44 protein-coding genes and 1 pseudogene (1 of these 45 only partly in view) are annotated in these 57,671 nt (G+C 56.8%); 19 read left to right on the top strand and 26 right to left on the bottom strand.

Annotation, left to right across the window (positions count from 1 at the left end):
* From Poly21_RS06820 to Poly21_RS06840, 5 genes and pseudogenes are all read left to right on the top strand, one after another.
* On the top strand, positions 1-1,838 hold the 3' portion of the coding sequence (locus tag Poly21_RS06820; RefSeq protein WP_146406138.1) for a 3-keto-alpha-glucoside-1,2-lyase-like domain-containing protein. The gene continues 295 nt to the left of window position 1, outside the view; only the last 1,838 of its 2,133 coding nucleotides appear in the window; its start codon lies beyond the left edge, outside the window; it ends in the stop codon at positions 1,836-1,838.
* A 42-nt stretch (positions 1,839-1,880) separates the two neighbouring features.
* Entirely contained in the window at positions 1,881-3,107 is a 1,227-nt protein-coding gene (locus tag Poly21_RS06825; protein WP_146406139.1) for an FG-GAP repeat domain-containing protein, read from the top strand.
* A 119-nt stretch (positions 3,108-3,226) separates the two neighbouring features.
* A pseudogene (locus Poly21_RS06830) lies at positions 3,227-3,493 on the top strand (Uma2 family endonuclease); the annotation flags it as partial.
* 668 nt (positions 3,494-4,161) lie between these two features.
* Complete coding sequence (locus tag Poly21_RS06835; RefSeq protein WP_146406141.1) at positions 4,162-6,564, top strand: DUF1588 domain-containing protein; 2,403 nt, start codon at positions 4,162-4,164, stop codon at positions 6,562-6,564.
* A 134-nt stretch (positions 6,565-6,698) separates the two neighbouring features.
* Positions 6,699-8,030, top strand: a complete 1,332-nt coding sequence (locus tag Poly21_RS06840) for a DUF1552 domain-containing protein (protein ID WP_146406142.1) — start codon at positions 6,699-6,701, stop codon at positions 8,028-8,030.
* A gap of 191 nt (positions 8,031-8,221) precedes the next feature.
* Here Poly21_RS06840 and Poly21_RS06845 read toward each other — a convergent pair whose 3' ends face one another.
* The 3 genes from Poly21_RS06845 to Poly21_RS06855 all read right to left on the bottom strand — a co-directional run bounded on the left by Poly21_RS06845 (position 8,222) and on the right by Poly21_RS06855 (position 13,806).
* A complete protein-coding gene (locus tag Poly21_RS06845) occupies positions 8,222-10,120 on the bottom strand; it encodes a CRTAC1 family protein (RefSeq protein ID WP_146406143.1) in 1,899 nt (632 codons plus the stop codon).
* Positions 10,110-13,046, bottom strand: coding sequence for a tetratricopeptide repeat protein (locus tag Poly21_RS06850; protein ID WP_146406144.1), 2,937 nt, complete (start codon positions 13,044-13,046; stop codon positions 10,110-10,112). Before Poly21_RS06850 ends, Poly21_RS06845 begins: the two co-directional genes overlap by 11 nt.
* 328 nt (positions 13,047-13,374) lie before the next feature.
* Positions 13,375-13,806 carry a hypothetical protein gene (locus tag Poly21_RS06855; RefSeq protein ID WP_302117918.1) on the bottom strand — a complete coding sequence of 144 codons (432 nt, stop codon included), beginning with the start codon at positions 13,804-13,806 and terminating at the stop codon, positions 13,375-13,377.
* A gap of 229 nt (positions 13,807-14,035) precedes the next feature.
* Here Poly21_RS06855 and Poly21_RS06860 point away from each other — a divergent pair, with 229 nt between their 5' ends.
* A complete protein-coding gene (locus Poly21_RS06860) occupies positions 14,036-14,977 on the top strand; it encodes an endonuclease/exonuclease/phosphatase family protein (RefSeq protein WP_146406146.1) in 942 nt (313 codons plus the stop codon).
* 121 nt (positions 14,978-15,098) lie between these two features.
* On the opposite strand, the gene Poly21_RS06865 is transcribed toward Poly21_RS06860, so the two are convergent.
* Positions 15,099-17,024, bottom strand: coding sequence for a glucosamine-6-phosphate deaminase (locus tag Poly21_RS06865; protein WP_146406147.1), 1,926 nt, complete (start codon positions 17,022-17,024; stop codon positions 15,099-15,101).
* Positions 17,021-18,085 (bottom strand): ROK family protein, encoded by a 1,065-nt coding sequence (locus tag Poly21_RS06870; RefSeq protein ID WP_146406148.1) that lies wholly within the window; start codon positions 18,083-18,085, stop codon positions 17,021-17,023. The genes Poly21_RS06865 and Poly21_RS06870 overlap by 4 nt, the downstream gene beginning before the upstream one ends.
* Before the next feature lie 73 nt (positions 18,086-18,158).
* Here Poly21_RS06870 and Poly21_RS06875 point away from each other — a divergent pair, with 73 nt between their 5' ends.
* Entirely contained in the window at positions 18,159-19,622 is a 1,464-nt protein-coding gene (locus Poly21_RS06875) for a sulfatase (RefSeq protein ID WP_146406149.1), read from the top strand.
* Between the two features lie 273 nt (positions 19,623-19,895).
* Here Poly21_RS06875 and Poly21_RS06880 read toward each other — a convergent pair whose 3' ends face one another.
* Positions 19,896-21,314, bottom strand: coding sequence for a sulfatase family protein (locus tag Poly21_RS06880; protein ID WP_146406150.1), 1,419 nt, complete (start codon positions 21,312-21,314; stop codon positions 19,896-19,898).
* Positions 21,315-21,530: 216 nt separating this feature from the next.
* Between Poly21_RS06880 and Poly21_RS06885 the strand changes: the two genes are divergently transcribed.
* The gene (locus tag Poly21_RS06885) at positions 21,531-22,046 is read left to right on the top strand and encodes an FxsA family protein (protein ID WP_146406151.1); all 516 of its coding nucleotides are present in this window, start codon (positions 21,531-21,533) and stop codon (positions 22,044-22,046) included.
* 15 nt (positions 22,047-22,061) lie between these two features.
* Here the strand turns inward: Poly21_RS06885 and Poly21_RS06890 are convergent, their stop codons facing one another.
* The 6 genes from Poly21_RS06890 to Poly21_RS06915 all read right to left on the bottom strand — a co-directional run bounded on the left by Poly21_RS06890 (position 22,062) and on the right by Poly21_RS06915 (position 29,273).
* On the bottom strand, positions 22,062-22,526 hold the full coding sequence (locus Poly21_RS06890; protein ID WP_146406152.1) for an NINE protein: 465 nt from the start codon (positions 22,524-22,526) through the stop codon (positions 22,062-22,064).
* A 197-nt stretch (positions 22,527-22,723) separates the two neighbouring features.
* Positions 22,724-23,317: a 3-isopropylmalate dehydratase small subunit gene (gene leuD, locus Poly21_RS06895; RefSeq protein WP_146406153.1), complete on the bottom strand. Its 594-nt coding sequence runs from the start codon at positions 23,315-23,317 to the stop codon at positions 22,724-22,726.
* 111 nt (positions 23,318-23,428) lie between these two features.
* Complete coding sequence (gene leuC / locus Poly21_RS06900) at positions 23,429-24,886, bottom strand: 3-isopropylmalate dehydratase large subunit (protein WP_146406154.1); 1,458 nt, start codon at positions 24,884-24,886, stop codon at positions 23,429-23,431.
* A 303-nt stretch (positions 24,887-25,189) separates the two neighbouring features.
* Positions 25,190-25,390: a hypothetical protein gene (locus tag Poly21_RS06905; protein WP_146406155.1), complete on the bottom strand. Its 201-nt coding sequence runs from the start codon at positions 25,388-25,390 to the stop codon at positions 25,190-25,192.
* An 86-nt stretch (positions 25,391-25,476) separates the two neighbouring features.
* Entirely contained in the window at positions 25,477-27,330 is a 1,854-nt protein-coding gene (gene glmS / locus Poly21_RS06910) for a glutamine--fructose-6-phosphate transaminase (isomerizing) (RefSeq protein WP_146406156.1), read from the bottom strand.
* Positions 27,331-27,545: 215 nt separating this feature from the next.
* Positions 27,546-29,273: a hypothetical protein gene (locus tag Poly21_RS06915; RefSeq protein ID WP_302117923.1), complete on the bottom strand. Its 1,728-nt coding sequence runs from the start codon at positions 29,271-29,273 to the stop codon at positions 27,546-27,548.
* A gap of 578 nt (positions 29,274-29,851) precedes the next feature.
* On the opposite strand from Poly21_RS06915, the gene Poly21_RS06920 reads away from it, so the two are divergent.
* Both Poly21_RS06920 and Poly21_RS06925 read left to right on the top strand, forming a co-directional pair.
* On the top strand, positions 29,852-31,072 hold the full coding sequence (locus Poly21_RS06920; protein WP_436967490.1) for a L,D-transpeptidase family protein: 1,221 nt from the start codon (positions 29,852-29,854) through the stop codon (positions 31,070-31,072).
* A 23-nt stretch (positions 31,073-31,095) separates the two neighbouring features.
* Positions 31,096-32,517: a hypothetical protein gene (locus Poly21_RS06925; RefSeq protein WP_302117927.1), complete on the top strand. Its 1,422-nt coding sequence runs from the start codon at positions 31,096-31,098 to the stop codon at positions 32,515-32,517.
* Between the two features lie 80 nt (positions 32,518-32,597).
* Here the strand turns inward: Poly21_RS06925 and Poly21_RS06930 are convergent, their stop codons facing one another.
* The 3 genes from Poly21_RS06930 to Poly21_RS06940 all read right to left on the bottom strand — a co-directional run bounded on the left by Poly21_RS06930 (position 32,598) and on the right by Poly21_RS06940 (position 35,326).
* On the bottom strand, positions 32,598-33,695 hold the full coding sequence (locus tag Poly21_RS06930) for a serine/threonine protein kinase (protein ID WP_146406157.1): 1,098 nt from the start codon (positions 33,693-33,695) through the stop codon (positions 32,598-32,600).
* 18 nt (positions 33,696-33,713) lie between these two features.
* Positions 33,714-34,028, bottom strand: a complete 315-nt coding sequence (gene rplU / locus Poly21_RS06935; protein ID WP_146406158.1) for a 50S ribosomal protein L21 — start codon at positions 34,026-34,028, stop codon at positions 33,714-33,716.
* A gap of 524 nt (positions 34,029-34,552) precedes the next feature.
* Positions 34,553-35,326, bottom strand: coding sequence for a gamma-glutamyl-gamma-aminobutyrate hydrolase family protein (locus tag Poly21_RS06940; protein ID WP_146406159.1), 774 nt, complete (start codon positions 35,324-35,326; stop codon positions 34,553-34,555).
* A 721-nt stretch (positions 35,327-36,047) separates the two neighbouring features.
* Here Poly21_RS06940 and Poly21_RS06945 point away from each other — a divergent pair.
* From Poly21_RS06945 to Poly21_RS06955, 3 genes are all read left to right on the top strand, one after another.
* Positions 36,048-36,509, top strand: coding sequence for an ExbD/TolR family protein (locus tag Poly21_RS06945; RefSeq protein WP_146406160.1), 462 nt, complete (start codon positions 36,048-36,050; stop codon positions 36,507-36,509).
* Positions 36,506-36,973 (top strand): biopolymer transporter ExbD, encoded by a 468-nt coding sequence (locus tag Poly21_RS06950; RefSeq protein ID WP_146406161.1) that lies wholly within the window; start codon positions 36,506-36,508, stop codon positions 36,971-36,973. Before Poly21_RS06945 ends, Poly21_RS06950 begins: the two co-directional genes overlap by 4 nt.
* Before the next feature lie 119 nt (positions 36,974-37,092).
* Positions 37,093-37,578: a hypothetical protein gene (locus Poly21_RS06955; protein WP_146406162.1), complete on the top strand. Its 486-nt coding sequence runs from the start codon at positions 37,093-37,095 to the stop codon at positions 37,576-37,578.
* Positions 37,579-37,720: 142 nt separating this feature from the next.
* Here Poly21_RS06955 and polX read toward each other — a convergent pair whose 3' ends face one another.
* Positions 37,721-39,445, bottom strand: a complete 1,725-nt coding sequence (gene polX, locus Poly21_RS06960) for a DNA polymerase/3'-5' exonuclease PolX (RefSeq protein ID WP_146406163.1) — start codon at positions 39,443-39,445, stop codon at positions 37,721-37,723.
* A 113-nt stretch (positions 39,446-39,558) separates the two neighbouring features.
* On the opposite strand from polX, the gene Poly21_RS06965 reads away from it, so the two are divergent.
* Entirely contained in the window at positions 39,559-40,506 is a 948-nt protein-coding gene (locus Poly21_RS06965) for a hypothetical protein (protein ID WP_302117933.1), read from the top strand.
* A gap of 218 nt (positions 40,507-40,724) precedes the next feature.
* Here the strand turns inward: Poly21_RS06965 and Poly21_RS06970 are convergent, their stop codons facing one another.
* From Poly21_RS06970 to Poly21_RS06980, 3 genes are all read right to left on the bottom strand, one after another.
* Entirely contained in the window at positions 40,725-41,447 is a 723-nt protein-coding gene (locus tag Poly21_RS06970) for a 3-keto-disaccharide hydrolase (RefSeq protein ID WP_146406164.1), read from the bottom strand.
* A 212-nt stretch (positions 41,448-41,659) separates the two neighbouring features.
* Positions 41,660-44,164 carry a PAS domain-containing hybrid sensor histidine kinase/response regulator gene (locus Poly21_RS06975; RefSeq protein ID WP_146406165.1) on the bottom strand — a complete coding sequence of 835 codons (2,505 nt, stop codon included), beginning with the start codon at positions 44,162-44,164 and terminating at the stop codon, positions 41,660-41,662.
* 218 nt (positions 44,165-44,382) lie between these two features.
* The gene (locus Poly21_RS06980) at positions 44,383-45,300 is read right to left on the bottom strand and encodes an ATP-binding response regulator (protein WP_146406166.1); all 918 of its coding nucleotides are present in this window, start codon (positions 45,298-45,300) and stop codon (positions 44,383-44,385) included.
* Between the two features lie 168 nt (positions 45,301-45,468).
* Between Poly21_RS06980 and Poly21_RS06985 the strand changes: the two genes are divergently transcribed.
* Positions 45,469-46,737, top strand: a complete 1,269-nt coding sequence (locus Poly21_RS06985) for a nickel-dependent putative hexonate epimerase (RefSeq protein ID WP_146406167.1) — start codon at positions 45,469-45,471, stop codon at positions 46,735-46,737.
* Positions 46,738-46,775: 38 nt separating this feature from the next.
* A complete protein-coding gene (gene uppS, locus Poly21_RS06990; RefSeq protein ID WP_146406928.1) occupies positions 46,776-47,528 on the top strand; it encodes a polyprenyl diphosphate synthase in 753 nt (250 codons plus the stop codon).
* Positions 47,529-47,636: 108 nt separating this feature from the next.
* Here the strand turns inward: uppS and Poly21_RS06995 are convergent, their stop codons facing one another.
* The 7 genes from Poly21_RS06995 to aroF form a co-directional block, all read right to left on the bottom strand.
* Positions 47,637-48,968, bottom strand: coding sequence for a PQQ-binding-like beta-propeller repeat protein (locus tag Poly21_RS06995; RefSeq protein WP_146406168.1), 1,332 nt, complete (start codon positions 48,966-48,968; stop codon positions 47,637-47,639).
* A 275-nt stretch (positions 48,969-49,243) separates the two neighbouring features.
* On the bottom strand, positions 49,244-49,516 hold the full coding sequence (locus Poly21_RS07000) for a DNA-directed RNA polymerase subunit omega (RefSeq protein WP_146406169.1): 273 nt from the start codon (positions 49,514-49,516) through the stop codon (positions 49,244-49,246).
* A complete protein-coding gene (gene gmk / locus Poly21_RS07005) occupies positions 49,501-50,112 on the bottom strand; it encodes a guanylate kinase (protein WP_146406929.1) in 612 nt (203 codons plus the stop codon). Before gmk ends, Poly21_RS07000 begins: the two co-directional genes overlap by 16 nt.
* Positions 50,113-50,162: 50 nt before the next feature.
* Positions 50,163-51,131 (bottom strand): YicC/YloC family endoribonuclease, encoded by a 969-nt coding sequence (locus tag Poly21_RS07010; protein ID WP_302117935.1) that lies wholly within the window; start codon positions 51,129-51,131, stop codon positions 50,163-50,165.
* A gap of 116 nt (positions 51,132-51,247) precedes the next feature.
* The gene (gene secG / locus Poly21_RS07015) at positions 51,248-51,835 is read right to left on the bottom strand and encodes a preprotein translocase subunit SecG (RefSeq protein WP_146406170.1); all 588 of its coding nucleotides are present in this window, start codon (positions 51,833-51,835) and stop codon (positions 51,248-51,250) included.
* Between the two features lie 130 nt (positions 51,836-51,965).
* On the bottom strand, positions 51,966-52,718 hold the full coding sequence (tpiA, locus tag Poly21_RS07020; protein ID WP_146406171.1) for a triose-phosphate isomerase: 753 nt from the start codon (positions 52,716-52,718) through the stop codon (positions 51,966-51,968).
* Positions 52,715-53,806, bottom strand: coding sequence for a 3-deoxy-7-phosphoheptulonate synthase (gene aroF / locus Poly21_RS07025; protein WP_146406172.1), 1,092 nt, complete (start codon positions 53,804-53,806; stop codon positions 52,715-52,717). The genes tpiA and aroF overlap by 4 nt, the downstream gene beginning before the upstream one ends.
* A gap of 636 nt (positions 53,807-54,442) precedes the next feature.
* Between aroF and Poly21_RS07030 the strand changes: the two genes are divergently transcribed.
* From Poly21_RS07030 to Poly21_RS28245, 3 genes are all read left to right on the top strand, one after another.
* Positions 54,443-55,525: a hypothetical protein gene (locus tag Poly21_RS07030; protein WP_146406173.1), complete on the top strand. Its 1,083-nt coding sequence runs from the start codon at positions 54,443-54,445 to the stop codon at positions 55,523-55,525.
* 111 nt (positions 55,526-55,636) lie between these two features.
* Positions 55,637-56,512, top strand: coding sequence for a DUF1559 domain-containing protein (locus tag Poly21_RS07035; protein WP_436967477.1), 876 nt, complete (start codon positions 55,637-55,639; stop codon positions 56,510-56,512).
* A 21-nt stretch (positions 56,513-56,533) separates the two neighbouring features.
* Positions 56,534-57,496 (top strand): WD40 repeat domain-containing protein, encoded by a 963-nt coding sequence (locus Poly21_RS28245; protein WP_146406174.1) that lies wholly within the window; start codon positions 56,534-56,536, stop codon positions 57,494-57,496.
* The last annotated feature ends 175 nt before the right edge of the window (positions 57,497-57,671 follow it).

A 57,671-nucleotide genomic window follows, 5' to 3' on the forward strand; every position in this document is an offset into this window, starting at 1 on the left:
GTGGCATCAAATACCGAGTCCGAAAATTCGGTAAAGAACTCTTCAACAACAGCATGCTCGGTATCGAGTATCAGATCATTGACAGTGAGCCCCATAGCACGTCGAAGGGTTCCACGGCGTCGATCTATGATCTGGTTGAACCCCAACGTCAGAAAACGCTACACCCCCCGGGCCAGTGGAACAGTTCTAAGATTATCGCCCTCGGCGACCAGATTGAGCATTATCTCAACGGTGAACGGGTCGCGTCGGCCACCACAGTCGGGCCCGAGTGGGACACGATCGTCGCACTCAGTAAGTTTGGTGGCAGCGTTGATTTCGGGCGTCCTCAAGTGGGAGACCGATTCATGTTGACTGATCATGGCGGCAAGGTTACCTACAAAGATTTTCAATTTATCCCGCTGGACGCGCCGCCAACTGATACCCCGCCTCGGACAGGGCCGTTTTTGGCAAACGCAACACGCAATGGCTGGGCCGACCAACACAGCATCGTGATTTGGACCCGGACCACGCGGAACTCCGAGATGCTGACTGAGGGAAAGCAGTTCGTCGATATTGACCAGAAACTTGCAGGGCAGCTCGCCAAGCAGACGGACGCAGACAAATTGCTCAGCGTGCAACTTCCCGAAGGAACGACATTGGATGAGATGTTTGGCGCATGTCCCGGGGCGGCAGGGCGTGCTCGACTGACCTACTTCCCGATCAAGCAGCGGCATGCCGCGAAGCAGACACGGTGGATTACAACCTCTGCCGAGAGCGATTTCACGGCCCAGTGGAAGATCGAAGGGCTCAAGCCAAATACGGAATATGGAACCGTTGTCGAGGCACAAACGCTCGAGGGTCAGGCATCGGCAGTCGTGCGTGGTGCGTTTCGAACAGCTCCCCCAGAAGAGAATCCGCAGAACCTTCAGTTCTGCATCACAACTTGTCACGACTTCATTCGCCGCGATGATGGCCTCCAGGGTCATCAAATCTATCCTGCGATGAACAAATTCAAACCTGACTTCATCGTCCATGAAGGCGACATTGAGTATTACGATAAACCGGCTCCATGGGCGCTGACTAAGTCGCTGATGCGGTTCAAGTGGGGACGGATTTTCTCGCTTCCGAGCAACCGCGATTTCTACAATCGAACAACCTCTTATTTCATCAAAGACGATCATGACACGCTCGCCAACGATTCATGGCCCGGCCAATCCTATGGAGCAGTGACGTTTGAAGAGGGTGTCAAGTTATTCAATGAAGAGCAGTTCCCCACCAAAAACGAGCGTTACAAGACAATACGCTGGGGACGTGACTTGCAAATCTGGATTCTTGAAGGCCGCGACTATCGCAGCCGCAACGATATGCCGGATGGACCGGAGAAATCGATCCTGGGCAAGAAACAAAAAGCGTGGCTGTTCAAAACACTGGAAGAATCCGATGCCAAATTCAAATTGATTTGCAGCCCAACTCCCATTGTGGGTCCAGATCGCGCCAACAAGAAAGACAATCACGCCAACGACATTTTCGCTTACGAAGGCGACCAGCTACGCACGAAGCTGTCGGCGACTCCAGGGGCAATCGTCTTCTGCGGAGACCGCCACTGGCAATACGCGTCGGTCGACGAACAGACAAACCTGTGGGAATTCGGGTGTGGACCGGGTAGCGACAAACATCAATTCGGTTGGAAACCCGGTGATGAGCGTCCGGTCCACCGCTTCCTCCGCGTCGATGGCGGATTCCTATCGGGCGAGTTGAAGTATTCAGGCGACAAAGACGAAACCTCGACGCTAACGATCTGTCATCGTAGTGTGACCGGTCAGAAGGTCAGCGAGTTTCAGTTCCCCATCGAACCGTAATTGAAGTGTCGGTATGCACCTCATCGAGGCCGAGTCAATTTCATGAACTTCCTTTCAGAGCTTATCTCGCTCCTTGTACGTTTCAGTTCCGCATTTTCGATCGTGGTTCTATTCTGCTTTGACTCTTTCGCCGAAGACGTGTCGCCACCGACGTTCGCTCGCCACCCACTCACCTCCGATTACTATTGCGACGGTATTAACCACGGCGACTTCAACCAGGATGGCGTTGCAGACATCGTAGCTGGACCGTTTTGGTATCAGGGGCCGGAGTTCCAAAAGAAACACGCGATCTACCAACCCGTTGTGCAGCCACGAGAACCGAGTCCAACCGACAGCATGTTCTCGTTCGTCGCCGACTTCAACGACGACACGTGGCCCGATGTGTTGGTTTTAGGACGCATCCACAAACACGCCGCCTACTGGTATCAAAACCCGGGAGCCGACGGCGGTGTATGGGAAAAGCATTTCGTTTTTGAAAAGATTCAAGGCGAATCCCCAACTCTCATCGACATCAACCGCGATGGAACGCTTGAGCTGATCACTCACTGGCAAGGACGGTGGGGATGGGTCGCTCCGGTGAGCACGGATTCCAAACAACCATGGCGTTTCCATCCCATTTCCGAGCAGGGCGACTGGAAACAGTTTTATCACGGGACAGGCGTGGGCGATATCAATGGCGACGGGCGTCGTGACTTGATCATTAACGATGGATGGTTCGAACAACCCGCAGACGCAATGCAGATGTGGCCATTTCACGAATTTCGGTTCGGTGAAACGGGCGGAGCACAAATGTTTGCAAGCGACGTCGATCAGGACGGTGACAACGATGTCATCACCAGCCTCAACGCTCACGGGTGGGGATTGGCGTGGTTCGAACAAGTCAAAACGAATGGCGAAACAGACTTTGTCAAACACCTCATCATGGGCAGTCGTGAAGAGGAGGCTCAGTTCGGTGTTGCCTTCTCACAGCCTCACGCATTGGATCTGGCAGACGTCGACGGGGACGGACATGTCGATATCGTGACCGGCAAGCGGATGTGGGCGCACGGTCCCACGGGCGACATCGAACCGCAGGCACCGCCGGTCTTGTACTGGTTTCGTTGGACCCGTGACGCTCAATCGGAAATCCGATTTGAGCCCCACCGGATAGACGACCGCAGCGGAGTGGGGACGCAAGTCATTGCCGCTGACGTGACCGGCGACGGTCACGCCGATATTTTGACCGTGTCAAAGCTAGGGGCCTTTGTATTCGAGCAAGCAACTCGTTGACCGGACCAACAGAGTGAATGAGGGACAGGCAAGGGTCAGCTGGCTTTACTCGTCACATGCATTGGATTCTCAAGGCGTTCGCAGAATGACGATGTCGCGGATACAATACCGTCCGAGGTCCAGATGTGGCTTTCGTGAATTGGTCACGGTTGCCGGGAGGACGCGTGCCTGAACGTCCTATCCCCGACCTGGTTCCCAATTTCGTGATTGAAGTGCTCAGCCAGGGCAACACGCGAGGCGAAATGGCCAGAAAACGTGGGGAGTATTTTCACGCTGGGGTCGAGTTCGTGTGGTTGATTGATCCGCGCAGTCGGAGTGTCGCGGTCTTTAAATCAGCGGACAAATTCAGGCTCATCCGACTAAAGCGTTCGCAGAAGGCTTTTTAGGGCCCATTCGAATTTATCGTGGGTTTCGCAGCGGTGAGCCAAGTGTGGGGGATTCTTAAGACATCGCGGTGGCGTCCGAAATTCTCCAGGCCAATGTCAACCGATCTCGTTTCGCGTGCGGAAGAGGTGCAAGTAAGCTCAGTCGCTGAGCGATTTGCCAAGCAATATCTTGGTTGCACACGACCCGAAAAGTGTCTTAGGCTGGGACTGCCTTCAGCGTTATTTCTGCTACGCCCTCCCTCGTTTCGGACGCCACCGCCATGCCTCCCAAATCCAACATGCTGGATCTGCCCACGATAATCCCGGATGGCCCCTTTTTCTCCACTCAGGAAACACTGCTACATTCAATTTAAAAATGCTATCAATCCGACGGAATCGTCTTCCGCCCCCATCCTAGAGTGAAGTGAAAACGGCAAATTTAGTCTGATTTCACTTGTAGAACAGGAGGATCAGGCCATTGACGCGTCCGCGATCTCGTTTCGGTGAGTCGGCGCTCGCTCGGGATGATGGTCCCAAGCTACCCCCGACAAATTGACAGGCATTTGGCTTTTTGGCACCAAGTGCGTAGAATAGAGCCCTCCCACCTCTGACGCCCCCACCTCCTTCTCCCCCGCCTGAGAAAACTCCGCACCGCTATCGATTGCGATGGCCACGGCGGATGATGCGCCATGAAATTGCCCCCCTTCACCCTACTAGCGATCGTTTTGTCGCTCGTGATCCATCCGCTGGCGCGAGATCTCGCCGTGGGTGCAGATCCTAGCAGTGGCAACGACGAAGCTCCTGAGATGCTCCTAAAAGCTGGCGGCGCCATTTTTGCTGCAAACTGCGCCAGCTGTCATGGCGAACATGGTGAGGGCACCGCCGACTACTACCCTGATCCGCTGACCGGCGACGCGTCCATTGGTGAACTGGCTGAAATCATCACTGATACGATGCCCGAGGAAGATCCCGATCAGTGCGTTGGCGCCGATGCCGAGGCGGTCGCCGCCTACATCCACCACACGTTCTACAGCGAGGCCGCTCAACTTCGAAATCGCCCACCCCAACTGGCTCTGCAGCGATTGACGGGCGACCAACTCCGCAACAGTCTGTCGGATTTGTACGGACGGTTTGCCAACATCCGCCGTGATAAGTGGGAAGAGCGAACGTCGCAGCAGGGCTTGGAGGGGAAGTACTATACAGGCACGAAGTGGGATGATGAAAACCGAAAGATCGAACGCATTGATCCTGTGCTGGATTTCGACTTCGAACTCCACGGGCCCCAGCATGCCGACGGCAGCGATGCAGGAATCAATGGCGAAGAATTCCACGCGCATTGGCAGGGCGGGGTGCGAATCGAAGAGACCGGCAGGTACGAGATTGTCGTTCGCAGCACCACATCGTTCACATGCTCGTTTGGGCACGATCGCAATCAGCTCATCGACAACCACGTACAATCGGCTGGACGCAACGAGTTCCGTCGTTCCATGTTGCTGACCGGCGGTCGAACCTATCCGATCAAGATCGATCTGAACCAGCGAAAACGCAAGGGTGAAACCCCACCCGCGAGTATTTCACTGTCATGGGTACCGCCCGGTGGCGTCGAACAGATTTTACCGGCACGGAATTTGGTGCCGGGCTGGGTTCCCGCAGCTTTGCGTTTAGAAACAAGCATGCCGCCGGATGATCGCACCTACGGATTCCCACGCGGTATTTCGGTCGATCCAGTCTGGGACGAGGCGGTGACATCGGCGGAGTTGGAATTTGCAGATTCGGTCTGCGAAGAATTGTGGCCCGACTATCGAAACCAGCATAAGCGAGAAAAGATCGGTCACAAAAAACTGTTCCAGCAGTTTCTCACTGAACTGATCGCGGTGGCGCATCGTGGCGTCCCCGACCAAGTAGCTGCGGACCGCATCATTGATATCGCGATGACGTCTCATGTCGACGAAACCGAGCAGATTCGGCATGCCATTCTGTTGGCCCTGAAGTCGCCCCGGTTCTTGTATCCGACGTTGGATGCTGACCGCACGGAGTCCCAGCGAGCAGCCAACCGGATTGCGTTGACGTTATTCGACTCTCTGCCCGCTGACGGTTGGCTGATCGATCAGATCCGCAAAACACCTTCAACAGACGAAGATGGACGACGTAATTTAGCTAGGGTACTCGTCGATGATGCCCGCACGCGAGCGAAACTTCGCGAGATGTTTCATCACTGGTTAGAAATCTCGTCCGCCGACGACTTGCGAAAAGATGAGGAGGAATTCCCTGGATTTAACGCCGAAGTGGTCAGCGATCTGAGAAGCTCGCTCGACGCGTTCATCGACGCGGTCGTGTGGAGCGAGGCGAGCGACTATCGTCAATTGGTGGCTGCCGATTGGACGCTTACCACACCTCGACTGGCAGATTTCTATGGCGAAAAATGGCAAGCCGATGATAGCGATCCGGCAGCCGCAAAGGCAGCCAACGTCGCCTGGGCCAGCGACATGTCGCGAAGTGTCTCCGACGCAGAGGTTCACGTAGGTGTGCTCACCCATCCCCTCGTCATGGCGAAACTCGCCCATCACCGGACGACCTCGCCTATTCATCGGGGCGTGTTCTTGGTCCGACATGTCATGGGACGCGTGCTCCGGCCACCAAACTCAGCGTTCACGCCACTCAGCCCCGACCTGCACCCAGACCTCACCACCCGCCAGCGAGTGGAACTGCAGACCAGCCCAGATAGCTGCCAGACCTGTCACTCAAAAATCAATCCACTCGGCTTTGCCCTCGAAAACTTTGACGCGGTCGGGCATTACCGTATGATGGAGGGTGATCGACCGATCAATGCCCAGGGGGGATACGTCTCTCAAGCTGATGAACACGTTGAGTTTGAATCGGCGCGGCAACTCGGTGATTACGTCGCCCACAGCACCGACGCTCAGTCAGCCTTTGTGGAACGAGTGTTCCAGTACTTCGTCAAACAACCGATTGCCGCCTACGGCACCGACCAACTCGAAAAACTCACTCAACAGTTCCAAGACTCTCACTTTAACATCCGTGAACTTCTGGTTGAAATCGCCGTAATCAGTTCCCGCCCTGCGCCCCAATAGCGTCCACATCACCCTTTCCTAGAGACGACGGAAACAATTGCGTTTGGCAGGCCGATACGGGCCACCTGGACGCTAACCCACACGGCTCCTGCATTCAGCATTCTCTCCCACCTCCCCCTCTCCCCCGCCCAACCATGCCCACCTCACGACGACGCTTTCTTCAGCAAACCGGTATCAGTGCCGCTGCGGCTCACTTTGCGATGAACCTGCCCAGCCTCGCATGGGGTGCTGAATCAACCAACCGCCAACGATTGGTGTTCGTGTTCAGTCCCAATGGAGTGATCCCTGATCACTTTTGGCCGACCGTCGACAAAAAGGAGAATGAAGGTGAATTGGAGTTCAAGCGGATTCTTAAACCGCTCGAACCGTTCCGCGACCAAACCGTCACCATGCATGGACTCTGCAATCAGATCCAAGGCGATGGCGATGGACACATGCGTGGCATCGGTTGTCTATTGACTGGTGTGGAGCTGTTTCCGGGCGACATTCAGGGCGGCAGCGACACTCCGGCGGGCTGGTCGCAGGGCATCAGCATTGACCAGTTTTTGAAGAATCAATTGCAAGCTGATGCAAAGACCCGAACGCGGTTCGGGTCTTTAGAATTCGGTGTGATGGTACCCGATCGCGCCGACACCTGGACGCGGATGTCCTACAGCGGGCCGAACCAACCGGTCGCTCCGATCGACGATCCGTACAAGATGTTTGATAAATTGTATGGCCAAGCCAAAAATCGTGAATTGCTCGCCAGCGTCCTCGATGACCTGACCGATGACTTCCGCACGCTCGAAAAGATGGTCAGTGTGGAAGACCGTCAGCTGCTGCAACAGCACCAGGCGTTGGTGCGTAAAGTTGAAAAAGATCTGCAGGTCGAGTTAGCAGCTAAGTCAGACGCGATTGGTCACGCAGTGCCTGAACTGCCACCGAACGTGGAAGACCAAAACGACAATATGCCTCAGATCACGCGGATGCAGATCGAACTGCTGGTCAATTCGTTTGCTGCAGACTTTGCCCGCATCGCTACCTTCCAAATCACCAATAGCGTCGGCAGTGCCAAAATGCGTTGGCTCGACATCGACGAAGGCCACCACGCGTTGTCGCACGAACCCGATAGCAATGAAGACTCCTATGAGAAATTAATCAAGATCAATACTTGGTATTGTGAGCAGGTCGCTCATCTGGCCAAGCGATTGCAGGAAACACCGGAACCGGGCGGCGAAGGCTCCATGCTCGATCACACGACCATCGTGTGGACGAACGAACTCGGCAAAGGCAACTCGCACACCCGCAACAACATCCCCTTTGTGTTGGTGGGCGGTGGGCTCGGAATTCGTGGCAATCGCGCCATCGATTTCAAGAAAACATCGCACAACCGATTCTTGATGACACTCGCCGAGCGCATGGGTTTCCCACAACCTTCCTTCGGCAATCCCGATTTCTGCGGCGATGGCGTACTGACCGGGGTGTAAGTCGCTGCCCGGCACCTCCTACCATGCCAGCTTGGTATTTGGCACTTGGCCACTGAGATGCTGCGAATCCAATTCCGCCTGCACAGCAGGCTGCTGTGCAGAGCGGTCTTTCACGCGATCAGTGTCAGCTCAGGTGCGGTTGCCTCATGTGAGAGACTCGCGACGGTCAGCATTGACGGGACGTTTCGGTATCAACGCTCGATCACGTGCGTTTGATCCACCGCGAGGGGGCCGAGCTCAACACGTTCGCCATCGGGCCACTGGACAGTCACGTTTTTCACGTTGTCGGACTCACCGAGACCAAACGTCAGTGGCAATTCGACTTGGGAGAGGTAACTGCGTGTCGGCATGACTTGCTTTGACAGCACCTCATCTCCCACCGCGACTTCCACCCAGGCACCGATAGCGTCGCGGTTGCAAAGCTTTGCATCACCTACCAGTTTAATCCGCAACCAATGGTGCCCCAGCTCTTGATCATTGCGGAGCAGTCGTGGTGCACGCCCACTCGCTGTGATTAAAACGTCGAGATCGCCGTCGTCGTCGATGTCGGCAAAGGTAGCGCCACGGCCTGCCATTGGTTTGAGCAGATCGGGGCCGACCTGCGGTTCTCCCATCGCCAGGAACTCGGTGCCGAACTCGGGACCCGCATTCCAAAACAATTGTGGCGGCTGTTCATAATGTTGGCTTGGCTGGACCCGATTGATGTCTTCTTCCAAATGCCCATTGGCGCAGAATAAATCGAGGCGTCCATCGAGATCGAAGTCCAGATAGGCCAGCCCGAAGGTGAGCAGCAGTCGCGTACTCGGTCCCAACCCTGTCGAAAGTGCCTCATCGAAGAACTGCATCTGTCCGGCTTTGGTGACATACAGTGCGGTCATTTCGTTGGAAAAGTTTCCAATGGCAACGGCCATTGCACGACGGTCGCGGAACGACGTGACATCGATCCCCATCGCCCCGCGGGCGGCGCCGGTGGAATCAAATGCGATCCCGGCGAGCGCGCCCATTTCGGTGAAATGGCCATTCCCATCGTTGCGCAGCAGGAGATTCTGCACGGTGTCATTGGCCACGATCAAATCCAGCGTACCGTTGTTGTCAAAATCGCAGATCGCCAATCCCAGCGATTTCGAAAGGGGCACTCCTGTCGCTGGATTTCGAATCTGCACGCCCGAGGATTCCGAAACATCTGTGAATTTGCCATCGCCCTCGTTGCGATACAAATACGGGTAGGAACCTTCAAAATTCTGCGGACGTCCATAGGCGCGTCCTCCGCCGACAAGCTGAAAGCCCTGCGACTGGTCATACTCACGACTCCAGCTGACGTAGTTGCAAACGAACAAGTCCAGGTCACCATCGTTGTCAAAGTCAAACCAGCCCGTGCTACTACTCCAACGATCCTCATCACCACCGACGCCTGCGGCCGCAGTGACATCCTCGAACTTGCCATCACCGCGGTTGCGAAAGAGCCGGTTCTCGCCAACCGCCGTGATGAATACGTCGACGAGGCCATCGTTGTCAAAATCGCCAACCGCAGCTCCCATGCCGTAGAGCGGCACGTCGAGCCCCGAACCTGACGTGACGTCAATGAATTGTCCGCCTTCGTTACGGTACAGCGACGACGTGCCGGATCGGTCGCTGGCATCGTCCCACGGCCAATCTTTCGAATTGACCATGAGCAGGTCTTGATCACCGTCGCTGTCGAAATCAAAGAAAGCGGCACCACCACCCATCGTCTCCGGAAGCAGCTTGTCGCCGATCGCACCATTATTGTGCACGAAATCAATTCCAGCCTGCTCGGTGATGTCCGTAAACTTGGCTGTCGGCAATTCGACCGTCGGCAGTGCCCTCATCTCCACCGCAGCAAGTTCCGATTCACGCACCGGCAGGGCTGGCTCTGGACGTGATAATGCGTAGGCAACGGCTGCCCCTGCCACGACCAAACATCCCAAGACGATCAAGGAGCCCCGCATCGCACGGCCAATGGCCGCATCATCACGAAGCTCACTCTCATCGACTTCGTCGGGACCGCTCGCCCGATGGCGGTTCGAATCTTGAATCACCGCACGTTCCTTGACTCGTCGTTTACTGGACATCGTTGACCTCCTTTGGGGTATCCGTCGCGGTTGCTTGCGTTTCATTTATTTTCTCTTTCGACCCATCCTGCGGATCGTCCTGGCGGGCGGCTGGCAGGTCTCGGTTCAGGGAATACTTCACCACGGCTTCGGCTGCGTGGTTGGCGGCCGGATACTTTTCTCGGGCTAAACGAATCGCTCGGCCGGCGGCGTTGTCGTCAGGCTTGTACAGCTGGTGCAACTTGCGTTGCACTTCGGCCTGTTCATGGTCACCGAGTTTTTCGAAGAGCAGTTGTAAATTATGATGCGCGGACACGTCTTCAGGATCGATCGTCAGCGTCTTCTCGAACTGAGCGACGGCTTCGCGGAAGTACAGGATACTTTCCTCAGGACGTTGTTGACGCTCGCGGACGTTGCCGAGGTCAAACAGCGTCCGACCGAGGAGATTGATGACCACGATATCGATACTGAAGTCGAAACCGCGTTTCTGCATCTCGGCAGTGTTATCGTCCAGCACACTGCGCAGATTCTGCTCAGCTTCCTCGAGCCGGCCCTGTTGGGCGTTGACGTCGCCGGAGAGCCACGCCCAGGTCCAACGAGGGAAGCCTGCGGTGTCTTGGTACTCGGCAGCCCGCTGCAGCGCATCGACCGCTTCGTCCAGCCGTCCTTCCGAATTCAATACGCGTGCCAAGTTCAATGGCCCGTCGTAGCGACCGAGTTTCTCGACCTGCGTGAACGCCTCTTCGGCCTGCCGCAGTTCAGCCTTCCCCTTGAGCAACAACCCGATCCCATAATCGTTCCAACGCTGCCACTGGGGGATGTCGCGATCCGGATTCTGAACAGTCCGGTTAGCGTCAGCGTCTGCAGACTCAACCGGAAACTCAACCGTGTCGACGGCCATCGTCGTGATAGGCAGATTATTGACATATCTCTTGCCGGCTTCATACCCGCGGATCGGCTGGCCCAAATCCGCATTCGTTTTCGCGACAAAGTCCATGTACTCCGTGTCAAATTTGCGGTAAAGAAGTTTTAACTCGACCTGGATCGGCTCGGTCACATCGTCGGGCACTTCCAATTCAAAGTGAACCGTCTGGCCTGCGCCGGGGGGGATTTGATGGTTGTACAGAGGCGTGAAAATGTTCTCGGGATTGCGTCGGCTGATCCGATTCCCATCTTTGTCGAGCATGAATACGTTAATGAAGTGCGACCAGGGGTCGACTTCATTGCCATTCTCGGGATCGATCATTCCGCTGCGTCCGATCACGCGATCTCCACTGGTAACATTCACCTGCAGCCAGACCTCGTTGCTATCGACCGTTCCCTGGGTAAAGAGGTGTCCCAGTTTGAGTGTGCGGACCACAGATTCAATCAGGTACCTTCCACCCGGTTTCATAGTAGGGACCTGCGGACGCAGCGGCGCAATCAACTCACCATCAATTTCCCCACCTTCGCGGATACCAAAGATGTCAACGCGTACGATGTCTTGCAGGTACTCCTGATGGATGGCGATGATGTCATCGCGATCTCGCAGCCAAGCGATGCCCGTATTGGCAGAAGGAAACATGTGATCGTGAACGCTCAACTCGGCGGCACCATCAAAATGTTTTGCGCCAAAGTCGTCCGAGGCGACTAGTGGCATGTGGCACTCGTTGCAATTATCAACTGCCTTGGGTGGATAATAAAAGCTTCTCGCGCCGTGGCCAGAGACACCACTGAACAGGTACGGATCGTAATGGTTTTGCCCTCTTAAAAACTCTTTGTATCCGTTGAGGGCCATCGGCAGATGCACTTTATGACAAGTCGAGCAAAATTCAGCAGTTTTGTGAAAGGGCTTCAGGAAGGTCTTCTTGTGAAATGACGGCTTGGCTTTGACGAGCTGGTTGTTGATCCACTGCAGCGCAGCATTTTCGCTGTTTGCAAATGGATAGTGCAGCGGCTCCTCGATGGTGTAGTCCGCGTTGCCTCGCACGCTGTTAACGTTCGTAATCGTGTGGCAGACTGTGCACGTGATGCCGGCTCGCGCGGTGGGGTGTTTGAGCATGTCAAATTCGGGGTCATCGAATGCACCCGAGAAAAACGGGACCGGATCGTGGCAGCCCGCGCACCACCGGGATGCTTGCACGGACCCATCTCGCTCAAGCGACATCGCTCGAGTGGCACTCACGCTCGCTAGATAGGGTTCGTTGTTAAAGGAGCTGAAGTGGTGGACGCTCTCCTGCCAATCCCGGTGGATATCAGCGTGGCATTTCAAGCAATAGTCGTCGTTCATCATCGCTTCAGCGGGAATGAAGTTGCCGCTGGCAGTACGAGCTAGTGATGGCTCAAAGTACTGCACGCCAGAGTCAGGTCCGATCGCGTTCCATTGCCGGGGGTCCTGCATCTGCAATACCACCATCACCGCGATAGCTGCGACCGCCACAGCGGCGAAACTCATTCCAATCCGCCACTTGATCCTGGGGCCTGCCAAACGGTGTAACCAGTACAGCCAGACGGCGGCCAGCGGGCAGGCCACATGCAACCAATACACGGTATTACGGGCCAAGGGCTGTTTAAGATCGAACCCACCGATGCGGACCAGTAAAATGCCCGTGACAAGAATTGCCATACTGACGCCCAGCAAAACATAACCAATCCTGACGGCGCGGCGGTTGCGGCGGTCCTTGGTATTCCACGTGTGCACCAAGCCAAAAATGACAAGCGGCAAAATCAGGAGCAGGCCAAGCACTAAGTGTGCTAGGAACATGTATTGGTAAAAGAAGTCTTGGTACGTCTTTCCACTAAACCATTCGAGGAATGTGAAAATCGAGAGATACCCAGAGTTGGCGAACAAGAGGGCAACGAGAACGAAAATAAAATAGAGCAGTTTGCGCAGTCGTGGCCCGACGGCGCGCACGTATTTCTTACGCGGCACCGGCGCAGCGGTACCCGTAGTGGAAACGGATGACATAGAAGGGTCCTAGTGAGATAAGTGAGAATGACAGCGCAGAATTACCAATGGATCACTGCTGCTTGGCGTGAGCGTCACCGCCCACATCGATCTCGGCATGGAGGTTCAGATCCACACCTCAGGAGCACAGAGAACGCAGGACTTCCAAACGAAAGGCGCGCCTCGTCCACGCACTGCGGCACCTCACCCGACGTGCATCGGATCGCCTCGCTTGAACCGCGAGCCCAACCAGGCCACGCGGGAGGTAGCGATTGGGCACCCCGTCCAACGAGCATCACGCGCGTGCGCTGAGTTGCAGATCACGTGACGCCGCAGTACAGCCTTCTCACTAAGACTGCGGAGGCCGCTCGATCCCCATTCGATAGCCATCCGGCAGAAACAACCTGTCGGCGACGAACCATTCGGCGTCGAGTAGGTCGGCCGCTACACCGGCCTGACGCAACCACGCCGCATCATGATGATGCCGCTCGACACTCGGACTTGCTGGTAACGGGCCAGGGTCGCGGGGTGACTGCCGACACTGGGGGCCGTGGCAGGGTGCCATCGGCGGAGGAGTCCGATCGGCACCCATGGTGTCCGTATCGCCGGGCGATGCCGCGTGCTGCAACCAATCACCACAACTCGCCTGAACCGACAGGGGCGTACACACCCCCAGCAAGACGGCAAAAAATACGGCGAGTGGGAAAAATCGCAACATCAACACGTGCTCAGGGACGACAGGACTCGCTATAAGCGTATTCGCTTCAGTGGTGGGAGTCAATCAACCGCAGCCATTTTGCACAAGATACCCCCCCGATGGAAAAGTAGAGTTCAGAGGCTGTGATGGATCGGCCGGCCGCTGCAGAAACCGCTAACGCGGTGACTGCCGGGCCCGTGACGCAGGCAGGTTCTTTGCGGGCACACGTCCCACCATGCCGCCCGCAAAGTGGATTAGATTAACAGCCTGTGCGCCGCCTTTCCTTTCCCGCTTCACCATGTGAGCCCTTGCTATGAAGTTATCTGCCATTACCCCTTATTCACTTCGAAATGCTCGTCCATTTCGGAATGTTTGGGCCCGCCGACACCTTGTCCTTGCCGGCCTCTTAATCTCCTGTCTCACATCGGCTGCAGCGGTGGCGGACGACGTGAAAGTGATGAGCTTCAACATTCGCTATGGGAGTGCGAAGGATGGCGAAAATCACTGGGAGAAACGCAAGACACTAGTCGCTGAGACTATCAAAGCATTTTCACCGGACCTGCTTGGTACGCAAGAAACGTTGGGGTTTCAGAAGCAATTCTTGGACGCTCATTTGCCCGCGTACACCAGTATCGGCGTGGGACGCGATGACGGTGGACAGGCCGGCGAAATGACCGCCATTTTTTTCCGTACCGAACGATTTGAACGGCTCGAAGAGGGACACTTTTGGCTTAGCGAAACCTCTGAGGTCGTCGGCAGCAAATCATGGGACAGTAGCCTGCCACGGATCTGTTCGTGGATCAAGCTTCGGGATCGTCAAAATGACGGACAACCGATCCTCTTCGTCAACACGCACTTCGATCATCGTGGGGTAGAGGCAAGGAAGGAGTCCGCAAAACTCCTGCGTGTCAAAATTGATGAACTCGGCCAAGGATTCGCTTGCATTGTAACGGGCGATTTCAACGCGTCCCCCGAAAGCGAACCGCATCGAATTCTGTTCGCCGGCCCGACGGATTCGCCAGCGGGAAGTATCCTACTGACCGACACGTTTGCAAAGACGCATCCCGATGCCGCCAACCGCGGAGCCACCTTCTCTGGATTTCGTCCGAACGTCTTGAAAGGGACCCGGATCGATTGGATCGGCGTCAGCAAGCAATGGCAAATTGAGGCCGCAGAAATTGATCGGACCGACTACGACGGGCAAACCCCGTCGGACCACTATCCGATCACCGCAACGCTCAAATGGGTCGAGTGATGCGGCGAATCGCATGTCGGAGCCACGCCGAGTCTGCGACCGATAGCCTCTGCAACGGACCACTCACCGGAGTCCGCGGTGAGTCACTCCTGCGATCGGCATCTCGCCGCCAGTCCGGCGTTCAAAGTTCAATTCCTGACTGGCCATCCCAGCGCACGAAGCCTTCGATGGCCGCGTACTCGGCGAGTCCCAAGGCGTCATATCGCCGGGCGGTCTCCGCATTGCGGGCTTCGGCACGCTGCCAGAACTCGCGTGCGTCGCTACCTGGGAAGAGGGCACGGTCTTTCTGAGATTGATGTTTGAAGATTGCCATGCGTTTGCGTTGGACCTCTTCGGGGCTCAACGGCACCGCCATCTCAATTTGATGGGGTGCCCATTCTTGCCATGCACCGCGGTACAACCAGACCGCGGCGGAGCTGTACCAGGGATCGTCCTGGCACCGTAAACAGGACTGCAGGATGACGGACAAACAGGTGCGGTGGGTGCCGTGCGGATCGGAGAGATCACCGGCCGCATAGATTTGATGCGGCTGGATGCGCTGCAGTAAGTCGATCGTGATTTTGAGATCTGCTTCCGATATCGGAGATTTCTTCACTCGGCCAGTTTGATAAAACGGCAGATCAAGGAAATGCAAATGCTCGTCAGCGACGCCACAACACCGCGCGCCCTCGCGCGCTTCACTACGTCGAATCAATCCCTTGATATTTTGGACTTGCTCACTATCGATCTGGCCCGCCTTCTTGTTCCGCAAAAACGTATCGACATGATCTGCAAGTTCGTCGAGTCCGGTTGGCCGCAAATCAAAACGACGACAGAAATCGTCAACGAACTCGGCGTAACGAAGTGCGTCCTCGTCGAAGACAGCGATATTGCCTGAAGTTTGATAGGCAACGTGCACCTCGTGGCCCTGATCAACCAATCGAATCAGCGTCCCCCCCATCGAGATAACGTCGTCGTCAGGATGGGGCGAAAACAAGACAATGCGTTTGGGGAAGATATCATCACGGTTACCAGGCCGATCGCCAACCTGTTTCGCATGGGCGGGCTTCCCGCCTGGCCAACCGGTGATCGTCGAATGGAGCTGGCGGAAGATTCTCAAGTTGATGTCATAGGCGCTACCATGGGCCGCAAGCAGGTCCTGCAACCCCTGCTCGTTGTAGTCGGCATCGGTCAATTTTAGGATTGCTTTGCCGGTCGCCTCAGACAGATCGATGACGGCGCGGCGAATCGTCGCTTCGTCCCACGCGACCTCCCCCAGTAACCATGGGCTTTGAACCCGCGTCAGATTCGATGCTGCTGCCGCATCGAGTAGCAATACCGTGGCAGGATGATCCTGCAGAAACGTCGAGGGCACACTGGAGCCAGCAAACCCTTCTACGGTGCGTTTGACAATATCCGCTTTGCCTTCACCGAATGCGAGCAAGAGAATCTGTTTCGCTTCGAGAATGGTCCCGACTCCCATCGTGAGCGCGTGACGCGGCACATTTTCAGCGCCAAAGAAATCACTCGCCGCATCCGTTCGTGTCACTTGATCGAGTGTGATCATCCGTGTCCGGCAACTACGGTCCGAACCGGGTTCGTTTACCCCGATGTGTCCCGCTCGGTTAATGCCGAGCAACTGCAGTGCGATCCCGCCCAGGTTCCGAATGGACTGTTCGAACTGGTGGCAGTGCGTCGCGATCTCGTCTCGGGGCAACGAACCGTCGAGCAAATGGATCTGATCAGCGGGGATATCGACGTGCTCGAACAAGTGCTCCTGCATGAACCTCGCGACGCTCTGCAACTCGTGCGGCTGCATCGGAAAATATTCATCCAGATTAAACGTAAATACATTGGCGAAGGACAGCGATTCTTCGCGATGCATCCGCACCAGTTCCTGATAGACGTTCACTGGCGATGACCCCGAGACGAGGCCGAGAACACAGGGACGGTCGTTCGCAGCGCACTGGCGAATCAATGCGGCAATTTCTTGCGCCGCCGCGATACTGGCGTCCGAAGCACGGTCAAAAATGCGGCAAGGAATTCGTTCGTTGGGATTGACAATCATAGTCTGTCTGAGTGGTTGGCAATTTGAATGGATGCATCCGCTGCAGCTTGCTTCGCAACGAGCGCTGCACCGAGGATACCGGCATCGTTACCCAGCGATGCGAAATCCACAATCAGGTGCTTTCCAACTTGGGCCAGCGTTGTGTCTCGAACGGTCTGGCGAATCAGTTTCATGAATCGTGTTCCCGTCGGCGTGCCGGGACCTCCAAACGTCATCGCGCCGCCAAGCAACACCACCGCAGGATCGACCACTTGAGCCAACATGCCAATCCCCGCACCGACGTAGCTCGCCGTTTCGTCGATTACCGCCTGACAAATTGCGTTACCAGCGGCGGCTTGCTCAGCGATTTCACGGGGCGTGACATTTTGAGACGACAGACATTCGGGTACCGCCAACTGTGGTTGAGACGCATACGCCGCTCGCAATCTTGCAATCACACCGCCGGAACCGGCGTACGATTCGAGATGGCCCCGACTGCCACAGGTGCAGGGCAACGCATCCTCTCCAAACCGCACAGCGATATGGCCGAGTTCGCCCGCACACCCATGATCACCGCTATGCGGATGTCCGCCGACGACGACGCCACAACCGATTCCGGTACCGAGCGTCATCAACGCCAACGAGTGATTCCCCAGGCCTCGCCGCGAGTGTTCCGCCAGTGCCGCTGCATTGGCATCATTGACCACCATGGCCGGAACATGAGCGGCATCGGCCAACAGACGCAGCAGTGGTTGATCGAGCCAACCGGGCAGGTTCACGACCTCGCGCAGTGCCATCGCTGAGGTGTCAAGCACGCCGGGAACCGCCAACCCAACACCATTCAAAGTTACGCCGCATCCGAGCAAGTTCAGTTGCTCAGCGGCAAATTCCATCGCGTGTTCAAACACTCGCTCCGGGGTTCCCAGGGCAGGTGTCGGTGCCGTCGACTGCGTGAGAAGCTGGCCGTCGTCACTCACCAAACCTAACTTGACATTGGTTCCACCTACATCAATACCGAGATAAACTGGCTGTCCCGCCTGTAACGTTTTGGGCCGTGTAATGGAGACGGTATGCTGGGACATCAGTAAAATAGCAGGTTAAGATAGGAAGCAGGCGTGACGAGTGCGTCATACTCTAACTAAAAGTGCCTCGAGAATGAACGAGCAGGTCGTGATATTTAACTGCGGATCTTTGAAGTGGATTTCGCTCGCCGTAGGGCTCATAGCGAGTTTTGCCTACCAACCGGTTTCCGCCGCAAAGCCTCATATCGTCTACATCAATGCCGACGACCTAGGGCTGATGGATGTGGGTTACAACGATCCGATCTTTCGGACCCCCAATATCGACCGCCTGGCAAAACAGGGAATGGTATTTACCGCTGCCTACGCACCGGCTGCCAATTGTGCACCGAGTCGCGCCTCCGTCCACAGCGGCCAGTGGACGCCTCGCCACGGCGTCTACACCGTCGGCACCTCAGAACGCGGCAAAGCAAAGACGCGCCGGCTGATTCCGACTGAAAATACTCAACTCTTGTCGCCGGATGTGCTCACCATGGCCGAGGCATTGAAAGCTGGCGGTTACCGAACGATTCACTTGGGTAAATACCATATTGGCAAGGATCCGCTGCAGGATGGATTCGACGTCAACGTAGGTGGTGATCAAAGCGGTAGCCCGTCGGGAGGCTATTATTCGCCATGGTCCAAGGGAGCGATGGCGAAGTGGACCCGTGAAGTGGACGACCACACGCACCGCGTGGACGTGTTCGCGAACGAAGCTGTTGAATTTATGGAAGAGAATCGCGGCGAGCCCATGTTCATTCATTTCTCACCGTATCTCGTTCACTCGCCGCTGACGCCAGTGCCCGAGTATGTCGATAACTATCAACGCAGTGGCATCGATGCCAAATATGGGTCCATGGTCGAAAAGATTGATGAGTCGATCGGGAAAGTGTTAGCGGCAATCGATCGACTTGATCTGACCGATTCAACTCTCGTCGTCTTTTCCTCCGACAACGGAGGCATCGCTGCGGTTCACTCTCAGAAACCGCTTCGAGGCGGGAAAGGGTCGTACTATGAAGGCGGTGTTCGCGAGCCATTCGTGATGCGCTGGCCCGGAAAAATCGCAGCTGGCACCACATGCGCCGAAGCCGTCAACACCATGGATCTCTATCCCACGTTTCTCGCAGCTGCTGAAGTCGATTCGCCCGCTCGCACCGTGCTCGATGGCGTGAGTCTGATGCCGCTGATGACGGGCTCGGGCCCTTGGGAACCGGTACCCCAGTACTGGCACTTCCCGGTTTACTTACAGAGCTACGATGGGCCACGAGATGACGCACGCGACCCACTCTTTCGCACCCGTCCCGGCTCGGCGATGCGGAGCGGAAAGTGGAAGCTGCACGAGTACTTCGAAGATGGTGCGTTGGAGCTCTATGATCTGAGCAACGATCCCGGCGAACGTCAAAACCTCGCAACCTCGATGCCAGAACAAACGGCTCAGCTACACGCTCAAATGGTGCAGTGGCGAGAACGCACCGGTGCTCCGGTGCCAACCCAAAAAAATCCCGCCTACGACGCCGAGTTCGAATCGCAAGCGATCCAGAAAGCGGAAACGCGTCAGTGACCGAGTCGCCTCGGGAACGCGAGCTTTTGCAGCAGACCGCGCAGTGGAGCTATTGAACGCCGTGGGCCGAGACGCGCGAGCGGCACGGCTAGCGACAATGCCCGGCTAGCGACACTGCCCGGCTAGCGACAATGCCTGGCTAGCGACAATGCCTGGTGCCTGACAGCACTCAATTCATCCTCAGCCCACCGATCGCGATCCGACGGATACACGATTCAACGAGCTGTGCGCGGGAAGCTCGCACGGAGATGCGTTGAACGACGCATAAAACGCCTATTCAGGAACGCGGAATCGATGCTTACCCTGCTTGGCGGCGCGGAGGGAAGCCATCGTGTCTTGTTCGACACCAGGATCACCTTGAGACTCCAACCAGCGATCCAACTCATCGCTCAACTCTTGTTGAATCTCCGAGGTGGAATCAGAACCGATCAAGTTTTGCATCTCGTAAGGGTCCGAGGCGGTGTGGTACAGCGTCTCAGCGGGGCGGCGTTGGTATCGCTGAACAAGGTCGTAAACACGCGGCTTGGTGGTGGAGTCCCAGACCCACGTTCGCCAGTAATTGCGAGCAACATGGACACTGGGCTCCGAACCCATGACGTGCTTCTCGATGTACAAATTGTCGGGGCTCAAATTGCGGATATAGCGATACTCTCCATTGCTGATCGAGCGAATTGGATAGGGAGGACCTTCCGGAACATTATTATGAACGCCGTAGACATAATCACGATGCTGATCGGTCTGACGCTGTAGCACCGGCAGGAAACTGATGCCGTCAAAATCAGCGGGGTCAACCTTTCCGCCTGCAGCGTCGATGAGAGTGGGTAGCACGTCGGCATACTGCACCAATGCGTCGGTGCGTTGGCCGGCGGGGATGACGCCCGGCCATCGAGCAATCAGCGCCGTATGCAGCCCCGTGCTCCAGTTCGTCCACTTGTTGCCGGGGAACTGTGAGCCCTGCTCAGACGAAAACAGCACAAGCGTATCATCGTCGTGGCCCGTCGCCTTCAACATCGCGAGCAATTCGCCAACCTGACCATCCATGTAGGTGATCTCGGCGAGGTACCGGGAGAATCCTTCCCGAGTCACCTTCGTATTGGCAATGTTGGGAGGTAGCTCGATGTCGGCAGGCGGGTAAACCGACGAGTCGCCCATCACCCAGGGTACGTGAGGATCAACGAGCGCAACGACCAGACAGAACGGCTCATCGTCGCGACGCGTCACGAACGACTTCGCTTCACTGATGTCATGTGCCATGGTGGGATCGCGAACGCAGTTGGGGTCGTACCCACCAACGGACTCAAACGGATACGCTTGATCCGGCTTGACATGCACCTTGCCGGCGATGCCAACGCGATAGCCGATCTCCCCCAAATAGTCGGGCATCGTCTGGATATCGTCGAAACTCGCGGAGTGGTTCCACGCACAGCCGTTTCGCATGGGGTACAGGCCCGAATAGAGTTCAGCACGACAAGGCTGGCACATCGCCTCGGCTAAATGTGCCTGGTTAAATACTAAACTCTCGCTGGCGAACTGATCCAGGTTGGGAGTGAGTGCGTTACGCCCACCGTAAATCGGTAAATCGTTGTAGGTGCAGTCATCCGCAAGGATGACCAGAATATTCGGCGGTGGAGCGGCAGACGCAGCGCCGGCAATCCAGGTCAAAAGGCCGAGGGCGGCGAACAATCGGAGCATGGTGGGGACACCTTGGAAATCGAAGGAAATGGGATCAACGAGCCATTCTAGCCGACTGCGGTGCACTTCCCTACCGTAGTTTACTATTGGAACGGCATTCGCTTTCTTAAGTCCAACGACACCATTTGACGGGCCGGAATGCCAAGCTGGCAGTCTTTCAGGGGTGTTCTCGTTGGGTTTGTCCGGCAGTGTCGTGCCCTCATGCAAGGTTTCAAAATGTTAATTCGCCTCTTCGCCCTATTCATCTGCGTCCCATTCATCGAGCTGGTCTTGTTGCTGCGGATGGCTGATGCCACGAGCTGGATGATGACGCTGACAATCGTGATCGTGACGGGCGTGATCGGCTCGCTGCTGGCTCGCCGGGAGGGACTAGCGGCGCTGATGCGATTCCGTGCAGCCCTCGCCTCCGGCCGCATGCCTGGCAGAGAAATTCAGGACGGGATGATGATTGCGTTCGCCGCAGCGTTGTTGCTCACGCCGGGGCTGCTGACCGATTCGCTTGGATTTTTCCTACTGACACCCTTTGGCCGTCGAACGGTGGGAGGTTTTTTGCGCAGACGCTACGCCGGCAGGTTCCAGATTCACACATCGGGTTTTCATCCTCAATCGCCATCGTCCCCCGATGTAGACCCCGCTTCGGCATCCGGCCAATGGAGGCCACACCCATCGGGCGGAGACCGGTTCACAATCGATGCCCCCAGTTTTGGTCCGAAGCAGGGCCAATCCCACTAGCCGATCGCCCGAGACTCAAGAAAACTTAATTTGCTCGTTGAGTGTGCAGATGTCGTACACGTAGCCGATTCCGAATAGGCCCCCGGTCAATAAGTACACCAAACCGGTGACGAACTTGCCCATGTAAAAGCGGTGGGCACCGAAGATGCCAAGGAACACCAACAGCACCCACGCGAGGCTGTAGTCGGTTGCCCGCGGCGGATATCGAGACTCAGCCTCCTCGGACATCGCGGGGATCAGGAACACGTCGACAATCCAACCAACCAGGAGCAATCCGCCGGTAAAAAACCATAACGCACCGGTCAGTGGTTTGCCGTAGTAAAAGCGATGGGCACCGGTAAAACCAATGATCCAAAAGAGATACCCCAGGAGCACTGGGTGCGTTTGGGGGGCGAACTGATGAACCTGCTCCCGCGTGGGGTCCAGTGCACCAGGCGAGGTGGAGTAGGCGTTATCGGGCGCGCGTTCGTAAGTTGACATGGACGTCCTGCAAGCGAGATGGCGGGAGAGAATGAGACGAGCGTCTCTTCAGATAGGCTGGAAACACCACCTATCAGGGCGAAATTTCTGGCACCCATTGGCCACATTCTCAAGCAGATAACATGCCAATACGCCAGTAGCGTGGCGCAGATAACATGCCAATCTCCCTGGGTGCGTCACACCCCCGCCAAGCGACCCTACGAGACCATGTTGGCTTCGAACGCAGTGATCTTGTCTTCGTGCTGCAGAGTTTGAGCGATGTCGTCGAGACCGTGCAACAATTTCTCGCGGCGGCTGGCGTCAATTTCAAAGGACCTCTCAAAACCCTCGCCGTCTGAAACCGTTTGGTTCTCTAAATCGACGGTGAGTTGGTAGGGATTGCCTTTACCTGCTCGCTGGAACAACTCTTCCACGTCAGCCTCGCTGAGTACGATTGGCAACAATCCGTTCTTGAAGGAGTTGTTATAAAAAATATCCGCAAACGAGGGTGCGATGACGGCGCGAAACCCGTAGTCATCGAGTGCCCAGACGGCATGTTCGCGACTGCTTCCGCTGCCAAAGTTCTGGCGGGCGATCAGGATCGAGGCGCCTTTGACATTGATACGGTTCAGTTCGAATTCGGGATTCTCAGTGGTCCCATCATCCAGAAAACGCCAGTCAAAGAACAGAAACTGACCGAAACCGGTGCGCTCAATTCGTTTCAGGAATTGCTTTGGAATGATCGCGTCGGTATCGACGTTGGCACGGTCCAGCGTCGCGACAACGCCTTGGTGGATGGTGAAATGTTGCATCAGAAAGCCTACAGCTTAGGACGAACTGCTAGCGACAAACATCCAGCTAGCAGTCGATGAGGGAGAGGGAGGGAAGATTGACGCTAATCGCTAGCAACTAGCCGCAAACAGCTATCGATAATCCCAATCACGGATATCGACGAAGTGACCAGTGATGGCGGCCGCAGCGGCCATGGCGGGACTGACCAGATGGGTCCGGCCACCTTTGCCTTGACGGCCTTCGAAGTTGCGGTTGCTCGTACTGGCACAACGCTCACCGGGTGCCAGCTTGTCTGGGTTCATCGCCAGACACATGCTGCATCCTGCTTCACGCCAATCCAGCCCAGCGTCAGTAAAGATCTTGTCCAGGCCTTCCTGTTCGGCTTGGGCTTTGACTCGACCGCTGCCGGGAACAACCATCGCACTGACCTGACTGCTGCAGCGATGTCCTTTGACCACGGCCGCGGCCGCCCGCAAATCTTCAATGCGCGCGTTGGTGCACGAACCGATAAAGACACGATTGATATCAATGTCGGTAATCGGCGTGCCGGCTTTGAGATCCATGTACTGCAGTGATAACGCAATCGTTTTCTGATCACCTGCGTCGGATGAGTCGGCGGGATCGGGCACCCGGCCATCGACACTGACGACTTGACCGGGGTTGGTTCCCCACGTCACCTGCGGCCGGATATCACTGCCTTGATAGACATTGCTACGGTCGTAGCTGGCCCCTGCGTCGGTGGGCAGTTTTTTCCAACGCTCGACGGCTGCATCGAAATCTTGAGGAGCTTCTGGGCGGCCTCGCAGGTAATCGAAGGTAGTTTGATCAGGCGCAATCATCCCGGCTCGCGCGCCGGCCTCAATTGACATATTGCAGACCGTCATACGCTCTTCCATCGACATCGCGCGAACACAATCGCCGGTGAATTCGAGCACGTATCCGGTACCACCCGCAGTGCCGATTTGACCGATCAAATACAAGATCATGTCCTTCGCTGTGACACCGCGAGGCAGGGCGCCATCAATCCGGAGCTCGAACGTCTTTGGCTTGAACTGCAACAGCGTTTGCGTTGCCAAGACGTGCTCGACCTCACTGGTTCCGATTCCGAAGGCGAGTGCACCAAAGGCCCCGTGCGTGGCCGTATGAGAGTCACCACACACAATGGTCATGCCCGGCTGGGTGTAGCCATTCTCAGGGCCAATGACGTGCACGATACCTTGCCGAACATCATCAATGTCGAATAACTGAACGCCAAATTCTTTACAATTCTGACGCAGCGTCTCGATCTGCTTGCGTGCGATCGGATCGGCGATCGGCAGGCTGCGGTCCGATGTCGGCACGTTGTGGTCGGGGGTCGCGATCGTGCGTTCGGGTCGACGCACACTGCGACCATTGATTCGCAGTCCCTCGAATGCTTGCGGGCTGGTTACCTCATGCACGAGATGCAAGTCGATATACAAAATCGATGCTTCGTCAGCAGGTGCATAGACGACGTGTTCGTCCCAAATTTTGTCGAGCAACGTACGGTTGCCGGTCGAGACGGGGGATGAGGCCTGTGCAGAGGCAGCGGCAGCGGAGGAGTCAGGCATCTAGCAGCGGATCGTAAACCAGGGTCAGGACGATGAGCGAAAAACAATTCTCGCGAGCTTTCGCTCCCACTGTCGGCACTCGGCCACAAAATGTCAAGTTCCCACGAGAAAAGGACCCTCACCGGGGGTGAATCGTCGCGGCCACCGCCGTCGCTCATCCAAACCTATCTCGTCTGCGCAGTTTTTTCTTCGCGGGCCCCAGTGGAGAACAAGTATCGTCTTTCTCTCCGCGAAAGCAGCGTGAAGTGCATCTTTCGCGGGGAGAAAGGCGGTATTGAAAAGCCGCTCGATCCTCAATCAACGCTAAACCGGTTCCTCGATGAACTCGCGGACGTGCTCACGCTGGCTGGGGACAATGCGAGTGATGCTCACCTTGGTCCGCCGCAGCTCTTCCACTTCGCAGAGTAGTTGCGAGATCAAGTCCGCCAATTCAGTGGCAGCATGTTCGCCAATATTGACCGTCAATGCTTTTCGTGAATTGAAACTCAGGCCTCGATTGTCCATATTGCTAGTCTCCGTCGCTAAAGAAAAAAGAGTGTCGATCTGGAGAAAAAGGATAATCGATCCGATCTTTTCCACAACGTAAAAAACTACTCAACCGTCACACTCTTAGCCAAATTACGTGGTTTGTCCACGTCGCATCCACGCAACACCGCAATGTGATAGGAAAGCAACTGCAGTGGTACGACAGATACAATCGGCTGCAGGAACTCCGGAACTTCGGGAATCATGATCACATCGTCAGCGATTTTACGGATTTCCGTATCATCGGAACTGGCAATTGCAATTACGGGTCCCCCTCTTGCCTTTACCTCCTCCATATTGGCCAAAACTTTATCGTAAGTCGTACCCCGCGGCATAATGAACACGCTGGGGGTTTCAGTGTCCACCAACGCGATCGGCCCGTGCTTCATCTCGGCTGCGGGATAACCCTCGGCATGGATGTAGCTGATTTCCTTGAGTTTCAGAGCACCCTCGAGCGCCGTCGGGAAGTTATAGCGGCGGCCGAGATATAACACGTTGGTCGCCGACTGGTACTTCTCGGCCACTTTTCGCACTTCACTGTCGCAAGTTAGCGCCTGCTCAACGGCGGCTGGTAGGCGCCGGAGCTCCTCGATGACGCGTTCTCCGGCCTCGAAGCTCATGTGTCGCATGCGGCCGAAATACAGAGCGAGCATCACCAGCACGCAGCACTGGCTGGTGAACGCTTTCGTACTGGCAACGCCAATTTCCGGCCCCGCGTGCAGGTACACACCGCCATCGGACGCCTGAGCAATGGAACTCCCTACGACATTACAGATCGCCAGGGTGCGGTGCCCCTTGCGTTTGGTCTCATTGAGGGCCGCGAGCGTGTCAGCGGTCTCTCCGCTCTGCGTGATCCCAAAAACGAGTGTGTTGTTCTCGATCGGCGGGTTGCGGTACCGCAACTCACTGGCGTACTCCACGCACACCGGGATCCGCGAGAGCTCCTCAATCAGGTACTCGCCCACAAGTGCGGAGTGCCAACTCGTCCCGCAACCGGTCAGAATGATTCGCTCGACGCTGCGGAGTTGTTGCGGAGTCAGATTCAGACCACCGAACACGGCCGTGGCGTCTTGGTCGTTCAGACGCCCCCGCATCGCATTTCGCAACGCGTCGGGTTGCTCGTAGATTTCCTTGAGCATGTAGTGCTCGTAGCCGTTCATACTCACATCGCCCGACTGCGCATCGAGCGGCTGAATATTCACTCGCACCTTGCCACTGTCGCGGTGCAAAACGGAAAATCCGTCGGCGGTGATGACGGCGAGCTGGTGATCGGCAAGGTATACGATACGGTCGGCGCGACCGGCGATGGGTGACGCGTCACTGGCGAGGAAGTACTCGCCGCGTCCCACACCGATGACAAGCGGGCTACCGAATCTGGCTGCGATCATGAATCCGGGTTTATCGCGAAAAACGATCCCCAGACCGTAGGTACCTCGAAGTTGGGCGATCGCCCATTGCACCGCTGTGACGTAACGAGCGTGCGGCTGTCCGTCGACTGCGGGGGTGTTCTCGAGCCCTTCCGCAATCAGGTGGGCGATGACTTCGGAATCGGTAGCCGAATGGAACTGATACCCCTTCTCGATCAGCCCGTCCTTGAGCACCTGATAGTTTTCGATCACGCCGTTGTGAACCAGCACAACCTCACCTTCACCGCCGGTATGCGGGTGCGCATTGACCTCAGTAGCAGGCCCGTGGGTGGCCCACCGCGTGTGGCCGAGACCCAGGGTACCGGCTGGGGGATCACCGAGTCGATCCGCCAGCGATTGAATGCGTCCCACCGATCGGGTGACATGAATCTTGTCGTCACCAAAAATGGCCACCCCAGAGCTGTCATAGCCCCGGTATTCGAGCCGGCGGAGCCCCTCGACGAGAAAATCGGCTGCGTCGTCCCCGCCTACATATCCAACAATTCCACACATTGTACTGTCTAAGCCTTCATGCCGGCGGCGGCAATCGCGTCGATGCCGACCAGAGTCAAGAAAAGGAAACGCGAAAATTCAACACATTGAGAATATCGCGTTCGCCGGGTTTCGCAACTCGCACGCCCTACGTCAAGGTCTAACGGCACGATCACCTCATTCAGCCTCTGACATCCAACAGCCGAACGAGGGCATATGGTGCCCTGGCGGCCGGTTTAAATCTCCTGAGCGAAGATCGGATTCCATTGCACGCGGTGGGCGATTGGGCGAATCGTCGAGGCGGAAGCGGACTGCCCCTGCCAGCGGGTTTGACGCGCATCGAGCTCCGGCGTCTCGACGGGGTTCCCATCTCGCGGATCGGGCAGCGTTTGCGGCTCGTCGTTGCCATCAAACATCTCTTGTAATTGTTCGCCAGCACCATTGGTTGAGGAACCTTGGCCGCTGCTTGACTCGCTCTGGGGGAGGTCCATTTCGACCCGCCCCATGCGAGAGAGCGGCTGATCGTCATCATTCAGGGTAGGGCCTTCGAGCACCGATTCACCGTCGTCGGGGCTGACGCGGTTGCTCCGCACCGAGTCACTCGATGATTCAATCGGCGCACATTCGATCGCCGATTCCATCACCGGTGAGAAGGAGGAGTAGCCGCTGCTGATGGCCGAGCTAAACGGGTCAACATAGGACAGCGGTAAACGCTGGACGACTTGGCGAGGCACCATTCGCTCGACCGTGTACGGCTCGTACTTGGGCACGGTGACCGGTCGCAGTACGGTTCGCCGTACCTCTTCCTGCTCATAGTACTTGACCGTCACGGGCTCACTTCTGGTTTCGTACACCATGCGAGTGCTCTGCACAGGGACCTTGCGAACACGTTGCTCGGCGACCCAGCGTTGGTGCTGGACAGGAACTTTACGCGTCGTCGTCTCGGTAATCGGCCGCCGGATCGTGTAGGGCACCTTGCGAACGGTAGTTTCGGGAACCATGCGAGTCTTTTGCACGGGGATGTTCTGCGTGACCACTTCGGACTGCATCCGCTGCACCTGGACAGGCACATTTTGGGTGACCACTTCGGACTGCATCCGTGTGACCTGAATGGGGCGCTGGACTTGATGCGACTCCGGCACGTAAGACGTTTGTGCGATGTCTTGCGTGATGTAATTGGGGCGATAGACCATCTGAGTTTGAGCGACCGGCGGCGTGACGGCTTGGGTCACCACGGGTGCCCCTTGGACGCGCGCAAAGATCCCGAGCGGCCCGGGCACTGCGTAGGCGCGTGGGTTCCACCCCATCACATTTTGCACCGATCCGGGGGTCACGGTCGTCTGGGGCACATAACCTCCCGCATCGATGGTCTGCTGCTGCACCGTTGTCACGGGGCGGTAGGACGTAACCGTTTCATTCTGATACTGGGTTTCAACGACTGGACGCTGCACCGTGTACTGCCGCTGATACATCTGCGTTTCGGTCACAGGCCGCTGCACCGTGTATTGCTGCTGATACATCTGCGTTTCAGTCACCGGCCGGTAGGTCGTGACCTTTTCCTCCCGCTCAGCAGTCTCATCGACGTAGCGAGTTTGCGTCACCGTTTCGTCGCGGTAGGACGTTTCCGTAACCGGGCGGTAGATGGTATAGCGTTCCTCACGGTAACTTGTTTCCGTCACGGGCCGGGCGACTTTATAGGATCTCTCTTCGGTCCGCGTCTTCAGTACCGGTCGGAAGCTCGTGACCTCTTCTTCAACCATCTTCGTTTCGTAGGTCACCCGCATTCGCTCGACCGTCTCGGGCTGCATCACCGTCTCACACTCGAGACGGTAGGCGGGCTGGAAACAACAGGCATCTTGCGCAGTGGCAGTGGGGATGGCAGTCGTCATCAACGACGCGAGTAACGCCGCGCCGCTGGAACGATTAAAAATGGAACCGAAAAATTGATTTTGCATGATGTTCATGACCGTCAGTTTCGTTGTGTTGCTTGATGAAGCCATCGTGGACAGTAGCAATTGGACTGGCAGGTCAATCTTTTCCCCGAATGATGGCACCCTGCCATCGAATAGGATTATTAGATTGACGATCCGTCGAAGGAAATCCATGGCCCGGTCAGTGTGGGGCTACCAGGGTCCTAGTAGCCGACCGATTTCCAACGGAAAATCCCTGCTATACAAGCCTAGGCAAGACTTGAGAAAATTGTGGAAAAAACCCTGAAAAAAGAGGACTTTTACACGCCCCCTGATGGGACAGTTTCACCAGTTTGCCGTACCCGTTTCGCAGTCGCCACAAACGTTGCATTTTCGCAACACCCGGAAAATTTGCAATCTGGACTGGATCCCGACCGCCGGAATCCGTTAAGCCTGGGGCGACGAAGCGGGCCCGCATGGATTGTGGAGCTACCGCTGATTCGTTTCCACGCACATCTGTTCACCTGTCTCCATCCGTTGCCAACCTTGGCGACTTGAGGGAGGGGGACATTCACCGGCAGGGAGAGACCGCCGTGCAAACGCTCAAAACATCCGCCATCGTCGTACTCATGATGACTGTGCTCTACGGAGCGTACGTATCGATGACGACGCCCCCTGACGCACTGCCCCCAGGGCTCCAATCCGCCCTCGTCGAATCAGAGAACAGCGAGTTTGGCGATGGGTTGCCCGCCGATTTCGCCGACTTCGGGATCGAAACGGGGATTCCAGAAAGGGCGAGTGAGATGTCCATGGCGAGCGACATGCTGAGCTCTCCTGGACAGGGCGACAGCCGCGCCGACGCGCTCCCTCCCTTCGGTGGGGAACCGGCGGGGATCGAGGGGTCTGCTGAGCCGCCTTCCTTCCAATTCAGTGATGTCGATGTCGACACGGAACTGCCTCCCACGGCCAGTCGCTTGCCAGCTGTTGCCGAGGGCACCAGCGTGGCCATTGCCCCTGAGCCCGGCCGCGAATATCCCTCGACTGGAAATAGTTTTAGCCTGCCCGATCCGGCCGAGGCGGCTGACATAGCCTCCCCCCCGGCAGCTCCAGAGGTTTCCCCGCAGGACACCGCCGCCGACATGGAATCTGATGCGGCCGCGGCGGGACTCGCCAACGCTATTGCCACTGCGGATCGTCAGTACCAAGAAGATCGACGCCGCGAAGCACTGGCGACACTGAGCCTGTTCTATGAAACGCCCAATTTGACAAGCGAGCAGCGGGAGCAACTGCTCAGCCGCCTCGATCCGCTCGCCCGGGACGTGATTTATTCGTCCGAGCACCTGCTCGAAGAACCCCATCGCGTCGGCGGCAACGAAACCTTGATGGACGTTGCGAAAAAGTACGATGTCCCCTGGCAGCTGCTCGCCAATATTAACGGGATCAGCGATCCTGTCACCGTCTTGCCGGGAACCGATCTGAAAGTGGTTCGTGGCCCCTTCCGAGCCGACGTTGACCTGGCCAACCAAGAGATGACGCTGTTCCTCGGCGATCTCTACGCGGGCCGCTTCCCCGTCGGCATTGGCAGCGATCCTGCCCCTCGTTCAGGAAGCTACACAATCCAAGAGAAGAAATCTGCCAAGACCTATTACGACATGTCCGGCAACCCCGTCCCCCCCGGCAATCCACGCAATCCGTACGGATCGATGTGGATCGACTTGGGCCAAGGCATTAGCTTGCACGGTAGCCCCGTGGCAGATCAAGCCACCGACCAGGGCTGCATCAGTATCGCTGGCAACTACTCCAAGGACGTGTTTGGCATTCTTTCGGAAGGCTCCTCGGTAACAATCCGCTGACGGTTCTGTGTTAAACTGATCGCATGATCAATTGCATTTTGTTCCTGTTCCCGCTGACTCGGCGGACTCATTCCCGGTCGCTACGCAGCCTAACCGCTCTGATCGCGTTGCTGCTCGTGCCGTTCTTGATGGACCTAGCGCAGGGCGACGAACCTCAGCCGCAACAGAACTCCTCAGCAGTGCCTGCTCCCAATCTCGCCCAAGAGGTGCCCATTTGGGTCGCGGAACTCGATGCCTCTACTTCCCAGGTTCGGCGGGAGGCAGAGCAACGACTGCTCGCGGCCGGTCCCGAGGCAGGTGAGTACATTCCTGTGATCCTGGATGATCTCTCCCTCGACGCCCGTGAGCGCATGGAGCGAATCCAAGCTCAGTGGCGGCTGATGAAAACCCGTGTCGAGACCGAAACGACGACGGTCCAGATGCAGGATGCAAAAACCCTTGGCGCCGCGTTGGATGCAATTAGCTTGGCCAGCGGTGTGGAATTCGACCTGGAGTCCGCTGGCCCCGGCATTGATCGCGGGCAAGCGATTCGTCCGCCAGCAACCCCTCTTGGTTTTTGGCAGGCCGTGGATTTGGTGCTCGATCAAGCTGAATTGGACGTCAATTTCTACGCGGGTGATCGAGCGCGGCTAGCGATCGTCCCCCGCCGTCCCAACCGCGAATCACGAGCCGATGCAGCCGCATATGCAGGCATTTACCGTCTTGAGCCCACGGTCGTGACGGCCCGGCGAGTGCTCGGTGACGCCACCCAAAGCGGCCTCAACCTGACGATGTCAATCTCGTGGCAACCCAACCGCACTCCCATCGGCCTGAGCATCCCGATCGCCGAGCTCAAGGGCAAACTCGACAATGGAGACGACGTCCGCCCCCAAGCGTCGGGTGAACGCATCGATATCGCAACCTCCGGTGAAATTGCCGAGAGCCAATTCTACCTGCCGATGCAGTTGCCACGGCGGCGACTTGATCTCCAGGCCGAGGCTGCCGGGGAAAACTCATCAGATGCCAACGAAATCACCCGCATCTCGGGCCAGATCACCGCGCTGATCCCAGGGCCGCGAAAAAAGTTTGAACTGCTGCTCGGCGACGTCGCGCCAACCCAAACCCAAGACGCCATGACCGTCGCTCTCGAATCCGTTCGAGATGCCTCGCCTCTGAGCGAAATTCGCGTCGGTGTGGAACTATTCGGCGCCGGTCGGGCACTCGAGAGTCATCGCCAATGGATCTTTGAAAACGAAGTTTACGTGCTTCTGCCGGATGGGACACGCAAAGAACACCTTGGATACGAGGTCTATCGCCAAACCGAATCCGGAGTGGGCATCAAGTATCTCTTTGACCTCGGTGGAGTCGGCGCACCACCCGCAGGAGCGAAACTGATCTATGAATCCCCCACGTCTGTCCGCCGAGACGAGGTCCCATTTGTGCTCAATGGGATTCCGCTGCCCTAGAAGCTCTGCGGGGGCTTGGCACTCCCGAATCCCGTGCATGTTGGCCGTCCACCGGCACCCTCCGGGCCCACCGTATGCGTTTAACCAAGCATTGCTGCGATGCCGAGGACCACGGCTAACAGCAGGGCCACCATGGCGAGCTTCCAGGCGGGAATCGCCGCGCGAGGCTGCAGGCCCTGACGCGATCGAATTTGTTGCTCGAGCAGATCACGGCCCTTGCCGGTGACACTCTCTGCCGCGACATCGTGGGCCTGGGGAGCGAGTTCCCCTGTTGCCGGCGGGCCGATTCGTCCTGGATCGCCGGTCGCTGGCGAATAGCTCAGCCCATACTTTTCGCCAATCGTTAGCATCACGCCCTGGACTGCACGGGCATTGAACGGGCGGTCCTCTGGCCGTTTGGCGAGACATTGGTCGATGATGTCGTCCAGTTCAGGCGGCACATCGGACACGCGGGTGGACACGCGCGGCGGGCTCATCCGCAAATGCTGCTCAAACAATTGAGCAAAATTCTCGCCAGAAAAAACTTTTTGGCCGGTCAACATTTCAAACATGCAGCATCCCAGCGCATATAAATCCGCCTTGCCCGAGATGGCCGAATCACCCGTGATCTGTTCGGGTGCCATGTAGGCGTGGGTCCCCACGGTGAGTCCCTGGTGCGTCAGGTCAGCGGAATGCTCATCCCGGGCAATGCCGAAATCACCCAATTTAACTTGGGCGTCACGCGTTAGAAACAGGTTGCTCGGTTTGAGATCGCGGTGGACGACACCGTGATTGTGGGCACACTGCAGCGCCGAACTGACCTGCCGGGTGACGTCCACCACAACCGGCCACAGCAACCGCCCCGATTGGTCGATCAAGTCCTTGATCGTCCCTCCGTCGACTCGTTGCATCACGTAGAAAAACTTGCCATCCTCGCTGCCACCGCCGAAATACCCAATGATATTGGGATGTTCGAGCCGCTCAAGGATCATCATTTCGCGACGAAAGCGAGCCTGAATGAGGTCATCGCTGCTGACATTGGGATGCAGAATTTTGATCGCGAGATCTTGCCCGACGAGCCGTTCTGCGGACGGTGAGACCTCAATATCGGTTCGCACTCGTCCATCGTAAATCGTGCCGACGGTGCCGACCCCGAGCACGGAGCCTAATTCAAAATCGGTGAGATACAGGCGCGGCATCAGGGGGCCAACGCATGGCTAGACGCCTGCGATCTCTTCGATTCGCACACGCGTGTTGGGCTGACGGTGCCCGGTGCGTTTCTTGCTGTGCTTCCGACGACGGAATTTTTGCACGTAGATCTTCTTGTCCATGGACTTGCCGAGCACCGAAGCGGTGATGCTGACGCCTTCGAGCGTGGGGGTGCCTAATTTCAGGCCTTCGTCGCCGCCGACGGCTAAAACGGTGCCGAATTGCAGGTTTTCGCCTTCAGCGGTGTCGCGGAAATCGACATCGATTTCCATTCCAGGCTCAACGCGGTATTGGCGTCCACCGTCAACAAAGATGGCATACATAGTAAAAAATATGGTTCAGGGGTGAGTGATGGAGCGCGAGTGCTCGCACAGCGGAGGGGAGATCATAGCGAGACTGCCCTGGGAAAACTAGACCTATCGAGACTGAACAGAGTATAAAAAAACCGGGGCGTCTTGGCGGGAAGACGCCCCGGTTTCGCTGTCGACCATGACTTGACGCGTTTGCGAAGAAAACCAAGAAATCCGACGTCAATCCGGACGTCTGCTCGTGCGACCCATCCTTGGGCCACTTTGATCGACAGCTGCTCACTAACGATGTCGAACGAATTCGACGTGGCATCCGTGCTGCTGGCCATCGCACCCATCCATGGGCGCCGCCGTCGTTGTGGACTTGGTTTCTATCCAGTACCGGACCGGATATCAACACTGTCGAGCAATCAAGTGATTAACTGAGTTTCGTTCGCGAACGTTCTCTCCTTAGTAACTGCAGCGGGCTGGGTCTGCAGTGATTCAAGTATCTGCAGTGATTCAAGTAACTGTCCCGTCCAACGAATTCTCCCGTCCAACTAGGCGACGAGATGAAAATTGTCGGGTTCGGTCTGCTCATCGAATCGCTGGCTGTGTTCGCGGACAGCGTCGACAAACTCTTCGAAAATACGGATATCCAGTGCCGAAGCGGCTTCCGATTCAGGATGGAACTGAGTACCGATTGCGAACCAATCGATCATTTCGCTTTCGATCGCCTCGATCACGCCATCGGGACAGCGGGCTGTCACGCGGAATCCAGGGGCAACTTCGTCAATCGCCATGTGATGGCGACTGGTGACGCGGATTTCGCCGTCGCCATAGACGCGACCGATCAAAGAATCGCTGACCACATCGAGCGTGTGGCGGTGATTGGTGTCTTGCAGGTCCAGGTGCGGCACTGCGTTGGGGAGGTCCTCTTTGATGTGCAGGAACAGATTGCCGCCCTGCTGGACATTGAGCAATTGATGACCGACACCGATGCCAAACACAGGCATGCGACGCTCGGCAATCTCAGCCATCATCATGCGATCGCTGAACTCCCGGCCCGGGTCGAGTGGCCGGACGCTCGGATGCAGCATGAAACCATCGTTGCGAGGATCCAAATCGGCACCACCGATGAACATGAACCCGTCCACTGCGTCCAGGACGCGGTGGGCAGACTCTTCGTCAACCTGCGGTGGAACAATCACAGGAACGCCACCGGCTTGGATGATGTTTCGATAGTAGCCCTCGCCGATATAGGCAAATGCGGGCGTCGTCCGAGCGGCAGCACGGAAATCAGCATTGATCCCGATCAGGGGTTTGCGTGGCATCTGAAGGTCCTCTTCGATTCGGCAAATATTGGGAAAAGCCCGCGGCGAGCAACCTGACCCGGTCCCTGGAATCCGCACACGCCACACCACAGTGCAACGTTGCCGATCGAGAGGCCCAGTCAGAATGAGTCGAGCCGAATCGTGAACCAAGCCAGATTTCGCTTTGCTGGGCTGGCCGTCATGGCCGGTCTGCCCCCCAAAGGATGCTGCCACCTGAGTCTAATCACTAAACATCGAAGAACTTTGCGAACCTCTTCCCCTGACATCCATCATTTGAGAGCGAGAGAGGCAAATCCATCGAACGTTGGCATGACTCGTCGTGAGTCAAGGTGATTCGATCCGAATCGTCCTTTCGCGTAGGGGGGATTGGGCGGCGCGGCAAAGTGACGCGTCCGACGTGCAGGGAAATTAGAAACCTAGGCAAGCCATGGCCAGCGAATTCGACATCTTGCGAAAACGACTCAAAAAAACACTACAGGTAGTGCTAGCAAAGGCATTTTTTGCTAGCAAAGCATTAGAATCGGCCGGGTTTCACGGCACCCCTGAGCGGTTCAGCGGCGCGACTAACCCGCCATTGGCTGGCTGAGTGACAGCACTTGATCGTCACGCACTTTCGCCCCTGATCGGGACGGTTCTCAATGGCTCGGGCACGTGATTTCAGGTAAGCTTGTTGTGCTCACGCACGCATGCCACTTGCCCTTCAGGACGCTGTTGAGTTCCCATGAAATCACCGCTTCCCCAACGCTCTACGTCGCGTGGGCAAGATCGGATCTCGATGACACCGATGATCGACATCGTCTTTCTGCTGATCATCTTTTTTCTTGTCTCCAGCCACCTGTCACGTCAGGAAAACCGACACCCCGTCATGCTCGCCCAGGCCGCGGGTGGGGAGCTCGGCGATGCTGACCTCGCTCCGCTAACACTCACCCTCGATGCGGCAGGAAAGTTTTTCTTCGGCAGCGAACTCGTGCCGATCGAGAACCTCCCTGATCGACTCATCGCCTATCGACAATCACGCACTCGATCACCGCATTCCACCAGCGTGCGATTGCGAATCGATCGGGCGATACCCTACGGCGACGTCGAACCGATCCTCAAAGAACTGGCCGAGCAAGGTGTGGCAAACGTCGCGATTGTCGTCAGCCCACAGGATCGTCAATCACCGCAGGTGTCCACGCCATGAAAGCCCCGCATCGCCGCGACGCCAATGACAACGAACCGGGGATGACGTCGATGATCGATGTGGTCTTTCTCTTGCTCGTGTTCTTCGTTTGGACGAGCAGTTTTGATGAACCCGAGCGAGACATCGCCAGCCAAATCGCGATGCCCGCGAAAGCCGCTCAAGCGATTGCGATGGACGACGGCTCAGCGCCACCAGAATCGACACTGGATGACCAAGAACCACGCCGCGAAGAAGTGGTCGTCCGCATCCTCGCCGGGGCGGACGGGCTGCGGTACCAAATTGGCGCAGTCGAGGCTGCCACGCTCAGCGAGCTGATTTCTAAATTGCAACGAATCGCCTCGTTGCCGACCAGTCCCCTCCTGATCGTGGACCCCGATGACAGCGTCGACTTCGAGGACTGCATCGAAGTGTACGACCATGCGATCGGGTTTGGATTTCCGCGCGTGCTCTTTGCCGTTGATTGACGGGACAGGTTACACCTTCCGCCTCGGCAAACTTTGTCCCCCGAGCGGAACTATGGTACGATCCTCGTGACGCCGCCCGCACATCGACCCGTAACGTATCTAGTACGAACAACATCCAAATGCAAAAGGCAATCCTGTTCGCGTGTGCATTGTCGCCGGTCTTTGCGTTGATCGTGTCTCTCTGGCCACTTGAGCCAGTTGCGATCAGATTGTCCTGTGCCGTGTTTGCACTCATCTTCGCGCCCCTCATTCTTGTTTGCCGATCTCGTCGCAATGCGGTCATCGGTTTGGCGGCGATCGTCTTCTTGGTTTCGGTCGCTGTATCAAACTGGCCCATGCGAATGGCGTATGGCGTGTCTCGCCCCGCATTCGATCAGGTCGCCAGCCAGATTCGCAATGGAGATGCACCCCAGACACCCTGCACCATTGGCCTGTTTCGCATTCAGAAAGCCGAAGTCTATTACAACAACGTCGTCTGCCTGTGGACCGAAGACGATTCACGCGGCTCGACAGGATTTGTCCAGTGCGGTCCGGTAGACCCGCCATTCAATCTCTGGTCGCACGTGCCCCTGGACGAATCGTGGCAATTCATCGCTGAGGACTAGCCTGCGGAGAGCCACGCCCAAGCATCAGGGACCAACGCCAACCTCTTCTTGAGTCAGGCATGAGGACTGAGCCCGCCTCGAGTACTGAATCAACAGCGAGGACTAAGCCAGCCTCGAGGACTGAACCTGCATCACGCTGTATTCATGAATTCAATTGTTTTTCAAACGCCTCAAAATCGAGTGTGTTGGCGACATCGCTCGCCGTCAGGCCACCCCGGCGGGCCTGGGTGATGCCGAACCGCATAACCGCAAGTCCGTCGACGTGGTGTGCGTCGGTATTGATCACGATGGGAATCCGCAGCCGTTTGGCAGCAGCCAGATGGATGTCATTGAGATCCAGTCGGGCGGGGTTGGCGTTGAGTTCGAGAAACTTGCCATGCTGCCGGGCCGCCTGCATGAGAGCATCCATGTCGACCTCGTAGGCTTCCCGCCGGTTGATCAACCGACCCGTGGGGTGAGCGACGCAGTCGACATGGGGATTTTCGATCGCCCCTAGAATGCGGTCGGTGATCTGATCTCGGGACTGTTTTTGTCCGAAATGCACACTCGCCAACACCCAGTCGGCTTGGCTGAGCACTTCATCGGGCAAGTCCATCCCGCCCGCTTCCAAAATGTCACATTCGATGCCACGTAGAATCCTTAATCGCCCCTCGTACTCCGATTGAATCTCGCTCACGATTTTCCATTGCTCGAGTAGCTGGTCACCCGAGAGCCCTCGCGCGACGCTGACTCGTTGGCTGTGGTCGGTGATCGCAATGTACTGCAGTCCTCGTTCAATCGCAGCATCGGCCATTTCACGGATCGTGTTCTGGCCATCGGTGGCGGACGTGTGCATGTGAAGATCGCCGCGGATATCCTCGAGTTTGATCAGTTCAGGCAGTTCATCTTTCTCGGCCCAGATGAACTCCTGCCGATCCTCTCGCAGCTCCGGTGCAATCACTGGCAGCCCGACTGCCGCATAAACTTCCTCTTCAGTGGCACCGGCGATGCGCGTCTCGTCGTCGATCTGAAAGACACCGTACTCGTTGATTTTCAATCCACGTTCTTTCGCGATTTTGCGGACGTGAATATTGTGTGCTTGACTGCCGGTGAAGTACTGCAGCGCCGCGCCAAATTGCTCGGCGTCGACCAACCGCATATCGACCTGGAACGCCTTGGCGAGTCGAATCGAGATTTTTGTATCCCCGCGAGCGATCGTGGAAACGCGTCCTGGGTAGGCTTCCAAGTAGTCCATCGCAGCCGAGCGATCCTCAGCCACGGCCAGCAGGTCGAGATCACCGACGGTCTCGCGTCCGCGGCGATAGCTGCCCGCCCACTGCAGCTGCGAGATGCCATCGCAGCCCTGCATGTACATCCCGAGTTCGTAGGTAATATCGTCCGCCGCCGCCCAATAAATTCGCTCCGAGGCAGCTTTCGCGATGGCGAGCCCCGCCAGTATGGTGCTCTCGGTTTTCTTGCCAAAACCCTTGATCGTCGCGACCTTCCCCGCATGACAGGCTGCAGCGAGATCGTCGAGCGACTCCACACTCAGTTCCGCATGCAATTTACTCGCCTTCTTAGCCCCCAACCCTGGAATGCGAGCCATTGCGATTACGATTTCGGGAACCGTCTGCCGCAACTCAGTCAGTTGCGGCAGCGAACCGGTTTCGAGGAGGACGGTAATTTTTTCAGCCAAAGTCTTGCCGATGCCCGCTAGAGCGGCAAGATCGCGTTCTGGGTCATCCGCGATTTGAGCGACCGGTTCATCAAGATCGCGAATCGCCCTCGCTCCGTTCTGATAGGCGCGGATGCGAAATGGATTCTCGCCGCGAAACTCGAGCAATTCGGCGAGCTCCTCAAATACTGCCGCGATCGCGGAATTGTCCATCAGGGAACGTCCTCTAAGGAAAGGGAGACTGAGCGTGTAAGAATCGGGTAGACTAGAGAGCCGAATCAAAGCATTCGAACAGGAAGGATAGGCTTCTCAATGGATTTTAACACATGACAGCAATTCCTCGTCGACGTCACAAGCGTCCTGTCGGTGGCCAAGTTTCAGAGGCGACAGGCAATTACGTTCACAATGCGGCCAGCCCCGCATTACCGGCGCTGGCGGGACGGACATCAGTCACTGCGCCAGCGTGTCCACGGCGGCAATCAGCCGTCGTGAATCCCCGCGACCCGGCCGCGCTCACCGGATTAGCAATTTGGCTTCGCCAGAATCAACCGAGTCGCGAAAAGATCCATGCGGAGCAAGCAAGAATCCATGCGGAGATGCTGCGACTGAGCCGCGCGATCGATCGTCCCAATTTCCGCCGGGTCGGACGCGATGACCTGGTTCGACTGATTCACCTGATGGACGAAGCGTTCTTTGAATCACGTGTGCTGCCCGTCGCGAAAGCCGAAGGCCTCGACTTCAAATTCTCTTCACGAATGACCAGCGCCGCCGGCAAGCTGGTCACCCACTATCCCAATGGACACAAGAATGCTCCGAGGACGTTCGAACTGATTCTATCTTCAACGTTGCTCTTCCAGACTTTTGAAGACGTCAATCGTCCGGTGACAGTGACGGGACGGAAGTGCAATGATCGCTTGGAAGCGATGCAACGGGTCGCCGAGCACGAGATGACCCATTTAATCGAAATGCTGATCTGGAATACCGGCAATTGCTCCCAGTCTCGATTTCAAGGAATTGCCAACGCGTTTTTCGCTCATACGGACTATCAGCACGACCTCATCACCCAGCGTGAACGAGCAGCTGCCAAATTCAATATTCGCGTGGGTGATACGGTCTACTTTCACAGCAATGGCTCCAAGGTCGTGGGGCGTGTCAATCGGATAACCCGCCGTGCGACCGTCTTGGTGAGCGACCCCAAAGGAGAAAAGTTCAGCGACGGGGGACGGTACACCCGCTGGTATGTGCCGCTAGAACAACTGCGTCCGATTTCCTAAGGAACCCCTGTGCGTTGGACATGCTCAGTCCCCGCGAGCAGCCCCCACGATCCCCGCCGCATCGACACCATGAGTTGCACCACCCGCCTTGTCAGCGGGGCGGTGAGTGTCCATGTCCATGAGGCACGTGTGCATCGCTCAAGCGTTGACCTGTCGCGAGGACACGATCAGTCGCCTGAGGCCATCATTTGCCTCAGGTCATCACTTGTCTGAGGTCATCACTTGCTTGAGGTCTCTGTCGGGAAGGATTTATCCAGACGGCGAACGCGAATATTGCGATAGGCAACTTCGTCACCGTGATCCTGCAGACAGATGTGGCCGGAACCGGCAGCACCGAAACCGGGTAGCTTCCCGAACTTACTCTCGGCAAGTTTTTGATTCCAATCGTCGCTGCCAATTTTATAGGTAAAATATTCCACGCCGTTCACAACGTGCTGACAACCTTCTGGGGAGATCACGACGCGGAGTTTATTCCACTGACCCGCTGGCTTGGTAGCGTCCTTGTCGCTCGAATAGAACTGGTAAAGCCAGCCACACTTCTGGGGATCATGTCCGGCGACGTTGTCCTGGATTTGGATCTCGGGGCCGGTGTGCCACGGTGGACCGTCTGTTTCGACGACGTGGTACATCACGCCACTGTTGCCGCCGGGGGAGATCTTAAATTCGAGTTCCAATTCAAACGCATTGAATTTTTCTCGTGTGATGATATCGCCGGCGCGTTTGGCAGTTTTCACGAGGGCTCCATCGACAACTTGCCAACCACTGCCGAGATCGTCTTGCTTGTAGTTTCGCCACGCCGCAGTGGATTCACCGTCAAAAAGTGTTTCCCACTCTGACTCCGAAGCGGTCGCTGTATCGGGCTCGTCACCATTTGCCGTCAGCGGTAGCAAGGGAGGCATTACGAACAGCAGTAAAGTGAAAATAGTCCAAGGTCGTTTCATGAAAGGTCTCTAGGGTGGAAAGGGGGTACGAGCTGAGGAGAGGCTCCACTGCCGCTAGCGTTTTGGCGCACCATGATCTCCCAGACTGCGGCATACCATGGGGCTGCATTCTACCGGCCATCGACGGGGCGGGCGGCCGGGGGGAACCGGCCCTCTCCGCGTCCTGAGGAGATGCGTCCTACGAGCGACGCGGTGTATTGTAGTCGATCCGCCTACGTCGTGAGCAGCTCATCGACCGCATCGAGAACGCGAGCAGACTCACCTTGAAGAGATTCCAGCAGCCGCTGCGACTGGGCGGGATCGGCCAACCCTTGACTTCCCGCTTCCGCTTCAATTTCGCAGACAACCGACTGCAGTAAATTGGCACCGAGTAGGCTGCAGGCACCTTTGAGTGTGTGTGCATTGCGCCGGGCGGCGTCATGATCACCGGCGGCGATGTCTTTCTGCAGTTCGCCCACTAAACACTGGCACTCTTGACGGAAGACGGCGGCTAAACGCAGCACGCCCGAAACGCCACCGGGGATCCGTGAACGAGCAGAATCCAGATCCAAACATCCTGCATGGGCATCGCTCAGTGAGAGCTCTTTGCAAGCCAATGGGATGACGTCGTCCCCGTCACCAGACGATGCACTGCGGCAGGGATGGTCTCCGGCGGGCCCCGCATCGGTATCTTCGACCATCAACGCGGCGGGATGAATGGGATGGATGCAAGCCAGAATTTCCTGGAGGCGACGACGACGGATCGGTTTCGTGAGGAACTCGTCCATTCCCGACTCCCGACACAGCCGAGCATCTTCGGCCATCGCAGCGGCGGTCAACGCGATAATGGGAATGTGATCGTCACTGCCCAGTTCTTGCTGGCGTATCGCGCGGGTGGCCGCAGGGCCATCCATGACCGGCATGTGCATATCCATCAACACCAAGTCAAACGGCTCACTGCGCCATTTCACAAACGCTTCGCGGCCGTCACCGGCGATCGAACATTCGTGACCGAGAGACCGCAGCAGACCCGCAATCACGTGTTGGTTGGTAACACCGTCCTCCGCGACAAGGACCCGCAGTCGCTGCGTTGGCTGCGACTCCTGGACAACAAGATCGTCGTCTTGATAGGCATCGTATTGAAACGCCGCATGGTCATCGGCGGTCGGCATGCGGAGATCAAAATAGAACTTGGTCCCGATGCCCACTTCACTTTCGAGTTGTAGTTTACCGCCCATCAATTCAACGAGTTGGCGGGTGATACTCAGCCCCAGTCCCGTCCCTCCAAAACGCCTCGTGGTCGACGCGTCCGCTTGCGTGAACGGCGCCAGTACCGCCGCCTGCTGCGCGGGTGGAATGCCGATGCCTGTATCGACAATACTGATGCGGAACGCGGCTGAAGAAGACACTGTTCCGGCCACGGGCGTTTCGCTCGTCGCAAGATCGCTCGCCTCTGCAGGTGTTAATCCCCGGACCTCAATGGTGACATTGCCACGATCGGTAAACTTGACCGCGTTGCCGATCAGGTTGACAAGAACTTGGCGGAGCCGTCCCGGATCGCCGATATAATGGTTGGGCAGGGACGCATCGCTCGTGTAATGAAGCTTGATCCCCTTCTCGGTGGCTTGGTACGTCAGTGTGGAGATGGCGGCTTGGATCTCGTATCCCAGTGAGAACACGATTGATTCCAGCTCCAGCTTACGGGCTTCAATCTTGGAGAAATCGAGAATGTCATTGAGCAGTCGCAGCAGTGAATCGGAGGAGCGACGAATCGTATCGACGTACTCGTGTTGGTCCTCACTGAGGGGCGTCTGAGCTAGCAGATCAGCCATGCCCACCATCGCATTCATGGGCGTCCGAATCTCGTGGCTCATATTGGCCAGGAACTCACTCTTGGCACGATTGGCTGCATCAGCCATGCGGACCGCTTCTTGGAGAGCGGCTTCGCTGCGTTTAAGCGCAGTGATGTCGCGAGAGATGCCGCACGTTCCCATGATCTCGCCGGTATCACTGCGGAGCGGCATCTTCGTCGTCAAGCACCACGTATCGTCTCGATCCGGCCAAGTTTCACGCTCCACGCGATCCACCAAGGCCTCTCCCGATTGGATGACACGATGTTCGTCATCGAGGGCTTGCTGAGCATGTTCGGGCGTAAACATATCAGCATCGGTCAGTCCCAGAATCGCTTCGTCATCGACGTAGCCGAACTTTTCCGCCATCGCGCCGCTGACGCGGAGGTAACGGCTCTCCAAATCTTTGAAATAGATTGAGTCCGGAATGGTTTCGAGGAGCGTCTTAAGCAGTGACTGTTCAAAGCGACTTTTCTCCTCCGCTTCGACCCGCGCCGTCACATCCCAAAACAGAACCTGCAACCCAATCAATCGACCGCTGGCGTCGTGAATTGGACTCTTCACTCGCTCAATCCATCCGAGGCTACCATCCGCCATGCGGGTACGCTCCACGGTTTGACTGGAGCCACCTCCAGCGAGCACGACCCGATCGTCAGCAGAGTACTGTTGCGCGATTTCGGGCGGGAACAACTCGGCGTCCACCTTCCCCGCAACGTCCTCCCATCGCACTCCACGCCATTTTAGATAAGCGCTGTTGGCGAACACTCGCCGCCCATCACAGGCTTTGATTAAGACGCTCAGCGGCAAACTATTCGCCAAAGCTCGGTAGGTAGCCGAGCTTTGAAACTCACGTTCCATGGGATCGCTCGCTGCGTCAGAGTCAGACATAACTTAGGACGACAAAAAAATTAAATTTACAATTGACGGACATGTTCTTCGAATCAGCCCGGTGAAAGACCACCGTGGAAACATGGGCGTCGGGCAGGGCTCGGAGGTCGTCGTCAACGCTGATAGGGGACGATGCGTGTTCATGATGAGTTCACCCCGCGCTGTGTTAATCCATTGGAAACGTTTCCTGACTGCGATCCTGGATCACGCCAGACCGATCACACACGACAGCGTTTGACTAAGGTGACTTGGTTTCCTTTTTCATTGTAAACCAGTTCGTCGACAAAGCTGGTCATCAAAATGAAACCCTGGCCGTGAGGCGCCTCGCAATCTTCCGACAGGGACTTGGGATCAAACTGCCCTTTTTTCGGTACAGTCGTCGTGTCAAATCCATCGCCCTGGTCGGTGACAATGACGCGAACTTGATCGGTCTGGGCGATGGCTTCGACGCGCACGGTACGATCGCAATAGGGCGACTCTTTGATTCGCTGTTGCATCGCAGGGCTCATCTCTCCATACCGTGCCAAATCGTGGTGGCTAGGGCACTGGTCCAAGGGGATCTGCAAGTTCCCATGCACCATGGCGTTGGCCACCGCATGTTCAACGGCCACGCCCAATCGGACCATGTCGATGCTCGGTAACAGCTCCATGCCTGAACTGACCTGCATAAGCAACCCGACCAGTGGCGAAATGAGCATGGGGTCGTTGGGCAACTCGAATATAAAAACGTTCTTGCGCAGCGTTGAAATCAACTTCGCATAACTGGCATCAGTACGGATCACCCCCAACACATCCACAATGGTATTGTTGAGCATCTCGTCGATGCGATTCTTTGGCACGTAACCGGCCGCCCCGAGCTGCAGGGCTTCGGCGGCCAATTCCTCACTGCCATGGCCGGTCACCAGGATGCTGGGTACGTGCGAAAAGTCGTCTCGCATCTGCTCGACCAACTGCAAACCATTGAGCTCCGGCATCTCAAGGTCGGTGACGACAATGTCGAACGATCGACTGTGCAATTCCTCGAGTGCTAAGCGACCGTTCAAGGCGTGCCCCACGTCGTGATTGGCCGCTTCTAAGAGTATCCGGATTTGAGCCGCCTGGGTGGGACTGTCTTCGACGAGTAGGATCCTAGCCATGGTGTTCGTCCTTTTGTGATGAACTATTCGCGGGCAGCTAAGTACCTATCTGAAAACGGTCACCCCCTTTTCGGATAGGATCTTACTTCAAACAATATCGCGCCCCGGCGAGTAAAACCAGTAGCCGACGCCTATTCCCCCCCTTCCACTTGACTGGATCGCTGAAACGTGACCATCTATTACGCCAACGGATCGCCCACGACGGCGCTGGATACCGACGACTTGCGGGACGCTCTGAAGACCACCTTCGATGCGATTTCAAGACCGAACAAGGTGCTGCTACTGCCACCTGACCAAACCCGCTTGTTTAGCCGGGCTGGTGAACTGACCGTTCTTTCGCATGAACTTCTTGGCGACAGGGTATCGGACATCATGCCGGCACTCGGAACACATTCGCCGATGACACCGGCGCAGCTCGACCACATGTTCCCAGGCGTGCCCCATGACTTGTTTCGCGCCCACCGTTGGCGCGACGATGTCGTGCAACTCGGTGAGGTGCCTGCAGAATACGTTTCCGAAGTCACCGGCGGTATCTATCAAAATGCTTGGCCCGCGCAAGTCAACCGGCTACTGCGCGACGGCGACCACGACTTGATCTTTTCCATCGGCCAAGTCGTCCCGCATGAAGTCATCGGAATGGCGAACTACAACAAGAACGTGTTCGTCGGGACCGGGGGCGTCGCCGGAATCAACGAGAGCCACTATCTCAGCGCGATGGTCGGCATCGACGATACACTGGGTATTGCAAACACGCCGCTACGGCAGATCCTCAACTACGCGCAAGACCACTTCTGCCAAGACCTGCCGCTGCTCTACGCATTGACGGTTATCGAACAACTCAAGGACGGCACCAAACTGACTCGTGGTTTGTACATCGGTGACGATCACGACACCTTCTTTGCCGCCGCGGAGTTGGCTCGCCAAGTCAATATCACGCACCTGCCTCGAGCCCCTCAGCACGTGGTTGCCTATCTGGACCCGCGTGAATTCAAAAGCACATGGTTAGGCAATAAGGCGATTTACAGGACTCGCAAGGCCGTCGCCACGGGTGGTCGCCTGACGGTTCTTGGGCCTGCAGTCGAGGAGTTCGGTGAAGACAAACGCATCGACCAACTGATTCGGAAGTACGGCTATCGAACGAAGGCGGAAGTCATGGAACTGTTTGCCAACAACGAGGACTTGGCCGCCGACCCGTCCGCTGCGGCACACCTCGTCCACGGTTCACCAGAAAATCGTTTCGAGGTTGTCTATGCGGCGGGTAAGTTGACCGACGAGGAAATTCGCTCGGTCGGCTTCACGCCGGGCAACCTCGACGAACTGCTCCAGCGGTACGATGTCAACAAGCTCCAAGATGGTTTCCACGAAGACATTGATGGATCTGAGTTCTACTTTGTGCAAAACCCAGCCTTGGGTTTGTGGGAAGCACCGCTAGGATAAGACTCCGAATGCCCACTCACTCCTCGCAGTCAATCGAAATGCAGAGTTCACAGTCCGCGACCAATGCTCCCCCTCGCGAAGCGGCAGTATCGATGCCCAAGCACGTTGCCATCATCATGGATGGAAACGGGCGTTGGGCCCAGAACCGAGGATTGCCGCGGATCGAAGGGCATCGACGCGGTGTCAACACCGTTCGTAGCACGACGGAGTTAGCGGCGCGGCTCAAGCTTGAAGCGCTGACGCTCTATTGCTTCTCGAGTGAAAACTGGAAACGCCCGCAGCACGAACTCGATTTTCTCATGCAGCTCCTGCGGCAGTATCTGATTGAAGAACGAGCGACGCTGATGGAAAACAACCTCCGGCTACGCTTCATTGGGAGGGTCGATCGGCTCGATGCGGGCGTGCTCGAGGAAGTCGAACGGACCCAAGAACTGTGCCGAGATAACACCGGCACCGAACTCGTACTCGCAGTCGATTATGGCGGCCGTGATGAACTCAGCCGCGTCGCCCGTTCACTCGCTCAAGATGCTGTGGACGGCCGGATTACAGCGGATGCGATCGACGAGCAAGCGATCACAAACCGATTGGATACCGATGGGTTGGCCGAAGTTGACCTCATGATCCGCACTGGCGGTGATATGCGGATCAGCAACTTCCTACTGTGGCAACTCAGCTACGCCGAACTCTGGTTCACCTCGAAATGCTGGCCCGAATTTGAAGAGGCTGATTTTCGTGACGCCCTCGCCGATTTTGGCGAACGCACCCGTCGCTTCGGCGGCCTGGAAGCGTAAGATTCTTGGTTGGCCCCGCGGCCCCACCCAAGATCGATTCACTCGCCCAAGACAACGCCCCAAGACAATGCCCCAAGACAACGCCCCTAGGCGACGAGCATCAGGCCGTCAGCGGTCACTTTTTCGTAGCGAACCTCGCACGAGCTCGTCATCGCTGCGGGCATAGATGTAGCCGTCAGCAATCGCGGGATGCGACCATGTGACGCCGTTGCGTCGGGGCAACTGACGACGGGTGGGGTCGAGCAAATGGGTGCGAGAATGCTCTGCATAGCCTGCTGGAGAAAGGGTCGCGAAGATCAAATCACCTTGATCATTGAGCATAATCTCATCGTCGCCATACTTCATGATGTGGATGGTTCCCCAACGATTGCGTGGCACGGCGGTCAGGTCTTCCCACACCCGATCCCCGTTGCTCTTTTTCAAGCAACGCAGCTCACCATAGCTGTCCACGCCATAGATATGGTCGCCCTTAAAAAGAGGCGTGCTGATGATGGACTGCAGCGCGTCCGTGTTTTTCTCGTCGACGCCCACCCGATGCCACAGCTTGGTCGCGCTCGGCTTCGCAGGATCGAGCCCGATCATCATCGAACCGTCATAGAACGAAGTCACGAACAAGTGCTCACCGTCAGAGATCGGCGTGGGCACGCCGATCGGCATATTGCGTGACGGCATCGCGACTCGCCAAAACACATCACCCGACTGCGGGTCCAAACCCGTGATACTGGCACCGGTCCAGCATACGACCACATCCTGATCGCCTTGCCGGATCACAATGGGAGCACTGTACCCGGCTGGATCGTCGAGTGCTCTCCAGCGTTCTTGCCCCGTCTCCAGGTCGAACGCCAGAACACAAGCCCCATCGGAGCCCGACGCTATTTGAATCACGAGATCGTCGTAGACCAGCGGAGCTCCAGCAATGCCCCATATCGGCAATTTGGCGTCATACTCGTTCTCGAGGTCATGCTTCCACAGCACCTCGCCCGTGGCGGCGTCCAAACAATGCAGATGTCCCATGGCACCGACGGAAATCGCACGACCATCGTGAACCGTCACGGCAGCGCGCGGGCCTGCCGTGTACTGAATTGTGTAAGGTGCCTGGTATTCGTGAGTCCACACGACCTCCCCTGTCGCGGCATCAAAACACAGCACCCGCTCGCGACTGTCTCGAGCGTCGTCGGATTGGCGATCCATCACGTACACCCGGTCCGCCACGACCGTTGGGCCCGAATACCCTGCGCCCAGCGGTACGCTCCAGGACAATGGTAGCTGTCCGGACGGCAGCGTCTCGATCAACGGCACGTCCATCGCAACCACACCATCTCGATGGGTCCCTCGCCATTGCGGCCAATCTTCCGCCAGACCCTCGGTGGCTAAACTGAGCCAGCAACAGGAGACGATGGTAAGCAGCGTCAGGGGTCGCGCGTGCAAGAATCTCGTCATGGCAATGCTCGATGGGAAAGCGGTAGCGGAAAGTCGATCCGGCACTGGGCGCGAATCCGTGATGTTTTCACACGGTATCGCAGGTAATTTCGCAGATCCGAGATAGCTGCCTGAGTCCCGGTAGGGACGGAAGCATGTGCCCAGGACGCCGGACCGGGGACGCGCGTCCCCGGCAGGCCGTTCGCGTCCCATGGGGGACTCCATTAGCGAATCGTTGCGACTTCAGCTAACCAGGCGTCAATGGCCTCGTTCGGGACAACGGCCCCAAGCGACTACTACAGGTCTGATGCATCCAGTTCGGGTGCTTCAGCAGCAGCGATGATGGCATCCAAATCGTCGGCCTGTTCAATTTCGTTGTCGAGGTTGAGAAAGATCTTGTTCTGCACGATCTCTTGCAACACGATCGACATCTTATCGTGGGTATCGATGTTCACGAGCGCTCGCGAGCCCTGATTGAGCTGGACCAATCGCTTTTGGATCAATGTGGAAAGTTTGAACCGTCCGCCCACCTTGTTGACAATTTCTTCTTCTTTTAGTTCTTCGAGCATGGCGAGGATTCCTTGTGGATTTGCAAGAGGTGGCAGATTTCGTCGACAGTGCGGTCGACGTTCTCATTGATGACTTCATGGAGGTAGACGTGGCGGAATTCCATTTCGCCAGCGGCGGTTTCGAGTCGCGACTGGATCGCGTCCTCAGCTTCGGTGCCCCGGGTGCGGAGGCGTCGCTCGAGTTCGCTCATGCTGCCGGGGTGGATGAAAATGGAGATGGGGGCGTAACGGGAATCCGCCATCACGCTCATCGCACCCTGCACGTCGATCTCTAAAATTACCCACTTCCCTGCGTTTAGACCAGTGGCAACTTGCTCAGCGAGGGTGCCATACCAGTGCCCTTGGCTGAAAACCTGCTTGCATTCGAGGAATTCACCCGCTTCGCGGCGACGCATGAACTCGCTCTCGCTGACGAAAAAATAATCCTTTCCGTCCACTTCGCCGTCTCGGGGCAGGCGGGTGGTTGCGGAAATTGACGTCGCCAGTGGCAGCTGACAGACTTCTCGCAGTCGGGTGGTGACGGTCGACTTGCCCGCACCGCTGGGGCCGGAAATGATCACGAGTTGGCCCGGATGAGCCGTTTTTCCATGTGACATGGGACGGTGATCCAGTACGTTGGGATTGGTTTGGATGGTCATGGTGGCGTTCACTCCAAATTCTGGACGAGTTCGCGCATCCGCTCAATCGCACATTTGATTTCGACAATATGTTCAGCAATCTCAGCGTTACCCGCTTTGCTGCCAATGGTGTTGGTCTCGCGGAACATTTCTTGAATAACAAAATCCAATTTTCGTCCCACCGCTTCATTCGCCGCCCCCTGGGCGTCGTTCTCGCCACGGGTCTGATCCGCTGCGTGCGTGCCCGCCAACACACCCCCGAATAACTCTAGGTGGCTGGCCAGCCGGGTGAGCTCTTCGCTGATGTCACTGCGATCGGCAAAAATCTGAACTTCACGGATGATATCCACTGGATCGGTGGGCAGATGTTGCTCAGCGAGTGCCTTCTGGATCTTTTCAGTCAACCGGTCACGGTACCGCTGAATCACCGTTGGTGCGAGCCCTAGGATCGTTTGAGCACGCCCACCAATCATCTCGAGATCTGCTTGCAGCACCCGGGCCATGGCAACTGCTTCGTGATGCCGCATGTGATTGAATCGCTGCACTGCCAACGCCACGCCTTCGGCCACCAGCTGCCGCCGCTGCTCGACCTGCGCGTCGTCGCAGTCATCATCCCTGTCACCCGTCAGCACCCCCGGCAACGTCAGCAGGGCGCTCAAATCGATTTGTGTCGGCACAGATAGCTGCTGCCCCGTCGCAGCAGCCAACTGGCTGGCGTAGGCCTTCACGACAGCTTGGTTGATCCGTGGCAGATCTTGCCCCGGTGGTGGCTTCAACGTGGCATGGACGGTCACCGTTCCGCGTTCAATCTGACCACGGAGGCCTGCCGAAATCTCAGACTCGTGGGCCGACAACGCATCGTTGGTGCGCAGCACGAGCTTCAGTCCACGATGATTGACCGATCGCAACTCGATAACGAGTGTCCCCGCCTCGCTGCTGACTTCGCTCCGGCCCTGCCCAGTCATGCTTCGTAAATGCGGGTAGGGTTGCTCAGGCATGCAGTATGAGTGGGGAGATGGGAGTGAGGGAGGCACAGAAATGACGGGATTGCGCGTGGTGGATCTTGTCAACGATCCACCAGCGTTTGCGTCCGTGCTGATGACTTGAACCGTTGCTACTCTGCGGCGGTTTCAGTAGCTGGCTCAGCATCTGCGGCTTCCGCTTCCGCCGGAGCGGTCTCGGAGGATGCTGCGTCGTCGCTTGGCGGCGTTGCTTCGCTCGCGTCTGGGGTTTCAGTCGGCACAACCGTACCTTCGGTTTCGGCAGGCGCCTCGGCCTCGGCATCCGCTGGCACGAGCGTGGCATCCTCTGCATCGCTGTCTTGATCGTCGGAAGTGGGGATTACCAATCCACTCGATGTGTCGGCGGCTTCATCGTCGCCAGGTCCGGCAGAAAGGTCAGACTCCAGCGACGCCGTCGAGGTCATATGCGGGCCGAGTTCCCACATCGCAAACGCACACACGAAAATCCAGATGCCAGCGAGGGAAACGGTCAGAACCGTGAAGGTATCTCCCGCCTTGCTACCGAAGGCGCTCTGGCCGCCTGCACCACCAAGAGCACCCGCCAGACCACCACCGCGACCGCGCTGCAGCAAAATCAGCAGAATCAAAAACAGGGAAAGGAACGCCATCAGCATTCCCAACAACATGCTGACGAAGCTGCCCAGCAGGCAAAACTGAGTGAAATCGATGGAATGGATCATGCTTTGGTCTTTGAAAAAGCTGCTAGCTATTAGCTACTAGCCTCTAGCCGTCATTGTGGAAATTGGGGTTGGCATGGCCACAACGCGGCCATTGGTCTGAAAAAGCTGGTAGCTAAACGCTAAGCGTTCCTTAGCTATTGATGATACCGGCGAAGTCTTCGACTTTGAGGCTGGCACCACCGACGAGGGCACCGTCGATGTTAGGTTGGGCGAGCAATTCAGAGGCATTGCTGGGTTTGACGCTGCCACCGTACTGAATTCGGATTTGGGCTGCTACATCGGGCGTGAACATTTTGCCGAGCAAATCGCGGATGAACGCATGCACTGCTTCGGCCTGCTCCTTCGTGGCGACTTTGCCGGTGCCAATTGCCCAGACTGGTTCGTAAGCGATCACGATGCCCGCCGCACGAGCTTCGTCGAGCCCTTCGAGCGAACCGCGAATTTGCGATTCAACGACCGCTTCGGTCTCATTGGTCTCACGCTGCTGCAGTGTTTCACCGACGCACACAATCGGCACCAGGTTGCCCGCGAGGGCCGCATGCAACTTCTTACTGACATCGGCATCGGTCTCGCCCATCAACTGCCGGCGCTCACTGTGGCCGAGGATCACAAAGCGGCAGCCGACGTCGGTCAGCATCGACGCGTTGAGCTCGCCGGTGAAGGCACCATCGTCCGCTGCATACAGATTCTGTGCACCGACTTCGACGGGCGTGCCTGCGGTGACGTCGGCGACGGCTGCGAGATAAGCGGCGGGCGGGCACAGAACGACTTCAACCGCAGGCGACTTGCCGACGGCGTCGACAATTCCCTTGGCGAGCGAACGGGCAGATGCCGATCGCATGTTCATTTTCCAGTTTCCGGCGATCAATGTACGTCGAGTCACGCGAGAGCCTCGGTAGGTGGTTGCGGGTTGTTTTTAGGTGAATGATCGGGTTTGCCCGCGGTGCCCGCGAGCGGTGAAATTGTCTTGCCGAGCAGGTCGGCCATCAATCGCATCTGCTGCAATATTTGCTTGTATTGTTCGGGCAGCAATGCCTGCGGCCCATCGCTCTTGGCTTCTTCGGGGCAGTCGTGAACTTCAATATGAACACCATCCGCTCCCGCGGCGAGTCCAGCCAGGGCACAGGGCGGAATCAAATCGGGCCGTCCCGTCGCGTGCGAAGGATCGACGATCATGGGCAGGTGCGTCAACCCTTGCACCACAGGCACGGCGGCAACATCGAAAAGATTCCGTGTCGACGGATCAAAACTCTTGATGCCCCGCTCGCATAAAACGACGTTGGGATTGCCTTCCGAGAGAATGTATTCAGCGCTCATGAGCAGGTCGGCGATCGTAGCACTCATGCCTCGTTTGAGCAGGACCGGCCGCGATGACTTGCCGACTTCCGTCAATAGCACGAAATTTTGCATGTTCCGGGCTCCGATCTGCAGCATGTCCGCGTACTGAGCTACCAGCTCGACGTTGCGTGGATCGGTGATCTCCGTGACCACGGGGATGCCGAATCGATCGCCGACGTCGCGCAGGATCTCAAGTCCTTTTTCGCCCAAGCCTTGGAATGCATAGGGACTCGTACGTGGTTTGTAAGCTCCGCCGCGAAACAAGTTCGCCCCCGACTCACAGACGCTTTCGGCAATCCGCATCATCCGTTCGCGGTCCTCAACGCTGCACGGCCCGGCGATCATGCCGAGTTGCCCGCCGCCGATTTTGACACCGGAAACGTCGATCACGCTCGATTCAGGATGGGCCTCACGCGACGCCAGCTTATAGGGCGGCAGGACCGGGATCACTTGGCTGACGCCGGGCAGCGAACTGAGTGTTTCCTGGCTAACCTGAGATTCATCGCCGATCAGGCCAATGATCGTGCGATAGGTGCCCCGGCTGAGATGAGTTTGCAGCCCCCAGCCTTCGACTCGTGCAATCACGCGGTCGATTTGTTCGTCAGAGACACCGTTTTTCAGAATCAAAATCACAAAAATAGCCTGCCAGGCTGTTCAAATAGTGGACACCCCGCACGGGCTGCCGATCTTGGGAGCCGAAACGCATCAGCGGCCGGCTTGGCGGTGTGGACCGGTGCCTGACGGCACTCGGCTCACGACTGCGTCACCAAAGTCGATCAAATCGACGGCACGTGCGGGAATCGGAGGCAACACCATAGCAGGCAGAGGGGGAAATCGTCGAGAGGAGTTGCGAATCTCCGATGGGACGACACGCGCGTGAGTGTCCTCTGGGGGCGATTCTCGGCTGCAGCAGACCGTCTGTATCAATGAGGTGTCAAGAAATTCGCTAGCGGCATGACGTCGCCCACAGCTCCGCACCGCATCGACAAAGGCATTTCACGCACCGTTGTTGCCTTATGTTCTGTTTCTGCTTTTTTCTTGACCCTGAGAGTCTGCTCGGTTAGTTTCACCCTCAATCCCTCCACCGCGCCGCCCGAATCGTGCCAACGGTTTGGCCCGGGTAAGCGCGCAATGGGTTTGAATCACTACTGGGTAAGTTCTTAGAAATCTTTGCTGTCCTGGTGTTAGCCACGGTTCTCCACGAAGCAAACACATTTTCGGCAACTGCGCTGGAGTATCTCCTTGGATTTTCGCTTGAGATGGAGTGATATGATGCACGGTTTTGGTGCGGCAGCTTTCTTTGCGATGACGATCGCTTTCGCTTCCGGCATCACGCTGGCGGACGATAAGGAGCCAAGAACCTATGTCGAACTGCTCAATCGTATGCAAGAGAGAACCTGCTGGTTGGGGAAACAATACACCTACCGCTTTAAAATGGACCATCTCACAGCAGGCATGACGAGCGAGCACTGCTATCCGATCATGCTCGAAGGTACGCGTGTCCTCGAAGTGGGCACTCCTAAACCAGGTTCCACCGTGGTTCCGTACCGGGTCACCCAAACCCTGGAAACCACCACAGAGCCGGGAGCCGAAGACGGTAAGCTGGTCACTTTCTGGGAGGCATCCGACGGTCGGCAAACACGTCGGTTCTGCCGCTTTCTCGTTGCGGACAAGTGCGAGGCAACGCCCCAGCACACTGGATTTGTTACCGCAGGCCCAAGTGCTCATTTCGCCAATCTTGACCCGTTTAAGATTCTCCTAGGATATGGCGGCTCTGCGCTTGGCGGAATGCTCGGCATCAGCCCGCAAGTTTTTAAAGAGGAAGACTTCGAGGGGCAACCCATGACTCTGACCGTTCGCGATCACCCTAAGTTCGGCAAGTGCTTCATTCGTGGAGATGGAAATAGTTTTGGCCTGGTGCTTTCAGCTCCAGAGTATTTGCTGCTGGGAGGTAGTCCTACGGGAGAACCGGGGACATTTGATTTTCAAATCGATGACCTCGTGGAATACGACGGAATTCGATACCCGAAATCCGGAACGTATGAGTCGACCTCAAAAACCGGCTCGTTTGAGCTGATTAAGGTGGAAAACTTTGATTTGGCACCTGAGGATACGAATGACTGGTTTCCGAGTTGGCCGTCGGGGACCACTATTCTCGACTATGAAACCGGCGCGACGACGCGAATTCCGTTCGAGGCCGAGGAAATGGCAGAATATGAACAACGTCTGCGAGACAATTGCAGTCCGCTAATCGCGCAGTCGGAAAATCGCTGGTTTCTTTGGTTGAATGCCATTCTGCTGCTCGGCTTGATCGCGTATTGGGCCTACCGCTGGCGGCGTCGCGCAAGTTGAACCTCACCCTACGTCATCTGGAATTCGCTGCTTAAGGCAATGATGAATCACTCACGACTTCATCGCTCCACCATACGATCACGGAGTGGCTTTACTCTCGTTGAGCTACTCGTGTCGATTGGAATCATTGGAATCCTTATCGGGATGCTGCTGCCTGCGGTTCAAGCTGTTCGCGAATCTTCCCGGAAAACGCAGTGCCAAAACAATCTCCGACAAGTAGGGTTGGCCTTGGCGGGATACCACAGCAGCTACCAGCACTTACCAGCCGGAAGTATTCATCCGCCTGGATATATCGATGATGGCCGCGGACATCCTCGGGCGACGTGGAGTATTGCGATCCTGCCAAATCTAGAAATGGGAAGCCTCTATTCACGATACAATCCCGGGCAGCCAAGTACGGCGATCGCCAATCGCGAATTTGCCGAAACGAGCGTATCGACCTACCAGTGCCCATCGGAGACAGCGACTGATGTCCATTTCGAACCCAAAAACAACGTGAAATTTTCGCGTGGGAATTACGCAGCGAACTATGGCAGTGGAAGCTGGGGAAGAAATTTTTGGGATGACGTGAAGTATCGTGGGGTGATGGGACAGAATTCGCGATTGAAATTTTCAAGCATTGTTGATGGCACTTCCAATACGGTCGCTGTTGCCGAAACTAGAAGCGCATCCGATTTCGGAGATAATCGTGGCGCGTGGGCATTCGCGGCGCCGGGTTCCTCAACCGTTGGGCTGGATTGTGATACCGAGTGCAGGGGCATCAATGATGACCCGAGTTCCGACTGGATCCCATACTGCCCCGCTACGCCTGGCGGAATGAAATGCAATTTCCAGAACAACCGGTTTTCTAACGCAGGGCCGCGAAGCCAGCACCCCGGTGGAGCCATGTTATTATTCTGTGATGGTGCGGTGCGATTTGTCAGCGAGCAAGTCAGTATCGAAGTGCTCGCTGATCAATTTACGAGTATGAGTGGCGAGTCGAACTAAAATTAGTGGCGGAGCGAAAGTTTGAAGATAACTCGGCGTCAGATCGCCATCCTCGGTGGTTTCACATGCTTTGAACTGAGTGCATGGTACGTTCCAAGGCTGTTCCGAAATCGGATCCAATTACTCGGACATCGAGGTGATATCACAGGCATCGCGTTCATTGAGGATCTAGACATGATCGCAACGGCATCTGCGGATCGCGTGTGGAGACTTTTCTCGACGTCCGGTGGTTCTCCCGTTCGTGAAATATCGGGACATGATGGCAGCGCGACTTCAATTGCAGCGTTTCCAAGTTCTAACAGTCTTGCTACTGCGTCAAGCGATGGCACGATTAAAATGTGGTCGTTGCCCCGTGGAATCGAACAGTGGTCGAGAAATGCTCATGCTGGCCGCGTGCTCGCGATCAATTTTAGTGCCAATGGCGAGGTACTTGCTAGCGTCGGAACGGATAGTAAATGGAGGATCTGGAACCCGGCAGACGGGACACTCGTGTCCGAGCATAAGTGTTCTCACGCCAATGGATGCCTGGCGTTGAATCCGTCTGGCACCGAGATCGTTTATAATGCAGTACCGAACGGCGCTGACATCGTATCGGTTGGGACTGGGCGTCAACGGAAACGATTGTCGAGCCAATCCGGGCCAGCGACTGCGGCTTGTTATAGTAGCGATGGTAGACAGTTCGTGCTCGGCGAATCTGGGGGAAGGCTTGTTGTCTATGACACGGCAAGCTGGCGTCAACAATTTGAGTGTAATGGGCATCAGGGGAAAGTGAACCAGATAGTCTTTTCACGCGACGATCGGATGATCTGGTCAGCATCAGCAGATCGAACGGTTCGATGTTGGGATGCATTGGATGGGAGCGGTCGTGAGACTGTAATCGAACACCGAGAGTCCATCTTGTGCGTGGCTGCGTTACTTGACGATGCTGTCGCAACTGGATCAACAGACAACACGGCAATTGTCTGGAGCCATCCATGGCGCTAATGCGATGAGGTACCGGACCGTGATCGTGTTGCTTGCAATCGCGATTCCTGTGCTCAGTTTGTGGTCAATGCAGATAGCTCGATCGGGCTGGTGTAATGACGAGGCGGCTCATATCCCATCTGGGTTATACCACCTAGCGACCGGTCGGATGGACGCATATCACGTCAATCCGCCG

This window comes from Allorhodopirellula heiligendammensis, from assembly GCF_007860105.1.
Classification (GTDB): Bacteria; Planctomycetota; Planctomycetia; order Pirellulales; family Pirellulaceae; genus Rhodopirellula; species Rhodopirellula heiligendammensis.

Coding starts and splice junctions, on each gene's coding strand:
- Poly21_RS06955 (WP_146406162.1), top strand. CDS start 37,093: ATGCAAAAGGCAATCCTGTTCGCGTGTGCATTGTCGCCGGTCTTTGCG.
- Poly21_RS06905 (WP_146406155.1), bottom strand. CDS start 25,390: ATGGACAATCGAGGCCTGAGTTTCAATTCACGAAAAGCATTGACGGTC.
- Poly21_RS06980 (WP_146406166.1), bottom strand. CDS start 45,300: ATGGCTAGGATCCTACTCGTCGAAGACAGTCCCACCCAGGCGGCTCAA.
- rplU (WP_146406158.1), bottom strand. CDS start 34,028: ATGTATGCCATCTTTGTTGACGGTGGACGCCAATACCGCGTTGAGCCT.
- Poly21_RS06920 (WP_436967490.1), top strand. CDS start 29,852: ATGACTGTGCTCTACGGAGCGTACGTATCGATGACGACGCCCCCTGAC.
- Poly21_RS06950 (WP_146406161.1), top strand. CDS start 36,506: ATGAAAGCCCCGCATCGCCGCGACGCCAATGACAACGAACCGGGGATG.
- Poly21_RS07000 (WP_146406169.1), bottom strand. CDS start 49,516: ATGCTCGAAGAACTAAAAGAAGAAGAAATTGTCAACAAGGTGGGCGGA.
- Poly21_RS06865 (WP_146406147.1), bottom strand. CDS start 17,024: ATGATTGTCAATCCCAACGAACGAATTCCTTGCCGCATTTTTGACCGT.
- Poly21_RS06930 (WP_146406157.1), bottom strand. CDS start 33,695: ATGCCGCGCCTGTATCTCACCGATTTTGAATTAGGCTCCGTGCTCGGG.
- Poly21_RS06860 (WP_146406146.1), top strand. CDS start 14,036: ATGAAGTTATCTGCCATTACCCCTTATTCACTTCGAAATGCTCGTCCA.
- Poly21_RS06925 (WP_302117927.1), top strand. CDS start 31,096: ATGATCAATTGCATTTTGTTCCTGTTCCCGCTGACTCGGCGGACTCAT.
- leuC (WP_146406154.1), bottom strand. CDS start 24,886: ATGCCTGACTCCTCCGCTGCCGCTGCCTCTGCACAGGCCTCATCCCCC.
- glmS (WP_146406156.1), bottom strand. CDS start 27,330: ATGTGTGGAATTGTTGGATATGTAGGCGGGGACGACGCAGCCGATTTT.
- Poly21_RS06995 (WP_146406168.1), bottom strand. CDS start 48,968: ATGACGAGATTCTTGCACGCGCGACCCCTGACGCTGCTTACCATCGTC.
- gmk (WP_146406929.1), bottom strand. CDS start 50,112: ATGTCACATGGAAAAACGGCTCATCCGGGCCAACTCGTGATCATTTCC.
- Poly21_RS06975 (WP_146406165.1), bottom strand. CDS start 44,164: ATGTCTGACTCTGACGCAGCGAGCGATCCCATGGAACGTGAGTTTCAA.
- Poly21_RS06845 (WP_146406143.1), bottom strand. CDS start 10,120: ATGTCCAGTAAACGACGAGTCAAGGAACGTGCGGTGATTCAAGATTCG.
- Poly21_RS06850 (WP_146406144.1), bottom strand. CDS start 13,046: ATGTCATCCGTTTCCACTACGGGTACCGCTGCGCCGGTGCCGCGTAAG.
- Poly21_RS07010 (WP_302117935.1), bottom strand. CDS start 51,131: ATGCCTGAGCAACCCTACCCGCATTTACGAAGCATGACTGGGCAGGGC.
- polX (WP_146406163.1), bottom strand. CDS start 39,445: ATGGACAATTCCGCGATCGCGGCAGTATTTGAGGAGCTCGCCGAATTG.
- leuD (WP_146406153.1), bottom strand. CDS start 23,317: ATGCAACATTTCACCATCCACCAAGGCGTTGTCGCGACGCTGGACCGT.
- Poly21_RS06825 (WP_146406139.1), top strand. CDS start 1,881: ATGAACTTCCTTTCAGAGCTTATCTCGCTCCTTGTACGTTTCAGTTCC.
- secG (WP_146406170.1), bottom strand. CDS start 51,835: ATGATCCATTCCATCGATTTCACTCAGTTTTGCCTGCTGGGCAGCTTC.
- Poly21_RS06835 (WP_146406141.1), top strand. CDS start 4,162: ATGAAATTGCCCCCCTTCACCCTACTAGCGATCGTTTTGTCGCTCGTG.
- Poly21_RS06875 (WP_146406149.1), top strand. CDS start 18,159: ATGAACGAGCAGGTCGTGATATTTAACTGCGGATCTTTGAAGTGGATT.
- Poly21_RS06885 (WP_146406151.1), top strand. CDS start 21,531: ATGTTAATTCGCCTCTTCGCCCTATTCATCTGCGTCCCATTCATCGAG.
- Poly21_RS07030 (WP_146406173.1), top strand. CDS start 54,443: ATGATGCACGGTTTTGGTGCGGCAGCTTTCTTTGCGATGACGATCGCT.
- Poly21_RS06880 (WP_146406150.1), bottom strand. CDS start 21,314: ATGCTCCGATTGTTCGCCGCCCTCGGCCTTTTGACCTGGATTGCCGGC.
- Poly21_RS06940 (WP_146406159.1), bottom strand. CDS start 35,326: ATGCCACGCAAACCCCTGATCGGGATCAATGCTGATTTCCGTGCTGCC.
- Poly21_RS06890 (WP_146406152.1), bottom strand. CDS start 22,526: ATGTCAACTTACGAACGCGCGCCCGATAACGCCTACTCCACCTCGCCT.
- Poly21_RS06870 (WP_146406148.1), bottom strand. CDS start 18,085: ATGTCCCAGCATACCGTCTCCATTACACGGCCCAAAACGTTACAGGCG.
- Poly21_RS06840 (WP_146406142.1), top strand. CDS start 6,699: ATGCCCACCTCACGACGACGCTTTCTTCAGCAAACCGGTATCAGTGCC.
- uppS (WP_146406928.1), top strand. CDS start 46,776: ATGCAGAGTTCACAGTCCGCGACCAATGCTCCCCCTCGCGAAGCGGCA.
- Poly21_RS06965 (WP_302117933.1), top strand. CDS start 39,559: ATGACAGCAATTCCTCGTCGACGTCACAAGCGTCCTGTCGGTGGCCAA.
- Poly21_RS06945 (WP_146406160.1), top strand. CDS start 36,048: ATGAAATCACCGCTTCCCCAACGCTCTACGTCGCGTGGGCAAGATCGG.
- Poly21_RS06970 (WP_146406164.1), bottom strand. CDS start 41,447: ATGAAACGACCTTGGACTATTTTCACTTTACTGCTGTTCGTAATGCCT.
- Poly21_RS06915 (WP_302117923.1), bottom strand. CDS start 29,273: ATGAACATCATGCAAAATCAATTTTTCGGTTCCATTTTTAATCGTTCC.